Origin of the sequence: Stakelama marina (assembly GCF_018122655.1) — a bacterium.
GTDB classification, from domain to species: Bacteria; Pseudomonadota; Alphaproteobacteria; order Sphingomonadales; family Sphingomonadaceae; genus Sphingomonas; species Sphingomonas marina.
In genome coordinates this window covers 965882-1022123 of sequence record NZ_JAGRQC010000001.1, presented here as the reverse complement: position 1 = coordinate 1022123, position 56242 = coordinate 965882, and the positions used below count along the sequence as shown (strand labels likewise).

Here is a 56242-nt window from a genome sequence, read left to right as displayed (position 1 = left end):
ATTGCGGTGCCCGATCAGGAGGTCGAGCAGGGCGAGACCTCGGGCAAGCTGGCGGTCGTCGGTTGGGGGTCGACTTTCGGCCCGATTACGCAGGCGGTGCGCCGTGCGCGCAAGAAGGGCCTCGATGTCGCGCACATCCATATCCGCCACATCTGGCCGCTGCCGAAGAATCTGGGCCAGTTGCTGAAGGGATATGACAAGGTGCTCGTACCCGAAATGAACACCGGGCAGTTGAAGACGCTGCTGCGCGACCAGTTCCTGGTCGATGCCAAACCGCTCAACAAGGTATCGGGCCAGCCTTTCCGCATCGCCGAGATCGAGGAAGCGATCGAGAGTACGCTAGGATAGTATGTGACCGTCACCCTGAACCTGTTTCAGGGTCCACCGTGCAGGATCAAACGCGGTGCGAAGGTGATGATTGGATGCTGGAGCAAGTTCAGCATGACGAAGTGAGACGAAGGCAGAAGCCATGAACGAGATGACCCCCGTCAAGACGACGCTGAAGGACTGGGAAAGCGACCAGGAGGTCCGCTGGTGCCCGGGCTGCGGCGATTATGCGGTGCTGAAGGCGGTGCAGCGGACGATGCCCGACCTGGGCGTCGCGCGCGAAAATACCGTGTTCGTATCGGGCATCGGCTGTTCGAGCCGCTTTCCATATTACATGGAAACCTATGGCTTCCACACCATCCATGGCCGCGCGCCGGCGGTGGCGACGGGGGTGAAGCTCGCCAACCCGCAACTCGACGTGTGGATCATCACCGGCGACGGCGACGCGCTGTCGATCGGCGGCAACCACATGATGCACCTGCTGCGCCGGAACCTGAACACGCAGGTACTGCTGTTCAACAACGAAATTTACGGCCTGACCAAGGGGCAATATTCGCCGACGAGCCGGGTGGGAACGCGTAGCCCGTCGACGCCGTTCGGGTCGGTCGACCGGCCGGCTAGCCCGTGCGCCTTCGCGCTCGGTTCGGGCGCGCGGTTCGTTGCGCGCGGCATCGACGTCAACAAGAACCTGCCGGCGGTGCTGAAGGCGGCGCACGCGCACCAAGGGGCGGCGTTCGTCGAGATTTTCCAGAACTGCATCGTCTATAATGACGACGTGTTCGCGCCTTTCGCGGCCAAGCCCAACGCGGCGACGAGCCAGCTCTGGGTCGAGCATGGCGAGCCGATGCTGTTCGAAAAGGGCACCAAGGGCGTCGCGCTCGACCGCGATACGCTGTCGCTAAAGATCGTCGACGTGACCGATGGCGACTGGCAGGGCGCGGGCGTGCTCGTCCACGACCAGACCAACCGCATGATCGCGCACCTGCTCATCGAAATGCCGTTCGGCGAATTCCCGATGGCGCTCGGCGTGCTCTACGACGATCCGGCACCGACCTTCGAAAGCGCGGTGGTAGAACAGAACCGGGCCGCGTCGGAAGGCAAGGTGGCCGATCTGCAAAAGCTCGTCGCCAAGGGGCAGACCTGGCAGGTGACGAAGGAGCCCCGGGTAGAGTAGCGGAACCTCCGGCAGCGCACGCGCGTAGGCAGGCGCATGTCCGATCCCGTTATCCTCTGGTTCCGGCGCGACCTGCGCCTTTCCGATCAACACGCGCTCGTTGCAGCCGCCGGCGAAGGTCCGGTGGTGCCGGTATATGTCCTCGACGACGAGACCGCGAAGCACCGCAAAATGGGCGGAGCGTCGCGCTGGTGGCTCCACCATAGTCTGAAATCGCTCGACAAGAGCCTGCGCGAAAAGGGCTCGCGGCTGATCCTGCGGCGCGGAAAATCGGAGGATGAACTCGCCAAGGTGGCCAAGGACGTCGGCGCGGGACGGGTGCATTGCGTTCGCCATTACGAGCCGTGGTGGCGCAACGCCGAACGCGCCATCGCGAAGTCGCTCGATCTCGTCTGCCATGACGGCAACTATCTGACGCCACCGGGGTCGGTGACGACGGGAAGCGGCGACCCGTACAAGATCTACACGCCCTTCTGGCGCGCGCTGAAGGAAGTGATGCCGCCTGCCGATCCGCTAAACAGACCGCGCGAGATTGCCGCTCCATCCAAATGGCCGACGAGCGACGATCTCGACGACTGGGATCTGCTGCCGACCAAGCCGAACTGGGCGACAGGATTCGAACCGGTCTGGACGCCGGGAGAAGATGGCGCGCGCAACCGCATCGACAATTTTCTGAATCGTGCGTCAGACTATGAGGGCAGGCGGGACCTGCCGTCGGAAGAGGGCACGTCGCGCCTGTCGCCGCACCTGCATTTTGGAGAGGTTTCGCCTTCCTTTGTCTGGCACCGGACGGCGGATGCGGGCGGATCGGTCTGGACCTTTCTCGGCGAACTCGCATGGCGCGACTATGCGCAGAACGTCATTCTGCAATTCCCCGAATATCCGTCGAAAAATGCGCGCGAGCGGTTCGACGATTTCGAATGGCGCGATTTCCGGTCCTCGGCGGTACGCGGTGAGTATCGGGCCTGGACGAAGGGCCGCACCGGCTACCCCATCGTCGATGCCGGAATGCGGCAGTTATGGGCGACGGGGTGGATGCACAACCGCGTCCGAATGATCGCGGCGAGTTTCCTCATCAAGCATCTGCTGATCGACTGGCGCGAGGGAGAGCAGTGGTTCTGGGATACGCTCGTCGATGCCGATTATGCCAGCAACGGCTGCAATTGGCAGTGGGTCGCGGGAACGGGCATCGATTCGAACATGTTCGGCCGCATCATGGCGCCGCTGAAACAGTCTGAAAAATTCGATGCGGCGGCATATATCCGCGAATGGGTACCCGAACTCGGTCATCTGCCAGATGGCGCCATCCACGATCCGGAAGCAGCCGGATGCCGGCCGCACGACTATCCAGCAAAGCTGATCGGCCACAGGGAAGCGCGCGAACGCGCGCTCGCCGCAAACGACAAGATACGCTGACCCCTTGCCCTTCGCGCGGCTGCGTGCATGAAGGCGCGCATGCAAATCAGCGAGCGGAACAGGGGGAGGCGGTTCGGCGGGGAACGGCGCGTCGGCATTCTCGACAGGATATCGTCGGCGGCACTGCATCCCTTGCTACGCAGGTTGCTCGACCGGATCGACGCAGGCCTGGGTGAGGGGGCGATCGAGGCTACGTTACCCGGTGGTAAACGGCGCATGCTCGGCGGTCGAGGTGAAGGGCCGCTCGCCATCGTCACCATCGTAAAGTGGCGTGCGCTCTGGCGGTTGATGAGCGGCGGATCGGCTGGCTGGTACGAGGCCTGGTCACTGGGCGAATGGACCAGCCCCGATCCGGTGCCGCTGTTCGAACTGTTCGTACGCAACCGTCACGGGCTGGGAAATTCGGCACGCGCAAATCGCTGGACGCGGATAGGACGGCGCATCTTTCATGCGCTCAACCGCAATGATCGGGCCGGTGCGCGGCGTAACATCGAATATCATTACGACCTAGGCAACGATTTCTATTCGCTGTGGCTCGATGCAGGCATGACCTATTCGAGCGCGCTGTTCGATGCCGATGGTCAGCAGACGCTGGAGGCCGCGCAGGACGCGAAATTGCAGGCGATCCTCGGCCGTACCGAAACGAAGCGGGGCGATACGATCCTGGAGATTGGCTGCGGCTGGGGGTCGTTCGCCGAGGTCGCCGCGCGTGGCGGTCGCAAGGTCCACGGCCTGACATTGTCGCGCGAGCAGAAAGCCTATGTCGAGCGGCGGATGGGGCAAGCCGGTCTGAACGGTGTGACCGTATCGCTGACCGATTACCGCGATGTCGAAGGGACGTTCGACGCGGTTGCGAGCATCGAGATGGTCGAGGCGGTCGGCGAGGAATATTGGCCCGATTACCTGCAAACCATCGCGCGGGTGCTGAAACCGGGCGGGCATGCGGCGATCCAGCTCATCTCTATCGACGACGATATTTTCGACGCCTATGCCGCGAATGTCGATTTCATCCAGACCTATGTATTCCCGGGCGGAATGCTCATTTCGGAATCGCGGTTTTGCCAGATCGCGGAGGCCGCCGGCTTGCGCTGGCAGGACCGACGCGGTTTTGGTCTGAGCTATGCCGAAACGCTGAAGCGCTGGCGCGAGCGGTTCGACGCGGCGGTCGCTGCGGGCAAGCTGCCGCACGATTTCGACCGCGGGTTTATAGACTTGTGGCGCTATTATCTAATGTACTGTGAAGGCGGGTTTCGCGGCGGCGGGATCGATGTCGCGCAGGTAACGCTGGTGAAAGACGGCGGGTAAGCCCGTCGTCATTCCAGCGATAGCTGGCACCGGTTGGAAATTGGCGAGCGATCCCGGTTTTCGCCGGGATAACGGTCGAAGATCAGTCGAGCTTTTCGTAATGCCCGGTTTCGAAGTCTTCGGTCAGCATTGCGACGATACGCGTCGCAACGTCTTCGGGCGGTTTCACGGTCGCAGGGTCTTCGCCCGGATAGGCGCGCTTGCGCATTTCGGTGCGCGTCGCGCCGGGGTTGAGCAGCGCGGTGCGTACCGCGCTGATATGCTGAACCTCGGCGCCGTAGGACAGGACGAGATTTTCGAACGCCGCCTTGGACGAGCCGTACATGCCCCAATAGGCGCGCGGTTCACGAGCGGGCGTGGTTGTCAGGCCGATCACGCGGCCATGTTTCGAATTTCGCAGCATCTGGTCGAACGAACCGATCAGCGCTGCCTGCGCGCTGACATTCAGCGTCATTACGCGCGAAAATTCCTTGGGGTCGAACGATGAAACCGTGCCGAGCGAGCCCAGCGCTGCGGCATTGAGCACCAGTATGTCGAGCGCTTTCCAGCGGTCGGCGATCGCCGCGCCAAGGCGCGCCACGCTGTCGGTTTCGGTCAGGTCGAGCGGCGCGATCGTGGCCGACCCGCCGATCTGATGGATCGCATCCTCGACCTCTTCGAGGCCGCCCACGGTCCGCGCGGTGAGGACGACATGCGCGCCCGCCGCCGCCAGCGCCTTTGCAGTCGCAGCGCCGATGCCGCGGCTTGCTCCGGTAACGAGGGCGAGGCGGTCGGCTAGCGGCTTGTCGGTCACATCGGTCTCCATCGCGCGCCGACAGCTGCGGCGCCGTTTATCGCTCGGTATGCCGAATGGCGGGGAAGCGGCGTCGGATCAAGGGGGCGGCGGGCGCGCCCGTCAGCTCACTCGCTCTTCAAGCATTGCGAACTGATCGACCGCGGCGACATCGTCCTGGTCGGTCAGCGTCGTCGGATAGTCGCCGGTAAAGCACGCATCGCAATATTTGGGGCGGATTTTCGCGCGGCCTTCCTCGCCCAGCGCCTTGTAGAGCCCGTCGATCGAGATGAAGGCGAGGCTGTCGGCCTTGATATAGTCGCGCATGCCCTTCGTATCGTGCTTCGCCGCAAGCAGCTTGGCGCGTTCGGGCGTGTCGACGCCGTAATAGCAGCTATGCCGCGTCGGCGGGCTGGCAATGCGCATATGCACCTCGGCCGCGCCGGCATCGCGCATCATCTGCACGATCTTCAGGCTGGTGGTGCCGCGCACGATCGAATCGTCGATCAGTACGACGCGCTTGCCCTTGATAAGCGCGGTGTTGGCGTTGTGCTTCAGCTTGACGCCCAAGTGGCGGACCTCGTCGCGCGGCTGGATGAAGGTGCGCCCGACATAATGCGAACGGATGATGCCGAGTTCGAACGGAATACCCGATTGCTGGGCATAGCCGATCGCGGCGGGGGTGCCCGAATCGGGAACCGGGATGACGAGGTCGGCATCGACCGGGTCCTCTATCGCGAGCTGCGCGCCGATCGCCTTTCGCACCGAATAGATCGAGCGATCGTCGGCGATCGAATCGGGGCGCGAGAAATAGACCCATTCGAAGATGCACGGCCGCGCGGCCTGTGGCGCGAAGGGGCGGATCGAGCGGACTTCGCCGCCCTGGACGATGACGAGCTCGCCCGGATCGACTTCGCGTTCATAGGTCGCACCGACCACGTCGAGCGCCACCGATTCCGATGCGAAGATCACCGCGTCGCCGAGCCGGCCCATCACCAGCGGGCGGATGCCGAGCGGGTCGCGGCAGGCGATCAGGCCCTCGGGCGTCATGCAGATCAGCGAATAGGCGCCTTCGACCTGCTTCAACGCGTCGATGAACTTGTCGAGCAGTGTCCGGTAGCTCGATGTCGCGACGAGGTGGATGATCGTTTCGGTGTCCGAGGTCGATTGGAAGATCGAACCGGCCCGCACGAGATCGCGACGCAGGCGCATCGCGTTCGAGAGATTGCCGTTATGCGCGACCGAAAATCCGCCGCTGGCGAGGTCGGCATAGAGCGGCTGGACATTGCGCAGCGCAGTCTCGCCGGTCGTCGAGTAGCGGACGTGGCCGACGGCGACGCTGCCGGGCAGCGCGCGGATCACGTCGTCGCGGTCGAAATTGCCCGCGACATGCCCCATCGCGCGGTGGGTGTGGAACTGGGTGCCGTCGAAGCTGCAGATGCCGGCGGCTTCCTGCCCGCGATGCTGGAGCGCGTGGAGGCCGAGTGCGGCGAGCGCTGCCGCGTCGTCTGCGCCTGCAACACCGAAAACGCCACACTCTTCGCGTAGCTTGTCGTCGTCGAAAGGATTGGTACTGAACATGCGATCCCACGGGGTTCGTGTGCCTGCCCGCCATATAGGGAAGCGCGGACGGTTTGTCGCCCTTTTGTCATGTTTCGCTGAACCCACGGTTTATCCACGCGTTTTTGGAAGTGGAAAGGAGATTTGCGATGGCGAAGGACCACGGAAACCAGATCAAGAACGACAAATTGTACGAGGATCTGCGCGAACAGGGCGAATCGAAGGAAAAGGCGGCGCGGATCGCCAATGCGAAATCCAATGGCAGCCTCGATCACAAGGGAACCGAGCTCGAGGATCGCACCAAGGACGAACTGTACGAGGAAGCGCAGGAGATTGGCATCGAGGGGCGGTCCCAGATGACCAAGGACGAGCTGATCGACGCAATTCGGTCGCACTGAGGCGCTTCCACCATTGCGTAGCGTCGCGTAGATTGCGGGTATGACTGACCGCGAAACCGGAAACACGATCGATCCGAAATTCGATGCCAACGGCCTTTTGACCGCTGTCGTGACCGACGCCGGGACGGGCGAAGTGCTGATGCTTGCACATATGAACGACGTGGCGCTCGCCCGGACGCTGGACAGCGGCGAGGCGCATTTCTGGTCGCGTAGCCGCCAAAAGCTTTGGAAAAAGGGCGAAAGCTCGGGGAATGTTCTGCGCGTCGTCGAGGCGCGGATCGACTGCGATCAGGATGCGCTGTGGTTGCGCTGCGAACCCGCAGGGCCGGCGTGCCATACCGGCGCAAGGAGCTGTTTCTACCGCCGCATCGAGAATGGTGAGCTGGTGCGCGTGCGATGAGACGTGCCGGGCTGCTGGTGCTGTTCGCGCTGGCCGGTTGCTCGGGCGATGCGCAATCGGGCGGCAAGCATTCGTCCCGATCCAGCGATCTCGAGAGCGCGGCGATAGAACGCGGCGTCATTCGTGATCCCGGCGACACCGACCCCGTCGGTTTGTACGCACGCGACACCAACCGCCTGTGCGTCCTCCCTGCAAAGCGTGAATACCGGGTCGGCGTGTTCGTCGATTACGGCGAAGCGCTGACGTGCAGCGGTTCGGGCACGGCCCAGCGCGACGGCGAAGCGCTGCATCTTGCTTTCGCGAACGGATGCAAGTTCGAGGCGCGGTTCGACGGGCAGCATGTGCGGTTCCCCGGCGCGCTGCCCGACGGGTGCGCTTCGCTATGCCGGGGGCGTGCGTCGCTCGCTGGGCTGGAGGTAGGAAGGCTGAGCGGGTCAAAATCGGAAGCCTCCGCTCTGCGCGATGCGCGGGGGCGGTTGCTTTGCGAGACCGGCGCGGACGACTGACGGCCATGTTTGACTGATTGACGTTGACGTAAAGGTAAGCTATTGGATGGCCCATGGCTGCTGGTTCCACGAACCCCGTTGGCTTCGCTCCGATCGCACCGCGGACGGATCGTGACAGTTTCACGATTTCGGATCTCTGTGCGGAATTCGAAGTCACCCCGCGCGCACTGCGCTTCTATGAGGATGAGGGGCTGATTGGCCCCGAACGCCGCGGGACAGCGCGCATCTATTCGCATAGCGACCGTGCCCGGCTCGCCTGGATCCTGCGCGGCAAGCGTGTCGGTTTCAGCCTCGCCGAGATTCGCGAGATGATCGACCTTTATGATGTCGGGGACGGGCGCAAGGTCCAGCGCGAGGTAACGATGCAGCGTTGCCGCGAGCGGATCGTTCTTCTCCAGAACCAGCGCAAGGACATCGACGCCGCGATCAACGAACTCGAAGATTTCGTGGCCATGCTCGAGAACACCCACGCGACCAACGACCGATAGGACGACCCATGCCGCAATATACGCCGCCTGTACGCGATACCCGTTTCATCCTCGATTCCGTCATCGGGCTCGATCGCTATGCAAACCTGCCCGGCTTCGCCAATGCGACGCCCGACGTCGTCAATGCGGTGCTCGAAGAAGGTGGCAAGTTCGTTGCCGAGGTGCTGTTCCCGCTCAATCAGGTGGGCGACAGCGAGGGGTGCACCCGCCATGACGATGGCAGCGTGACGACGCCCGAAGGCTTCAAGGGCGCGTACAAGCAATTTGTCGAAAGCGGCTGGGCGACGCTGTCGGCGCCGGAAGAATTCGGCGGCCAGGCAATGCCGCATGTCGTGGCGACGGCGTTCCAGGAATATATGATTTCCTCGAACATGGCGTTCGCCATGTATCCGGGGCTGACGCACGGCGCGATCGCGGCGATCCTCGCCAAGGGGTCTCAGGAGCAAAAAGAGAAATATGTGCCCAGGATGGTGTCGGGCGAATGGGGCGGCACCATGAACCTGACCGAGCCGCAGTGCGGCACCGACCTCGGCCTGATCCGCACCAAGGCGGAGCCGCAGGCCGATGGCAGCTACAGCATCACCGGCACGAAAATCTTCATTTCGTCGGGCGAGCACGACCTGACCGACAATATCATCCACCTCGTGCTGGCGAAGACGCCGGGTGCGCCCGACAGTTCGAAGGGCATTTCGCTCTTCATCGTGCCCAAGTTCATGGTGAACGACGACGGCTCGCTCGGGGATCGCAACGCGGTCACCTGCGGCTCGATCGAGCACAAGATGGGTATCCACGGCAATTCGACGTGCGTCATGAATTACGACGGCGCGACCGGTTATCTGGTCGGCGAGGAAATGAAGGGCCTCGCCGCGATGTTCATCATGATGAACGCTGCCCGCCTTGGCGTCGGCTTGCAGGGACTTGGCGTCGCGGAAACGGCCTATCAGAACGCGGTGCAATATGCTGGAGACCGGCGGCAGGGCAGGGCGCTGACCGGTCCCAAGGAGCCGGAGGAAAAGGCCGACACGCTGTTCGTTCATCCCGATGTCCGGCGCATGCTGATGGAAGGCAAGGCACTGACCGAGGGGCTGCGCGCACTGTGCCTGTGGGGCGCATTGCAGGTCGATCTGGAACACGCCGCCGAGGACGAGGAAGCTCGCCAGCTTGCCGGCGACCTGATCGGTCTGCTGACCCCGGTCATCAAGGGCTATGGCACCGACATGGGCTACCGCATCGCGACGGATTCGCAGCAGGTTTATGGCGGGCACGGCTACATCGCCGAATGGGGCATGGAGCAATATGTTCGCGATGCGCGGATCGCGATGATCTACGAAGGCACCAACGGGGTGCAGGCGATGGATCTGGTCGGCCGCAAGCTCGCCCAGAATGGTGGCCGCGCGATCCAGGCTTTCTTCAAGGTGGTGACCGAAGAAACCACTGCCGCCAAGGATGACGAGAAGATTGCCGACTTCGCCGCCGCGCTCGAAAAGGCGCTTGGTCAGCTACAGACGGCGACGATGTGGTTCATGCAGAACGGTATGCAGAATCCAAATCAGGTCGGTGCGGGTGCGCACAGCTATATGCACCTGCTGGGCATCGTCGCTACCGGGCTGATGTGGCTGCGCATGGCGAAGGCAGCGGCCGACGCCCTGGCAGCGGGCGAGGGCGACAAGGACTTCCTCGAGGCCAAACTCGTTACCGCGCGATTCTTTGCCGAACGGATCATGCCCGATGCCGGCGCGCTGCGCCGCAAGATCGAGGGCGGGAGCGAAAGCCTGATGGCGCTCGATCCCGCGATGTTTCAGGCGGCCTAATCGCCGCTGGCGTTGTCGGCCGGGACGGGCATCAGTCTGCCCGTCTTGCGCCGAACGCCCTTCAACGGGCCGGGTACGGAGACCGATCGCGTACCCGGCAGATTTTCGAGCGCGAAATCATTTTCCGGCATGGGCGCAGATCGGCGCATGCACTGGCTGGCATCCGAACGCTGGAATAGGTCGCAGTTCCACAGCGCTTTGTCGAAATTACCGGCACGGTTGCGGAGATAGCTGAACGCCATCGTCCGAATATCGTTCGCGGATAAGGGCAGTTTCGATGGGGCGTTGCCGGCCCAGCTCATGAACTTGCAGTAGCTGCGGTCGCCGCAGGCGCGACGGGCGAGCGCCGGAAGGGTAGCCGGATCGAGCGCCGGGTCTATCGTAACGAGAAATGTGTCGGGATTGCTGTCGAGTGGCTGGGGTAGGGCCGATCCGGCGATGGTCGCTGCGTCGATCGTGCCGACACTGGCTTTGGCCAGTTCCTCGGCGCTCTTATGCGCGTCGAACAGTCCCGCAAGTTTCTCGATGCGCGGTTCTCCGCCGCGATAGCTGGCCTTGAAGGCGGCAGGCGTGCCCCACCAGCCGGACCAACGGAAGAACAGATGCGTTTCGACCCGTGCGATCTTGTCTAGATGGGCGCTCCAATAGGGAACGACCCAGTCGGTATGGTAATGGGTAGCATTGCCGACGGCCTTGTCCACGCTTCCTTGCAGCGCCAGTCGTGCAACGGTGCGGGCGCGGTCCCATGCCGGCGATGAATAGGTGCGCGCAAGCGATCCGTCGCAGGTAAAGGTGAACTGGCACCCGGAATTGCGTTCGGCGCCCTGAAATACGACGCCGCAAACCGTGTCGGGAAAGGCAGGATGGCGTACCCGGTTGAGGACAACCTGCGCCACCGCCTTTTCTCCGGTGGTGTCGTCGCCTGCCTCATACAGTACAGCGGTCGCCAGGCAGTCGAGCGCGCGTTCACGGTCTTCGCTTCCGCTCGACCAGTTGAAGGCGCGGGCGGTTTGCAATGCGCCGCTGACGAACGGAATGGAGGCGTTGTATTCGCGGGCCTGATCGGGATCGAGATCGCGGATACGAAACGGCTCGACCGGCGGCGGGGTCGATAGCGGCGCGGCCGATGCTTGTTCGGGTGCGGCGGCCTGCCCGGCGTGGGGGGCTGGCGTGTGGACGTTCGCCACGATCAGCGCCGGCGCCGCTATCGCGGTCAAGGCGATGGACAGCAGCAGAGATTGCAGTCGTCGCGAAGAGCCTGGATCAGCGGAGCGCATTACGCGAAGATCGTTTCAGACCGCGATTTCAGCAATCGGGCGAACTGCAATATGTCGTCGGGGCATGCGCTTCGCCTTTCAGTGCTCCGCCACCGCATATCCCATTTCGCGGGCGCGTAAAACGTAGCTGGCTTGGCCTGCTCAATCCTGCCAGGAGCCCGTCGCTTCGCACAGGTCGCGACGTGTCTTTACTGCCGCGACGCAGCGGCGGCCCTTGTGGCAATCGACGATTTGCGTCGCATAGCGATGCGTGCAGCTCGGGTTGCTGTGAAGCGCGGGCGGGACGTTCATCCGGACGCGGTTGGCATCGTCATCGCTCAGGCCCGCAAGTTCGGAAGAGACCGGTGCGGCCCTTGCCGGGCTGCTGCTGCCGCCGCCGAAAAGCGTCGGCCAGAACAACAGCATCGCAAGCATCGCGCCGATGCACAAAACCGCATTTCGCATGGTCCCCCCGGGAAAGCCTTGCCGATTTCCGGAGGGACCGTAACGTTATTTTGCCCGATATGGCAAATCAGCTTTCTTCGGGCAGGAAATCGGGCACGGAGAGATAGCGCTCGCCCGTGTCGTAATTGAAGCCGAGGACGCGGCTGCCCTCGGGCAGGTCGGGCAGCTTGTGCAGGATCGCGGCAAGCGTCGCGCCCGAGCTGAGGCCCACCAACATGCCCTCCTCGCGCGCGGCGCGGCGCGCCATGTCCTTGGCGACTTCGGCTTCGACCTTGATCGCGCCGTCGATCGCCTGGGTATGCAGGTTCGACGGGATGAAGCCTGCGCCGATGCCCTGAATGGGGTGCGGACCCGGCTGACCGCCCGAAATGACGGGCGATTGTTCGGGCTCGACCGCATAGACCTTCAGGTCGGGCCATTCCTTTTTCAGCGTTTCGGCAACGCCGGTGATATGGCCGCCGGTGCCGACGCCGGTGATGATGACGTCGATCGGGTTGTCGCGGAAATCGTTCAGGATTTCCTGCGCGGTGGTGCGGACATGCACATCGACATTGGCGGGATTGTCGAACTGCTGCGGCATCCAGGCGCCTTCGGTCTGGTCGACAAGCTCCTGCGCCCGCTCGATCGCACCCTTCATGCCTTTTTCGCGCGGCGTGAGGTCGAAACTGGCCCCATAGGCGAGCATCAGGCGGCGGCGCTCGATCGACATGCTTTCAGGCATGACGAGGATCAGCTTATATCCCTTGACCGCGGCGACCATCGCGAGGCCGACGCCGGTATTGCCGCTGGTCGGCTCGATGATGGTGCCGCCGGGCTTCAGCTTGCCCGACTTTTCCGCATCCTCGATCATGGCGAGCGCGATGCGGTCCTTGATCGATCCGCCGGGGTTCGAACGCTCGGACTTGATCCACACCTCGGCATCGCCGAACAGCCGCTGGACGCGGATGTGCGGGGTATTGCCGATCGTTTCCAATATGGTGTTGGCCTTCATGCTGCCTTCTCCTCGGGTTCGGTGAATTCCAGTGTCTCGGGCGGATCGAATGTTCGGGCGTGGCGAAGCTGCGGGAACAGCCGCGCCCAGGCCGCAGTGACCAATATGGCCCCGACGCCGCCTGCGACAACCGCCGCCACCGGGCCGATCAGCGCCGCGAGGAAGCCCGACTCCGCTTCACCCATTTCGTTCGATCCGGAGATGAAAAGCGTGGAAACCGCGCCGACGCGGCCGCGCATGTCGTCGGGGGTGTAAAGCTGAATGAGCGTCTGGCGGACATAGACCGACACCATGTCCGCTGCGCCAAGGACGAATAGCGCGGCGAGCGACACGATCGCGGCCGGCGCGAAATCGCTTCCCGTCGCGGCCGCACCGAAAATGGGCGTCGTCAGGATTGCGGAGAGGCCGAACACCACCGTGGCGACCCCGAAGGTGGCGACGCCCAGCAGCATCTTGACACCGACATTGGTCCTGAGCGGCTTCCAGGCGAAAATCAGCGCCGTCGTCACCGCGCCGAGCGCCGGTGCAGCGCGCAGATGGCCGAGGCCGTCGGCACCGATATGGAGGATGTCGCGCGCATAGACGGGCAGCATCGCGGTAGCGCCGCCGAGCAGCACCGCGAACAGATCGAGCGAAATCGCGCCCAGGACGAGCTTGTTGCGCCGGACATAGGCAAGGCCATCGATCATCTGCGCCCAGGGGTTGCGCCGTGCGATCTGCGACCGGCGTACTGGTGTGATGAGCAGCAGCATGATGAAGGCGAAGGTGAACAATCCGGCGGACACGGCATAGGGCAGCCACTGCGCCGCCGCATAAAGATAGCCGCCCATTGCCGGGCCGATCACCGACCCGGTCTGCCATGCAATCGAACTGATCGCGATGGCCGTCGGCAGCACGTCGGAAGGAACCAGATTGGGCGAAAGCGCCTGCAAGGCAGGGCTCGCGAAGGCGCGTGCGACGCCCAACAGCGCCGCGACCGTGAACAGGATGCCCAGCGTGACGGTGCCGTTATAGGTCGTCCAGGCGAGCGTGAAGGCGCACGCTGCCTCAAGCGCGACCGATGCGCGGGCGATCCAGCGCCGGTCTATCCGGTCCGCGACCCAGCCCGCGAACAGGGTCAGCGCGAGCAACGGCAAAAACTGGGCGACACCGATCAGGCCGAGCTGGAATGACGCGGCCTTCACGCTCATCATTTCGCGCGCGAGGTCATAGACCTGCCAGCCGATGACGATCACCATCGCCATCTGTGCCAGCGTGGTCGCGAGCCTCGCCAGGAAATAGGCGCGGAAATTGGGAATGGTAAAGGGATGGGCCGCCATGTCGGGTGCTGTAGGCCGGAGGTACGGGATTCGGCAACGTGCGAATGGCTTTCAGCCCTGATGGCAGCGCTTTAGACCCGATGTTGGACTATGGCGTGACCGATCGCCGGGCAGAGCGGCTTTTACCCGATTTGGTCACGCACGGGCTGGCGCGCCGTAACGTCATCTGTCAAAAGCCGAAACGGCGAGAGCGAACGGAGGATCGGATGCGTTTGAAGTTGTTGACCGCTGTGGGGGCCTGTCTGCTCGCGGCGGCATGTTCTTCATCGGATAATCCGCTCACCGGTTCGGACAATGCGACCGCCCAGGCCGATGCGACCTGGCCGGGCTTCGTCGACAATACGATCGAGGGCTGGTTCGCACTCGATCCCTCTTTCGCGGTCTATCAGGGCCGTCACGATTTCGACGGCAAGCTGCCCGACTGGAGCCAGGCGGGGCTCGACAGGAAGTCGAAATTCCTGAAGCAGGTGGTCCAGAAGGCGCGTACCTTCCAGAACCTGACGCCACGGCAGGAGTTCGAGCGCAGCTATATCATCAAGGTTGCCGAAGGGCAGCTGTTCTGGCTGCAGGATGCGGACCAGCCGCATCGCAATCCGGCCTATTATATCGGTGGTGGACTGGACCCCAATGTCTATGTCGCGCGCAACTATGCCGATCCGGCAACGCGGATGCGCGCGATGATCGATTTCTTCAATGCGGTGCCGGGCGCCGCGAAGAATATCCGCGACAATCTGCAGATGCCGTTGCCCGCGAGTTTCATCAAATACGGCATCGCAGGGTTCGGTGGGCTCGCCGACTATTATGTCAACGATGCGCGTGCGGCCTTTGCCGATGTGAAGGACGCCAATCTGCAAAAGCAGTTCGCGCAGTCGTCCGAGGCGGCGTCGCAGGCGATGCGCGGCCTGCAGAAATGGTTTGAGGACCATCAGTCCGATGCGACGCAGGATTATGCGCTCGGGCGCGAGCGTTTTCTGCGCATGTTGAAGACGACCGAGGCGGTCGACATTTCGCTCGACAAGCTCACCGCGATCGGCCGGGCGGACCTGAAGCGCAACCAGGACGCGATGAAGGCGGCGTGCGACAAGTTCGCTCCCGGTGCAACGATCCAGCAATGCGTCGCCAAGATGAGCGCCGACAAGCCTGAAGGCGGTCCCGTCGAGGCGGCTCGCCGGCAGATTCCCGAACTGCGCAAATTCGTCGAGGAAAAGGACCTAGTGTCCATTCCCGGTACCGAAGAGGCCAAGGTCGAGGAATCGCCGCCGTATAACCGGCAGAATTCGGCCTATATCGACCCGCCGGGGCCGTATGAGAAGAATATTCCGTCGGTCTATTACATCTCGCCGCCCGACGCGAGCTGGTCGAAGGAAAAGCAGAACGCCTATATTCCGGGCAAGGATGACCTGCTCTTTACCACGATCCACGAGGTGATGCCGGGACATTTCGTCCAGTTTCTGCATTCGAACCAGTCCGATTTCATGTTCGGCAGGCTGTTCGTGGGTTACGGCTTTGCCGAAGGCTGGGCGCATTACACCGAAGAGATGATGTGGGAAGCGGGGCTGAACAATGGCGACCCCGAAACGCATATCGGCGAACTGTCGAACGCGCTGCTGCGCGATTGCCGTTTCCTGTCGGCAATCGGTCTGCACGCCGGCGGCATGACGCAGGCGCAGTCGCAGCAGATGTTCGAGCAGCAATGCTATATCGATCCCGGCAACGCCGAACAGCAGGCGGCACGGGGCACCTATGACCCGGCATATCTCAACTACACGCTCGGCAAACTGATGATCCGGCGGCTGCGCGCCGACTGGACCGCGCAGCATGGCGGCAGAAAGGCGTGGAAGGCATTCCACGACAAGTTCCTCAGCTATGGCGGGCCGCCGATTCCGCTGGTTCGTCAGCAGATGATGGGTGAGGACAAGCCCAGGGCGGTATTCTGATTTGATGGAACCTCCATTCGGCCTTTTCGGTTGTGAAGGTCGATATGGAGGTTTCTCATGCGTAACGTTCTTCTCGCTACCGCCGCGCTGGCGTTTTCTGTCGGCGCTCCGGCGATCGCTCAAGACCATGGCAAGGGCCACGCCAACGACCATGGGAACGGCAATGCCGCGCACGGGCCGGAAAAGCATGCCGGTAAATCGGCGGACGAGGGTAAGCGCGGCGGCCCGCCCGAGCGTGTCCGTGAGCATGGGGCAAAGCCCGGGCCGCAGGATCGCGCCAGGGCGCAGCCGGTAAGGGCGCATCCGCAAATGGCCGAGGACCGAGGCGGCCCGCAACCTGTCGCGCGGATTCAGGATCGCTTGGTGCCGGGGCAGCACAAGCAGCAGGAGAAGGTGCGCCGCGAAGATCGTCGTGACGCTGGCGCCGTAAATGATCGGGGTCGGCATTTCGAACGCCGTGCATCGATCGTTCGCGATAACGGCCCCATCTATCGTATCGAGCGCGTCCGCCAACGATTTGTCGATGGCTGCCCCCCGGGCCTTGCCAAGAAACAAGATGGCTGTCTGCCACCGGGTCAGGCAAAGAAGCTGGCTTCGGAGCGCCCCTTTTACAGCAATTGGTGGCGCCGGCTTGACGGTGGCGACGCGAATTACCGGTATGACAACGGGTATCTCTATCGCATGCGGCCCGGCACGAACACGGTCGCATCCTATCTCCCGCTGCTCGGCGGTGCGCTGTCGGTCGGCAACGTCTGGCCGAGTGGATTTTCTGGAACGCAGGTTCCGGCTTATTACCGCCAGTATTACGGCTATGATACGCCCTATGACTATCGTTACGCCGACGGGGTGATGTACGGTGTCAATCCGCAGAACAATATGATCGAACAGGTTGCTGCGCTGCTGACGGGCGACAACTGGAATGTCGGTCAGCCAATGCCGTCGGGATACGGCGTCTACAACGTGCCCTACCAGTATCGGTCGCAATATCGCGATACGCCCCAATCGATGTACCGGTATAGCGATGGCTATATCTATCAGGTCGATCCGACGACGCGGATCGTCCAGGCGGCGATCCAGTTGCTGACCTGATCGGCACCCAGCAAAATCAGACCATTGAACAAGGGTAGGAAGGGGAATGCCTGTGTTTTCGAAACGAGCGATGGCCGCGCTTGCCGTACCGCTGATGGCGCTGACGCTTGCCGGATGTGGCAGCGGTGCTGGCAATGATGCAGCGGCGAACGGCACGGCGGCCGAGCGGCCCAGTGACCGGACGCTGGCCGATCAGCTGGGAAGCGCAGATGGCCTCGACACGGTGAACGATCTCGCCAGGAACGCGGGGCTGGAGGATGTGCTGGGCGGTATCGGTCCGTACACGATCTTCGCGCCGACCGATGCCGCGTTCAAGGCGATGGGCGATGACCGGATTTCGGAACTGAAGAGCGATGCGATGAAGGCGCAGGATGCATCGCTGATGACCGCGCATATCGTGCCGGGGTTTCTGACCACGCAGGATATCGAGAACGCGATTGCCGCGAACAACGGCGCCGTCGAAATGACGACAATGGCCGATGGCAAGCTGACCTTTTCAAAAGAAGGCGGCGCGCTGGTCGTAACCGCGGACAATGGTGCGAAGGCGACGCTTACGGGTAGTCAGACGCTGGCTTCGAACGGCGCGATCCATCCGGTCTCGGCGCTGCTGCTGCCGACCGAAGTGGCACAGGCAAAGACCGAACAGTAGCGCGAAAGGCTCTTGCTGCGGTGCAGCAAAGTTCATATCTTCGACCGATGTACAGAAGCGAAGATGCGAATGAGACGATGACCGCACCCAGCGGCCCGGCCCCGACTCTTTTCGAAGCGATCGTGCGCAAGCGTTGCGTCGCGGCAACCTATAACCGTGGTGAGGTGGTGCTGGCCCCGCACGCCGCCTTCATGCGCCACGGCGAGTTGCACATCGCCGCGGTTACGGTAACGCGCGACGGCAATCCTCCGCGCGAGGAAAAGGTCGGCATCTTCAAGGTCGACGGACTTGGCGATTTGCGGGCGATGGACCGCGACTTTGCGGTTAGCCCGGTTTTCGATCGTGGGGATGAACGCTTCGCGGGCGAAATATTGCTTCAGGTCGAGGACTGATCGCGCGCCGTCCGGCCATGGTCGTTGAGCCGACGCTGGAGTTGTCCAACGCGGCTTCGGTATCGGCCGGTCGCGGAAATCGATGAGACGCGGAACTTCGCGCGGCGCCGTTGGTAGGTGGGATGCCCCCTTTTTCCCAACGAACCGAGGTGTTTCGCCATGGCCGATAAGACAGTTCCCCCCACCACGACCACTGCCGGCATTCGTGTACAGAGTGACGAACATTCGCTGACCGTCGGTCGAGACGGGCCGATCGTCCTCAACGATCATTATCTGATCGAGCAGATGGCGAACTTCAATCGCGAGCGGATTCCCGAGCGGCAGCCGCATGCCAAGGGCAGCGGCGCCTTCGGCCATTTCGAGGTCACGAACGACGTCACCAAATATACCAAGGCAAAGCTGTTCCAGCCGGGCGCGAAGACCGACATGGCGGCGCGCTTTTCGACCGTGGCTGGCGAGCGCGGCAGCCCCGACACGTGGCGTGACCCGCGCGGCTTCAGCCTGAAATTCTATACCGAGGACGGCAATTTCGACATGGTCGGAAACAACACGCCGGTCTTCTTCGTGCGCGACCCGATCAAGTTCCAGCAGTTCATCCGTAGCCAGAAGCGCCGGCAGGACAACGGCCTTCGCGACCATGACATGCAGTGGGATTTCTGGACGCTTAGCCCCGAAAGCGCGCACCAGGTCACATGGCTGATGGGCGATCGTGGCATCCCCAAGACGTGGCGCCACATGAACGGATATTCGAGCCACACCTACAGCCTCGTCAATGCCGAGGGCGAGATGTTCTGGGTGAAGTTCCACTTCAAGACCGATCAGGGCATCGAGTGCTTTACTCAGGAAGAGGCCGACAAGATGGCGGGCGCGGACAGCGACTATCACCGCCGCGACCTGTTCAACGCCATTGCCAGCGGCGATCATCCGAGCTGGACGCTGTACTGGCAGATCATGCCGTTCGAGGATGCGAAAACGTATCGCATCAACCCGTTCGACCTGACCAAGGTGTGGCCGCACGACGATTATCCGCTGATCGAGGTCGGCCGGTTCACGCTGACCAGGAACCCGACCGATTTCCACACCGAGATCGAGCAGCTTGCCTTCGAACCGAACAACATGGTGCCGGGCGTCGGTCTATCGCCTGACAAGATGCTGCTCGCGCGCGGATTTTCCTATGCCGATGCGCACCGCGCGCGGCTGGGCGTCAACTACAAGCAGATCCCCGTGAACAAGCCGGTCTGCCCCGTCCACAGCTATTCGAAGGACGGCGCGATGCGCGTCGAGAAGGTCGAGGACCCGGTCTATGCGCCCAACAGCTATGGCGGCCCTGCGGCGCAGCCTTATGAGGGCGAGGCCGGGCTCTGGTATTCGGATGGCGAGATGGTGCGCCAGGCCTATACGCTGCGCGAGGATGATGACGATTGGAGCCAGCCGGGCAAGCTGGTCCGCGAAGTGATGGACGACGCCGCGCGCGACCGCTTTGTCAACAACGTCGTCGGCCATTTGTGTCAGGGCGTGAGCGAGAAGGTGCTGCAGCGCGCGTTCGAATATTGGCGCAATGTCGACAAGGACGCGGGCGACCGGATCGAAAAGGGCGTTCGCGAGAAGCTGGGAGGCAAGTCGGACCAGCCGGGCATGGCGTCGGCGGAATCGACGAAGCAGGTCGAGCCGGCCGAATAACGATCGGGCAGAACGCCTGACCAAGAGCGGCGCAGGTCCGATGGGGCTCGCGCCGCTTTTGTTGATGCAGGCTAGACCGGGATGCCGATGCGCGGGCCTAGCGTGGTCATGGCTAGGTAGAGGATGACCGTCAGCGCGCAGCCCAGGCCGAGCGCGGGCCAGAAATGCATGCCGTGGCGCATGAGCGCGGGGATGACGAGGAACATCGGCAGCGAGGGGAGGACGTACCAGAAGGTCGCCTCCGCATGCGCGGCCATGTTGGCGGCGTCGGGGCGCTCGCGCCACAGCCACATCATGCCGAGGACCGAGACGAGCGGCAGCGAGGCGACGAGCGCGCCGAACGCGGGATAGCGCTTTGCCAGCGTCGAGACGATGGCGATGATGATGCCGGACAGCGCGGCTTTGAGAAGGAAGAAGGGCATGGCGGCTTTCGTGGCTGGAACGGGCGGCCAGCGCTATCGCGCGGCGCGGTGCGATGCCAGCCCGGCGCGGGCTTAGCTTCACACTTTTCCCGCTGTTTGTGAAAGAAAGTTCCGCGTGGGCGCAGGCTTGTTGCGCATCGGAAAATCGGGCGCGCGACGGTGAGAAAGAGCGTGCGGCGATGCTAGCGCGCGTGGTGTCGTGTAGGACAGCGGTTTCGCGTCGAGGGCACATTCGGGGGCGTGTTGCGGCACATGGGTAAGCGGAACGGGCGGGGCGAGCGGCGCAGGGGCGAGCGAAGCAGGGGGCGAGTGGCGGGGTGGGGGCCGATCCCGCGCGCGTCGGGAGGGTTGCTTGCTCGCGCAGGTCCTCCGGCTTCCTGAACGGTCGGCGGAGACGCCGGCTTCGCAATCGTCAGAAGCGGCGCACCGGTTTCGGGACCGCCCCCGGCCTCGCGCGCGTGGCGGGCCAGCGCGACATCGCGCTCGGGTGCATAGTCGCCCGGCCGTGGCTCGGGAGCATCGCAGGAATTGCGCGCGGCGTATTATCATTATAACACACGCTGGCGTTTCATCCTCGGGAGAGCCGCGAATGCGGAGATTGCTGGCCGTCCTGCTGCCGCTCATGCTGGTCGTGCCGAGCGCCGCCAGTGCGCAGGCGGAGGCGCCCGGGCTGGTTTCGATTGCGCGCGCGGCGGCGGAGCAGAACGGCTTTTCGGGCGTGGTGCTCGTCGCTGCGGGCGATGATGTGCTGGTCGATCGGGGATTCGGAGAGGCGAACCGCGAATGGGGAATCGCCAATGGCGTCGATACGCGGTTCCGGCTCGGGTCGCTGACCAAGCAGTTCACGGCGGCGCTGGTGCTGAAGCTGGTCGATGACGGCAAGGTCGATCTCGACGCCCCGATCGCGCGCTATCTGGACGATGCGCCCGCGGGCTGGGCGAAGGTCAGCGTGCGCGACCTGCTGGCGCACACATCGGGCATTCCCAATTTCACGACGATGGACGGTTTCGACGCCTGGGCGATGACGGCGCGCGAGCCGAACGAGATTGTCGGTTTCTTTCGCGGGCAACCGCTCGACTTCGCGCCGGGCAGCCGCTTCGAATACAGCAATTCGAATTACGAGGTGCTGGGGCTGCTTTTGCAGCGGGTGACGGGCAGAGCCTATGGCGCGCTGCTGCACGACCGGCTGTTCGCGCCGCTGGGGCTGGGCGACAGCGGGCTGGACAGCGATGCGCTGGTCCTGCCGCACCGCGCGGCGGGATATCGCTGGCGGGACGGCGCGCTGGTGCGCGCGCGCGGCATTTCGATCAGCGTGCCATGGGCGGCGGGCGGCGTATATTCGACGAGTCACGACCTGCTGGACTGGGCGCGGGCGCTGTATGGCGGGCGCGTGCTGTCGGCGGAATCGCTGGCGGCGATGACGCGCAAAGGCCCCGGCGATTACGGGCTGGGGCAGGAGGTTGGCGCATTTCGGGGCCACCGCCTGATCGAGCATGAAGGGCGGATCGAGGGCTATAGCAGCTATCTGGGCTATCTGCCCGACTGGAAGCTGACGGTGGTGGTGCTGAGCAACGTGTCCGACACGCCCGCCGGCGTGCTGGCACACCGCCTGATCGAAGGCTACGCGGCGCGATAGCCGAGCTTCGTCCGCGCGGCGGAGCGGCGGCGGCGGAGATCGGCTTCGGTGTCGTCGCCATGATCGAACAGGACGAAGTCGAAGCGGTCGTCGAGGCCCATCTCATGGAGCGCGATGCGCAGCTTCAGGCAGAAGGGGCAGCTTTTGAGCAGCCAGGCGCGGGGGCGGGAGGTGGGGTTGGGCATGGGGCGGGTTCCGGAAGGGGGGTGGCGAACTCGCAGATCACGGTACTCACGGAGTGGTATCAACAATTTCTAGACCGTTTTTGTGCTGAATTTGACAACGAACGATATCAGCACTTTATTCGAAATATCGGGGAGGAATTCTTAATGGCTCGACGTCCGTATCTTTTCTGTAGGTATCAGATCGAGGCAGATGGTCAAATTTTGGACGAATCTGGTCAGCTTTCGTTTCTAGCTGAAAATCAGGGGCAGCGGATGGAGCATCCGACCCGCGGCGAACGGCCAAACGCAAATGCACTTCTTATGGAGGTGGATCCTTTCGAAGCCGACGGCTTGAATGCGGTTGAATTTTATATCGGGTATCAGCCGGGGTATCGAACGAAATCAGGTTACGATTCCAGAAAGCAGAAGCGAACCACTAACGTCGTTCCTGACGATCACATCAAGTCGGCGCACATAATCGCTGTTCCAACGCTGGGCTGCATGGCCATCGAGGACCGAACTGGCGAACATAATATTCCGCAGAGGGTTGCGGCGAAGGCTCTGGGGTCGATTGCGAAGTCAGTGTTTGACGATGCCGAAGTGTCTGTAATTCACTTAAGCGATGCAGAAGCTCGTGAGGTGTGTCCGTCGTCAGAACATTTGGCACAACTCGCGGCGTAGATCAGCGGAGTGCGGGCCTCGTCTCGGTTTGATGTTTAGGCGGCCAGCCTGCGGTGTTGCAAGCGCCGATATGCGAGTGTCTTTCGCTTGATCCTTTCTCTTCGTTTGATGATGGCCGGCGCTCTGCCGAAGTAGGCATCGGCGGGCGTTACGTTGTCGAGGCTCTCGTGGTAGCGCTGGTGGTTGTAATGCTCGACGAAGGCCTCGATCTGCTGTTCGAGATCACCGGGCAGGAAGTAGTTCTCCAGCAGTACCCGGTTCTTCAGGGTCTGGTGCCAGCGCTCGATCTTGCCCTGGGTCTGCGGATGGAAGGGCGCACCGCGCACATGGCTCATCCTGTTGGCCTCGATGTATTCGGCCAGCTCGCCCGCGATGTAGCTGGGGCCATTGTCGCTGAGCAGGCCCGGCCTGTGCAGCACGTTGGCATGGTCGCAGCCTGAGGCTGCCAGCGCCATGTCCAGCGTGTCGGTGACGTCCTCAGCCTTCATCGTCGTGCACAGCTTCCAGGCGATGATATAGCGCGAGAAGTCGTCGAGCACGGTCGAGAGGTAGACCCAGCCCCATCCGATGATCTTGAAGTAGGTAAAGTCGGTCTGCCACATCTCATTGGCGCGGGTGGTCTTGGTGTGGAACGCTTCTGCCGCCTTGATCACGGTGTAGGCCGGGCTGGTGATCAGATCATGGGCCTTGAGCAGCCGGTAAACCGTGGCCTCGGACACGAAGTAGCGCTTCTCGTCAGTGAAGCGCACCGCCAGTTCGCGTGGGGACAGCTCGGTCTGCTCCAGCGCCATCTCGACGATCTGGTCCTGCACCTCGGGCGCAATACGGTTCCACACCCGGCTCGGCGTCGATGGCCGGTCTGCCAGTGCCCCCGGTCCGCCTTCGAGATAACGGTCATACCAGCGGTAGAAGGTCCGCCGCGCCACGCCGAGCTGGTCCAGCGTGCGCTTGGCGGGCAGATGCGACTGCTCAACGATCCGGATGATCTCGAGCTTCTCGGATGCGGGATACCTCATGCGTCGTCGTCCCCATCCGCGATGATGCTTTTTTTGAGCAGCCGGTTCTCCAAAGTGAGATCGGCCACGCACTCCTTCAGATCGCGGGCTTCGCGGCGCAGATCCTTCACCTCGTCTGTGGTCGCGGCACGTGCCGTATCGCCAGCGAGCCTGCGCTTGCCAGCCTCCATGAACTCCTTGGACCAGGTGTAATACAGGCTCTGCGCAATCCCTTCGCGGCGGCACAACTCGGCGATACTGTCATCACCGCGCAAGCCTTCAAGCACGATCCTGATCTTGTCTTCGGCTGAGAAGTGCCGACGGGTCTTGCGGCGGATGTCCTTGACCACCTGCTCGGCAGGCGATTTTGCATTGGAGGATTTGGGCTTCATCTTCGTTCCTTCGTCACTACGACGAAGCCCAAATCCTCCTTAAATCACAACCTCAAATCTGTGCCATTGGCGCTGACGGGGAACAGTGAGGTGCTCACCACCTGGGAGTTGATACAGTACGACTATGTTGTCCGACCGCTTAACCCCATCCGGCTGTCAGACTATAACGAAATGCGCTCGGAGGCTATGAAGGCCGACAAGGTTGCAACCGATTCGGGGCGGCTACGTCCTGCTAAGGGAGGAACCATGGCTGCCAATGGCGGTTCAGTATCTGAGACCCAAGAAATGGTGGATGCCGGTTACGGGCAGAGTGGTGGTCGCGCGTATACACCGGATGGCGACGAAGCGCGCGTGCCAAAACCTAAATTCCACATGGACAAAGCTAAGAACTTTGCCGAACGGGAAAAGCCCCGCTTTTTGAAAATTATGTTTGAGGACGGCGATGATGGTGCAACCAGCAGACAGGAAATCGCCCGAACACTCATCAAATTCTATGGATGAAATTCCGTCTAGGCCTAGTTTGGCCCAAACCTTTGCCAAGGCACTGCAGATATCCGCTAAAAAGCGCGGATATCGGGCATTTATTCCTGTTCGAATGATTTTGACATTGGCGGTTGGGATAGGTGTGTCAAGATTTGTTCCGGACACCGCTTGGAGAAGTGATAATCTTGGCGCGATGGCTACGCTTTACGGCGGCATTCTCGCGTTCAACGCGTTGCTGTTAGCTGTGGGCTGGAATGCTTTTTCTCGTATTTATGATGCGATATCGGAAGAAGAGTTTTCTGAATTCCTAAAGCGATATAATATGTTCGATTTGCATATTATGTTTATATCACTTGTGCATATCACTCTAGCGTCTGCGGCAATTATGAGCTTTGCAGGGCTTATATCGCTTCTTCTTCCTATTGGGGCTGAAATATCCAAGTGGATTTTGGCTATAATATTATTTTTGTCAGTCTATTCTCTGACGGAAGCAATGAGAGCTACCACGATGATGAACGACCTTGTGTGGGATAAGGCCCATGCCACTAAAGGATCAGGTAACGTTCATAATCTTAATCAGAAAAATTAATCCGACCTCACCCAACCGTCACGAAACTATCCATCACTCGTTTCCGCCCCGCCTTCTCAAACTCGATCTCCAGCTTGTTGCCTTCGATTTCCTCGACGCGGCCATAGCCGAATTTCTGGTGGAAGACGCGCATCCCCACCGCAATATCGTCGCGGCCCTTGTTGCCTAGGCTGACGGCGCTGGCGCGGGCTTCGAGGACGCGGGTGGGTTCGCGGGTGAAGGTGCGGCTGGTCCATTCGCCGCCGATCTTGCCCGCCGCGCGCTGCCAGCCGGGGCCTCTGCCGGTGCCGCGTCTGGTGTCGGCGAAGGGATCGCTATGTTCGGACCAGTTGGCGCGCCACAGGCTCTCGCCGCCGGTCATAGTCGTTTCCTCCTCGATATGCTCCTTGGGCAGTTCGCCGACGAAGCGGCTCGGCAGGCTGCTGTTCCACTGGCCGTAGATGCGGCGGTTGGCGGCGTGGAGGATGACCGCGCGGCGGCGCGCGCGGGTGATCGCGACATAGGCGAGGCGGCGCTCCTCTTCGAGGGAGGCGAGGCCGCCTTCGTCGAGCGCGCGCTGCGAGGGGAAGAGGCCTTCTTCCCAGCCGACGAGGAACACGGTGTCGTATTCGAGTCCCTTGGCCGCGTGGATGGTCATGATGGTGACCTTCGCATCCTCCTGCACCGCGTCATTGTCCATGACGAGGCTGACATGTTCGAGGAACGCGCCGAGCGTTTCATATTCCTCCATCGCGCGGACAAGCTCGGTCAGGTTTTCGAGGCGGCCGGCGGATTCGGCGGATTTGTCCGCCTGCAGCATCGCGGTGTAGCCGCTTTCGTCGAGGATGATGCGGGCGAGTTCAGGGTGCGGGATGGCGTCGGCGAACGGCGTTCCGGCTTCGCCGGCCCCTCCACCGCGCTCCGCGCGGTCCCCCTCTCCAAGCGAGCTTGGGGAGGAACTGAATGCCATGTCGCGCCAGCGGGCGATGTCGCCGATGAACGCGGCGAGCGAGTTGCGGGCGCGGGCCTGTAGCTCGTCGGTGCCGATCAGGCGCGCGGCGGCGGTGAGGAGGGGGATGCCCTCCGCGCGTGCTAGCTGGTGGATCTGCGCCACCGCCTTGTCGCCAAGGCCGCGCTTTGGGGTGTTGACGATGCGTTCGAAGGCGAGGTCGTCGGCGGGCTGATTGACGATGCGCAGGTAAGCGAGCGCGTCGCGGATTTCGGCGCGTTCGTAAAAGCGGAAGCCGCCGATGATGCGATAGGGCAGGCCGATGGCGATGAAGCGGTCCTCGAACTCGCGCGTCTGGTGCTGCGCGCGGACGAGGATGGCGATGTCGTCGAGGCTGGCGCCGCCGCGCTGCGCGCTCTCGATCTCCTCGCCGACGCGGCGGGCCTCTTCGGGGCCGTCCCAGACGCCGGTGACCTGCACCTTTTCGCCCGCGTCTAGCTCGGTCCACAGCGTCTTGCCGAGGCGGCCGCCATTGTTGGCGATGACGCCCGATGCGGCGCCGAGGATGTGCGGGGTCGAGCGGTAATTCTGTTCGAGGCGGATGACCTTTGCGCCGGGGAAGTCGCGTTCGAACTTGAGGATATTCTCGACCTGCGCGCCGCGCCACGAATAGATCGACTGGTCGTCGTCGCCGACGCAGGCGATGTTCTTTCGCTCTTGGGCGAGGAGGCGCAGCCAGAGATACTGGACGGCGTTGGTGTCCTGATATTCGTCGACGAGGATGTATTTGAAGCGCTGCTGATACTGTTCCAGCACCTCGCGATGCTCCTTGAGGATGGTGAGCATGTGGAGGAGGAGGTCGCCGAAATCGCAGGCGTTGAGCGCGCGGAGGCGATCCTGATACTGCTGGTACAGCTCCTGACCGCGGCCGTTTGCATATTGCTCGGACTCGCCGGCGTCGAGGTCCTTCGGGGTCAGCCCCTTGTTCTTCCAATTGTCGATCAACCCGGCGAGCTGGCGCGCGGGCCAGCGCTTCTCGTCGAGGTCGTTTGCCTGGATGAGCTGTTTCAGGAGGCGCTTCTGATCGTCGGTGTCGAGGATGGTGAAGTTCGACTGCAGCCCGACAAGCTCGGCATGGCGGCGCAGCATCTTCGCGCCGATCGCGTGGAAGGTGCCGAGCCAGGGCATCCCCTCGACCGCGTCGCCGACGAGATGGCCGACGCGCTCCTTCATCTCGCGCGCGGCCTTGTTGGTGAAGGTGACGGCGAGGATCTCCGACGGCCACGCCTTGCGCTGGTAGAGGATGTGGGCGAGGCGGCGGGTGAGCGCGGCGGTCTTGCCCGTGCCCGCGCCGGCAAGGACGAGGACGGGGCCGTCGGTGGTGAGCACGGCCTCTCGCTGCGGCTCGTTCAGGCCGCGCAGATAGGGCGGTTCGGACGGGGTGGGGGCAAGCTCGGTCACCTGCGAACAGTTAGGGAACGCGGGCGCGCGGGGCAAGCGGCAGGTTGGCCGTGCCGATTTCGCCGCGGGGGGCAGGCGTCATAATAAGTTCACATGCGAGGCGCAGGCGCTGGCGCATGGCAACCGCTGCGATACCGCAATCATCCGAGGCCGGTCGAATCCGCCTCGACACTCCCAACCGCCCGATCGCCACCTGGATATTTGCCGGCACGCTTGTCGGCGGGCTGATCTATGCCGCGACGAGCGTGCTGTCCGACACGCGCGGCGTGGGCGAGACGCTGGCGCTCGGCGTGTTCGCCTTTCTGGGGCTGGCGCTGGTGATCGCGCTGGGATTCGAATTCGTGAACGGATTCCACGACACGGCGAACGCGGTGGCGACGGTGATCTATACGCGGTCGATGTCGCCCGCCGTCGCGGTGATATGGTCGGGCGCGTTCAACTTTCTGGGCGTGATGGTGTCGTCGGGGGCGGTCGCCTATTCGATCATCACGCTGCTGCCGGTCGAACTGATCCTGAACGTCGGGTCGGCGGCGGGGTTCGCGATGATCTTTGCGCTGCTGCTGGCGGCGGTGATCTGGAACGTGGCGACCTGGTATGTCGGGCTGCCCAACTCGTCGAGCCACTCGCTGATCGGGTCGATCCTCGGCGTCGGCCTTGCCAACCAGCTGATCGAGGCGGGGAGCAAGGGCGGCACGGCGGGCGTCGATTGGGGGCAGGCGGAAAAGGTGCTGTCGGCGCTGCTGTTCTCGCCGATGCTCGGCTTCGGCGCGGCGCTGGTGCTGATGTTCACGATCCGCGTGATTTCGCGTCGGACCAAGAAGCAGGTGCTGCTTCAGGCGCCGCACACCGCGCAGGACAAGCCGCCGCGGGGCATCCGGGCGCTGCTGATCTTCACCTGCACCGCCGTCAGCTTTGCGCATGGCGGCAATGACGGGCAGAAGGGCATGGGGCTCATCATGCTGATCCTGATCGGCTGCGCGCCCACCGCGTATGCGCTCAACCGGACGATGCCCGCCGCCGAGACGGCAAGCTTCGTGCAGGTCGCCAATCAGGCGTCGCAACTGTTCGAAGGACGTAGCGGCAGTGCGAACGTTCCGATCGTCGATGCGCGCAAGGTGCTGGCCGATGCGCTGCAGAAGCGCAAGGCGGACAGCCCCGCCGTCTATGCCGCGCTCGGCACGGTGTCGCACGAGTTGAGCGTGTCGGTCGAACATTATGGCGCGCTGTCGAAGGTGCCCGCGCAGGCGACGCGCAACCTGCGCAACGACATGTATCTGGTGCTCGATACAAGCCGCCTGATCACCAAGTCGGTGGAGACGTCGCAGAGGTTCAGTGCGACCGATCTGAAGACGATCGACAGGTTCCAGACAATGCTGGAAGCGGGAACGCGCTTCATCCCCTTTTGGGTGAAGGTTATCGTGGCGATCGCGCTTGGCCTGGGCACGATGGTCGGATGGAAGCGCATCGTGCGCACGGTCGGCGAACGCATCGGCAAGACCGAGTTCACCTATGGCATGGGCGCGTCGGCGGAATTCGTCGCCGCATCGACGATCCTGCTCGCCGAGAAATACGGGCTGCCGGTTTCGACGACGCATATCCTGACATCGGGCGTCGCGGGCGCAGCGGTCGGGCAAGGGGCGGGGCTGCAGGGGCGCACGATCCGCAATATGGGGCTGGCGTGGTTCCTGACGCTGCCGGTGGCGATGACGCTGTCGGGCGGGCTCTATTACCTGATGCTGTCGGTGGTGCGCGCATTCGGCCACGGTTGAAGAGCCGCGCGTCGACAGCGCATGCTTGCGACGGCGGGCCCACTGCCGCTAATCGTCGCGGAGCAGCGTGGCAGGGGAGGCCCGATGAGCGACAAGCCGATATTTCGCAGGCGTCTGATCTACGCGATCGTGCTGGGCGCGGCGATCATGTTCGTCTGGGCGTTCCTGCGCGAGACGGGAAAGGTCGGCGGGCAGGATTGCACCGCCAGCCGCCAGGTCGAACGTGACGCCAGCGGTAATATCACCAAGATCACCACGCGCGCCTGCCCGGACGGGTAACGCCGTCTAGCGCCTGATCGGACGGCGCTGGTCGAGGTCGTTGCGGATGGTGGTCGCGGCGACTCCGGCTTCGCCCATCGCGTGGCTTATCTGGTCGAGCCCGAGCACAACGTCGCCTGCTGCGTACAGGCCGGGGATGGTCGTGCGCTGATGCGCGTCGACCTCCAGACAGCCCTCATCGCTCGCCCGCGCGCCGGCATGGATGGCAAGTTGCGAACGGATCGTCGAGCCTAGCGCGGGATAGACGCTGTCGAAGGCCATGCGCCCTCGCGCGGTGTCCAGCGCGAGCCGACCGCCCTCGATCGACCAGCCACCGCAAGGCCCTGCGACCTGCGCGACTCCGGCATCGTCGAGCGCGCGCTGGCATTCCGGATCGAGGTCGTGCTCAGCATTCGGCGAGATCAGCGTCACATCGCCGGTATAGCCGCGGATAAACAGCGCCTCTCGCATCCCGTGGTCGCCGGTGCCGATGACGCCGACGCGCCGGTCGGTGACCTCATAGCCGTCGCAGACCGGGCAGTAGCGAACGAGGCCCGCGGCGAGCGCTTCATCATGGAGCGCGTCGTCGATGTCGGGGCGGTGGTTGATGACGCCGGTCGCGAGCAGCACGCTGCGCGCCTGATAGCCCTCGGCCCCGACGGCAACCAGGAAGTTGCCGTCGTCTTCGGGCTTGATCTGCGTGACTTCACCCTCGACGCGCACCGCGCCGAACTTGCGCGCCTGTTCGCGCATCAGGCGCAGCAGCTCGATGCCCGCAATTCCGTCGGGAAAGCCGGCATGGTTGCGCGTCCTGGGGATCAGCGCGGCGCGGCTGCTGCCGCAATCGAACAGGCGGATCTTCAGATGAAAGCGGGCAAGGTAGATCGCCGCGGTCAGGCCCGCAGGCCCGGCGCCGATGATGATGCAGTCGTCGATTGCGTCCATATCCTCGCATACCCTTGCCATTGCGGCGGCGAGCGGCGAAGGAGCGCGCATGACCTTCGCCGCCACCGTTCTAACGCTTTACCCGGAGATGTTTCCCGGCCCGCTGGGAATTTCGCTTGCCGGGCGTGCGCTGGAAGCGGGGCTGTGGTCGCTCGACACCGTGCAGATTCGCGATTTTGCCGAGGACAAGCATCGTACCGTCGATGAAACGCCGGCGGGTGGCGGTGCCGGTATGGTGATGCGCGCCGATGTGCTGGCACGTGCAGTTGACAGCGTGACCGCCGAGGTGCCGATGCTGGCGATGACGCCGCGCGGCAAGCCGTTGAAGCAGGAACGCGTGCGCGAACTGGCGGCCGGGCCGGGGGTGGCGGTGCTGTGCGGGCGGTTCGAGGGGTTCGACGAGCGCATTTTCGAAGGGCGTGAGATCGAAGAGGTGTCGATCGGCGATTATGTGCTGTCGGGCGGAGAAATGGGCGCTTTGGTGCTACTCGACGCTTGCATTCGCCTCGTTCCCGGCGTAATGGGCGCGGCTTCAAGCGGAGTCGAGGAGAGCTTCGAAACGGGTCTGCTCGAATATCCGCAATATACCCGACCTCAGACATGGGAAGGGCGCACGATCCCCGAAGTGCTGCGATCGGGGGATCATGCGAAGATCGCGGCATGGCGCAACGCCAGGGCCGCGGAAGATACACGGCTAAGGAGGCCGGACCTTTGGGAGCGCCACGAGGGCGCTCGGGCCGTGTCTCCCTCTGGTGCGCAGCGAAAAGATTAGGGACGCGAATACCATGAACCTTATCCAGACGCTCGAGCAGGAGCAGATCGCCAAGTTCAACGAGGCGAAGCAGATTCCCGATTTCCGCGCCGGTGATACCGTCAAGATCGGTGTGAAGGTTGTCGAAGGCGAGCGCACCCGCGTTCAGAATTTCGAGGGCGTGTGCATCGCGCGTTCGAACCGCGGCATGGGTTCGTCGTTCACCGTTCGCAAGATTTCGTTCGGCGAGGGCGTCGAGCGCGTCTTCCCGCTCTATTCGCCGAACATCGATTCGATCCAGGTGGTCCGCAAGGGCGCCGTGCGTCGCGCCAAGCTGTATTATCTGCGTGGCCGCACCGGCAAGGCCGCCCGCATCGCCGAGCGCCGCGACACGCGCCCGGCCAAGGAAGCCGCGACCGCCGAATAAGCGGTTCGCGCTGCGACATGAAAAGGGCGTGGAAGCGATGGCTTCCGCGCCCTTTTTCGTTGCATGTCGCGGTAGCGCGCGGGATCAGTTGGTGCCGTACAGCGCCCCGTCGCCACCAAGTACGAACAGACGGCCTGCATAGTCGCGAACAATTGCTGCGGGGCGCTTTATAGCCCCCGATTCGGGCGTGAAATCGGCGGTATGGTTTTCCATTTCGTCTGCCCGGTGCAAAAAACCGTCTGAAAGGAATGTGGCGGGAAAGGTGAAGAACTTTCCGGTTTCGTCGGTCACGATCACCTTACCGTCGAGGCTGCCGATCGAACCCGAATATGCGATGCCGCCCGTAAGACCCGTGCCGTCGAAAGTCCCGTCGCCATGCGCATAGGTAAGCGATGGCCCGATGACGGCCGCCGGAGGATTGGCAACGCGCTCATAGGTGCCTTCGCGATAGGGCCAGCCGAAATCGAGAGGCCTTGCATTCTGATTGAAATAGTCGACTTCCTCCTGCTGATCGGTCCCACGGTCGAGGAGAAAGCTGTAACCCTGGAATGCGCCTCCACCCGCCGGGGCATGAACCCCGTCGCCGAACAGTTCTGCGGAAATGCAGTAGGTATAGAATGACGCCCCACAATAGGGATCGACCTGCACCCGATAAAATTTGCCATAGCCTGACGCCGCGTCCTGCGCGAAGTTGCCAGACGGATCGCCAAGCGCGCCGAACAGGAAGCCGTCGCCGCCGATAAACAGGGTACCGCGAGCCTACATTGTCGAAGGTGCCGCCATTTGGGCATCGATCGTATATTGGTTCAATGAATCCAGAAGCGGGACCGAGCGAACGATCACTCCACGCGAAGCGATGTCGAGCATTGCGACGCCGTATCGGTTGAAATCGGCGACAGCGAGAACACGCCCTGTTTCGCCTGCCTTGAACACGTTGCCGATGTCGCTGACAGTCCCGGTCGCAGCGTCGACTTGATGCACGGAGCCGTCCTGCGAAATGACGATGAGGCCGCTCTTGTCGGTACGAGCGGCAATCACGGCGTCGGTGCCGAACCCGTCCGCTATTTTGGAAAGATTGACGCCTTCGTGATCGTTCGTGACCTCTACGCTGACTGCAAGCGAAGTCTTGCCGCCCTTGCCGTCGGATGCCGTCAGCGTGACGTTGTAGATATTGTCGCCATTGGCGTCGTCCGGTCGTTCGAAGTCGGGTCTTGAAACGAAGGTCAGATCGCCATCGGTCAGATCGAACGCATTGGCATCCGTTCCGCCCGAGATGGTGATCGCCACGGGATCGCCATCGGCATCGGTCGCAGTGGCTGTGTAGGCCACGCCATCGCTGTTTTCGACGACCGAGGCGCTTGCTGCCGAAGTGAAGGCAGGTGCGTGGTTCGCAGCGGTTGGCGTCGGGGTCGTTCCTCCGCCGCCGCCGCACGAAGCGGTAAGTGTGACGATACCAATGGCGAGTGCGGAGGCAGCGCCCCTCCGCAACATTTCAGCGCGAACCAAATGAAAATCCCCCTTATATCAGGGATATAACTTTCACGACCTTTCGCGAAAGGCAAGCATATTTCGTGCGACGGTTCAGGAAGTCGACGACCTTCTATCGATACGATTGTACGCCGCTCGTCACCACCGCGTCAGCGATCGACAGCCGAAACCGAAACGATTTCGAGTTCCTGGATGCGGCCGCCGGCTTCGAATTCGGTCGTGTCGCCGGGTTTGAGTTCTTCGATCGCGGTGACGAGCGGAGAGGTCCAGGCGATGTCGCCGGTCTTCGGATCGGCCTCGTCCTCGCCGACGATGCGGATCGTCATCGGCTTGCCGTCGCGGATGAGATCTACCTGGGTGCCGAAGGCCACCGACGATGCGTCTTCGGGCGGGCGTTCGACATGGGCGGTGTTTCGGCGCAGGCGCCAATAGTCGAGATCGCGCTCGATGAGCGGGCGGCCCTCCTCGTCCGCTGCGGCAAGTTGCTGCTCGAGCCGGGCAACCTCCTCCTCGATCAGGCGGAGGCCGCGCGGGGTCACGCGGTTGGGCGCATCGCTGACGGTTCGCGGCAGCGGCGGGGGCGGCGGGGCGTCGGAATCTTCCTTGACAAAAGCTCTGCTCATACAGCCTCAACGCACCGGCTGCGGCCGATGTTCAATCGGCTCAGGCCTCTATCAGAACGCCCTTGAGCGTCGGGTCCTCAAGCGCCTGGCCCGCGCCAAGCGCGACGCAGATAAGCGCATCCTCGGCGACCACGACGGGAAGGCCGGTGGCCTCTCCCATCACGCTGTCGATGTCGCGGAGGAGCGCGCCGCCGCCGGTCATGACGATGCCGTGCTCGACGATATCGGCGGCGAGTTCGGGCGCGGTGTTTTCGAGCGCGACCATCACCGCATGGACGATCTGGCCGACCGGTTCGGAAATCGCCTCGGCAATCTCGCTCTGGTCGACGCCGATTTCGCGGGGGACGCCTGCGACGAGGTCGCGGCCCTTGACGCGCATGACGGGGATGTCGTCGCCCGAGGGCATTCGCGCGGTGCCGATCTCGTGCTTGATGCGTTCGGCGGTCGCTTCGCCGACCATCAGATTGTGCTTGCGCCGGATATAGGAGGCGATCGCCTCGTCGAGCTTGTCGCCGCCTACGCGGACCGAGTTCGAATAGGCGAGCCCCTGGAGCGAGAGCACCGCAACCTCGGTCGTGCCGCCGCCGATATCGACCACCATCGCGCCGACCGGCTCCCTTACCGGAAGGCCGGCGCCGATCGCGGCGGCCATCGGTTCCTCGACGAGGAAGACCTTCGCCGCGCCGGCATTGGTCGCGGCATGGCGAATCGCGCGGCGTTCGACCATCGTCGATCCCGAAGGGACGCAGACGACGATGTCGGGATGGCGGGGCAGGCGGCTTTTGCCGCCATGCGCCTTGGCGATGAAATGCTTGATCATCTGTTCGGCGACATCGATGTCGGCGATCACGCCGTCGCGTAAAGGACGGATGGTTTCGATATTGTCGGGCGTCTTGCCGAGCATCAGCTTCGCATCGGCGCCGATCGCGCGGACCTTGCGGACGCCGGCGCGCGTCTCCAGCGCGACGACCGACGGTTCGTTGAGAACGATGCCCTGATCGCGGGCATAAACGACGGTATTCACCGTGCCGAGGTCGATGGCGATGTCGTGCGACCGGAACTTGAACGGGTTGGGAAAACGCATGCAGGATTCGACTTTACGCTGGAGGCGCCGCCCGCCGAAATGGCGGCAGCGCGGAAAAACGATACGTCTCGCGGCTGGATTGGGGGCGGCTGGCGGTCAAGCCGCGTTGCGTCCAACCGGCTTTTTCAGGCGATGACTGGCCGCAAGCGCGGCGAGGCGTTGCCAAAGCGCGGCCTTTACGCGGAACCTTTGCCCGGCAATAACGCACGGCACCATGCGCTTGCAGTCGCGGGCGCCTATTTCTTCGAGGATTGAAGGCATGCGGATATGGCTGTTCGGGCTGGCAGTGGCGATGGTGGGAGGGTCGGCGATGGCGGCTGAACAGCAAGAGCCGGCGACGCCCGCCAATCCAACAGTCGCGACCAGCCCGGCCGATGCGGGAGGAGAGGCGCAGACCGCGAAGAAGCTCACGCTCGACCGGTTGTTCAGCAGCCCGAACCTGTCGGGTGCGAGTCCGCGCGCGCTGAAGCTGTCGCCCGACGGAAAGCTCGTCACGGTGCTGCGCAACCGGCCCGACGAGAAGGACCGGTACGACCTGTGGGCGATGGACACGACCACGGGCGATTGGCGGATGCTGGTCGATTCGAAAAAGGTCGGCACCGGGGCCGAGCTGACCGAGGCCGAGAAGATGCAGCGCGAGCGGGCGCGGATCACCAACCTGAAGGGGATCGTCGCCTATGACTGGGCGCCCGACGGCAAGTCGCTGCTCGTGCCGCTCGACGGCGACCTGTACCTGGCGGGGATCGACGGGTCCGTGCGGCGGCTGACCAATACCAAGACGAGCGAGCTGAACCCGGTCATCAGCCCCGATGGCGGCTATGTCAGCTTCGTGCGCGACCAGAATCTTTTCGTCCAGCCGATCGGCGGCGGTGATGCGCGCGACGTGACGAAGACCGGCAAGGGCACCGTTCACTGGGGCGAGGCCGAATTCGTCGCGCAGGAGGAAATGGACCGTTCGACCGGATATTGGTGGTCGCCAGGCGACAAGCGCATCGCGGTCGAACGCTTCGACGAGGCGCCCGTCGGCGTCGTCACGCGCGCGGCGATCGGCGCCGACGGGACGAAGGTGTATAACCAGCGCTATCCGGCGGCGGGCACGCCAAACGTCGCGGTCTCGCTTTATGTGATGAAGCCCGACGGGACGGGCCGCGTGAAGGTCGATCTGGGCAGTGACCCCGATATCTATCTCGCGCGGGTCGACTGGACGCCCGATGGGCGCACGCTGCTCGTCCAGCGCGAGAACCGGGCGCAGACGGAGCTCGACATGCTTGCCGTGAACCCGATTTCGGGCGCGTCGCAGATACTGTTCAGCGAAAAGGCCGCCGAACATAGCTGGATCAACCTGTCCGACGCCTATCGCCCGCTGAGGGACGGCAGCCTGATCTGGTGGTCGGAGCGCGACGGACACGGTCACCTTTACCGCTTCAATGCCGGAAAATGGACGCAGTTGACCGAGGGCGACTGGGACGTGGCCGGTCTGGTCGGCGTCGATCAGACCAAGGGGCGCGTCTATTTCACCGCCAACAAGGACGATGTGCTGGAGCGCGACGTCTATTCGGTCGATCTGGCCAATCCGGGCGTCGTCACGCGGCTGACGCAGGCGGGCTGGTGGAGCAGCGCCAAGATGGATGCCGATGCCAGCAGGATGATCGTCACGCGGTCGAATTCGGACCAGCCCGAGCAGGTCTATCTTGCTGATGCCGACGGGCAGCGTCTCGAATGGATCAGCCAGAACAGCGTCGAGGCAGAGAACCATCCCTATCATCCCTATCTCGCCAGCCACCGCGAGACGAAATTCGGCACGATCACGACCGATGACGGCGCGGTGCTGCACTGGGAAATGATCACACCGCCGCTCGAACCGGGGAAGAAATACCCGGTCTGGTTCCAGCATTATGGCGGACCGCATGTGCAGACCGTCAGCCGCGCATGGGGCGGGCCGATGCGCCAGTATATCGTCGACAAGGGCTATATCTTCTTCCAGATCGACAATCGCGGATCGGCCAATCGCGGCACCGAGTTCGAAGACGCGATCTGGCATGCGATGGGATCGGTCGAGGTGCGCGACCAGCTTGCTGGTGCGAACTATCTCAAGTCGCTCGACTTCGTCGATCCGAAGCGTATCGGGACCTATGGCTGGTCCTATGGCGGATACATGACGTTGAAGATGCTCGAGGCCAATCCGGGCGTGTACGCAGCGGGTGTGTCGGGCGCGCCGGTGACCAAGTGGGAACTGTACGACACCCACTATACCGAACGCTATATGGGCGATCCGAACAAGGTGCCCGAAGCCTATGCCGCGGCCGACGCCATCGCCGATGCGCCGAAGATCGCCGATCCGATGCTGCTGCTCCACGGCATGTCGGACGACAATGTGGTGTTCGAAAACTCGACGCTGCTGGCGGCGAAGCTGCAGGCCGCCGACGTTCCGTTCGAAATGATGTTCTACCCCGGCAAGACGCATACCGCGGGTAGCGACATCCATGTCTGGACGACGATCTTCAACTTCTTCGACCGCACGGTGAAGAACCGGAAATAACGGGCACGGCGGGGATCGGCGTCAGCGGATCCCCGTCTCTCGTTCGACCAGCCGCGTATAGAGGTGCCATGTCGCGTAGCCGAGCACGGGCAGCACGACAGCGAGGCCGATGAGCAGCGGGATCGCGCCGAGCACCAGCAGTGCCGCGACGATCAGTCCCCAGCGCAGCATGACCGCGGTGTTCGCACGGAAGGCGGCGACCGAGGTCGAAACCGCTTCGGCCGCGCTGACATTGCGATCGACAAGCATCGGCAGCGAGACGGTGCTGACGGCGAGCACGACGAGCGCGAGCACAAGCCCGACAAGATTGCCGACGATCATCATCTGCCAGCCTGCCGATGTGCCGAAGACTTGCGAAAGCAGGCCGCCGATCGTGTCGGGAACCTCGCCGAGGAACACGGCATAAATACCCGCTGCCGCGATCATCCAGAACCCGAATATTAGGAACAGCCCGCCGCCGATGCCGAGCATCGCGGGGAAGGACGGGCTTTGCATGACATCGAAAAAGTGGTTCCAGCTCGCATCCTCGCCCGCCTCGCGCCGCCTGGCGAGTTCGTAGAAGCCGGTGGCGACGAGCGGGCCGAGCAGCGTCAGCCCTGCGAAGACGGGGAAGATCATGTCGAGGCGGAAGGTGCCGAGGCTGGCCATCACGGCGAGGAAGCCGACAAGCGGGTAGAGCAGGCCGAGCAGGATCAGGTCGCCGCGTCTGTCCGAGAAATCCGCCCAGCCGTCGCGCAGTGCGGCGCTCAGATCGGCGGACGTGATCGTTCGTATCCGCGAATGCCCGGTTTCGGGTGCGGTGGCGCCGATATCGCTCGTGATAGCCATGACCTATTCTCCCAACATTCTCTCCGTCGGCTTGATGTCTGGCGGATGCGTCGCCATGTGCGATCGCAGGCGCATGTCTTAGCACAAATCGTGCGTCTTTGCCCCGGCAAACGTATTTTTGTTGGCAAGCGGCGCGTTGCCGCGATAGGGCGCACGCGAACGATCGAGAAGGGAAGCACAAGAACAATGGGCTATCGTGTGGTGGTGGCGGGCGCGACCGGCAATGTCGGGCGCGAAATGCTCAACATCCTTGCCGAACGCGAATTTCCGGCCGACGAGATCGCCGTGCTGGCGTCGTCGCGTTCGACCGGTGACGAGGTCGAATATGGCGAGACCGGCAAGAAGCTGAAGATCAAGAATATCGAGCATTTCGATCCCACCGGCTGGGACATGGCGCTGTTCGCCATCGGATCGGAAGCGACCAAGATCTACGCGCCCAAATTCGCCGCCGCGGGATGTACGGTGATCGACAATTCGTCGCTCTATCGCATGGACCCGGACGTGCCGCTGATCGTGCCCGAGGTGAACCCCGAAGCGATCGACGGCTATCGCGCGAAGAACATCATCGCCAACCCCAATTGCTCGACCGCGCAGATGGTCGTCGCGCTGAAGCCGCTGCACGATGCGGCGAAGATCAAGCGCGTCGTCGTCGCGACCTATCAGTCGGTGTCGGGCGCCGGGAAATCGGGCATGGACGAGCTGTTCGAGCAGAGCCGCAACATCTTCGTCGGCGACCAGCCCGAAGCGGTGAAGTTCACCAAGCAGATCGCCTTCAATGTCATTCCGCACATCGACGTCTTTCTGGAAGACGGATCGACCAAGGAAGAGTGGAAGATGGTCGTCGAGACCAAGAAGATCATGGACCCCAAGGTCAAGATCTCCGCCACCTGCGTGCGCGTGCCGGTATTCGTCGGCCATTCCGAAGCGCTCAACATCGAGTTCGAGGAAGAGCTGTCGGCCGAGGATGCGCAGAAAATCCTGCGCGAGGCGCCGGGCGTGATGCTCGTCGACAAGCGCGAGGACGGCGGATATGTGACCCCGGTCGAATGCGTCGGCGAATATGCGACCTATATCAGCCGCGTGCGCGACGACCCCACCGTCGACAACGGCATCGCGCTATGGTGCGTTAGCGACAATCTGCGCAAAGGCGCCGCGCTGAACGCGGTGCAGATCGCGGAACTGCTCGGGCGGCGGCATTTGAAGAAGGCGGCGTAGGGACTGTCGCGCAGCATAGGCGCATCTTCCAGCCGTCATGCCGGACTTGATCCGGCATCGAGGCAGGCACATTCGCCGCGCTCGTTCAGGTTGGCGTAGCGCCGTGGACCCCGGATCAAGTCCGGGGTGACGGTGCCGAGTTGTGCGTCAGTGCATGTCCACCGGCTCGGCCTTGGCGCCTTGACGGGCTTCGGGGCGCTTCAGCAGGAACACCAGCGGGATCGCGACGGCGGTCATCACCATCATCAGCTTGAAGTCGTCGAGATACGCGACCATCGCCGCCTGCTGGGTTACAAGGCCATTGACCATCGCCGCCGCGGCGTCGCCGGCGCTGCCCAGCGCCTGGGCAAGACCGGGATCGAACGGGAATGCCTGCGGCGTGATGTGCTGGGCGATGTCCGAATGGCTCTGCTGGAGATTGCGGGCAAGCTCTGCAGTGACGACCGAGATGCCGACCGACGCGCCGACATTGCGCGCGAGGTTCATCAGGCTGGTGCCCTCTGTCCGGTATTGCGGGTCGAGCGTGCCGAAGGCGAGCGTGTTGAGCGGGATGAAGATCAGGCCGAGGCCAAGCCCCTGAATCAGGCCGGTCAGAATGAAGGGCATCGTGCCCATCATCAGCGTCCAGCCGGTCATGTCGTAGAGCGACCAGATCGCGATGACCAGGCCGGTCCCGACAAGGATGCGCGCGTCGAAATTGCGCTGGAGCAGCTGACCCGCGATCGACATCGAAATCAACACGCCGACACCGCGCGGCATCATCAGGAAGCCGGTGTCGAGCACGGGATAGCCATAGAGCGTCTGGAGCATCGGCGGCAGCAGCGCCATCGTCGCGATCAGCACCATGCCGACGACGAGCATGAAGGCGACGCTGGTCATCAGGTTGCGGTCGCGCAGGATTTCCCTGTCGAACAGCGGGTTCTTCGCGGTGAATAGGTGGACGAGGAATACCCAGAAGCACGAGATCGCGACGAGGCCCTCGACGATGATCTCCCACGACGAAAACCAGTCCTGGTTCTGACCACGGTCGAGCATGAGCTGAAAGGCGGCAACGGCGACGGCGAGCATCGAAAATCCGAACAGGTCGAACTGGCGCTCGCGCTGCGGCCGCGAAGGGAGCAGTGCCCACAGGATCGCGAAGGCGGCGATGCCGAGCGGTACGTTGATGTAGAAGACCCAGCGCCAGTTATAGCTTTCGGTCAGCCAGCCGCCGATCACGGGACCGAGGATCGGGCCGATCATGATGCCCATGCCCCAGATCGACAGCGCGCGCGCCTGCTTTTCGGGCGGGTTGATGTCCATCATCACCGTCTGGCTGAGCGGGTTCATGAACGCCGCGCAGGTGCCCTGGACGAAGCGGAACGCGACCATTTCGGTCAGGCCGGTGGCGAGGCCGCACAGCATCGACGAGGCGACGAAGCCGACGATGCAGAAGATGAAGAGGTTGCGCGACCCGATCTTGTCCGACAGCCAGCCCGCCGCGGGAATCGCGATCGCCGAGGCGACGATATAGCTCGTCAGCACCCAGGTGACGGTATCGGCGGTGGCGCCGAGCGAGGCCTGCATGTGCGGCAGCGCCACGTTGGCGATCGTCGAATCGAGGATTTGCATGATCGTCGCCAGCATGACGCCGACGGTCAGCAGCCCGCGATTTTCAACGGGAAGTGCGGCGACGCCCCGAGAGGGAGCCTTGGGCGCCGCCGCAGCCTGGCGCGAGGCGGGGGAGGGTGCCGCCGCGCCGGGTCTGGAAGCCGAATTAGCGCTGGCCATGGTCGCGCACGTCCACCGTCACGCTTGCCGAGATGCCGGCGATCAGCTGACGCGGGCTCTTGTCGTCGATGGCGATGCGGACCGGTACGCGCTGCGTGACCTTCACCCAGTTGCCGGTCGCGTTCTGCGCCGGGATGACCGAGAATTCTGATCCGGTGCCCGCGCCGATGCTGGCGACATGGCCCTTCAGCTTGACGTCGGGATAGGCGTCGAAGGTGATTTCCGCGGGCTGACCGGGGCGCATCTTCTGAAGGTCGGTTTCCTTGAAGTTGGCCTCGATCCACGAGCGGTTGTCGGCGACGATGGTGACGGCGGGCAGGCCGGTCATCATCTGCTGGCCGACGACCAGCCGGTCGGTCTGCGTCACGGTGCCGGCGACGGGGGCATAGACCTTGGTGCGCGAGAGATCGAGCTGCGCCTTGTCGCGGGCGACCTTGGCCGCGGCGATCGCTGGATTCTCGCCGGGAACGGCCGAACCGGACGACAGCTTGGCCTTTGCCTCGGCCGCGCTGGCCTGCGCGCTCTGGAGCTGCGCCTTGGCCTGTTCGACGGCGTGCTGCGCTTCCTGAAGCCGCGCGCGCGTGGTGAAGCCGCGCTTCATCAGCGCCGCCTGGCGGTCATAATCTTCCTGAGCCTGCTGGATGCGGTCGCGGGCAGCCTCGATATCGGCGCTGGTGCCGGCATAGTTGGACCGGAGTGTCGCGACCTGGACCTGCGCGTCGGCGATCTGCGCATTCGCCTGATTGAGCGCGATGCGGTACGGGTCGGGATCGATCTGGAACAGCAGGTCGCCCTTGTTCACATGCTGGTTCTCATCGACGTCGACCTTGACGATGCGGCCGGCGACATCGCTCGACACCGCAACCTTGTCCTGTGAAACATAGGCGTTGTCGGTCGAGACGAAGCGGCCCGAAGTCAGCCAGACATAGCCGGCGATCGCCGCCACGATCAGCGGCAGCGAGATCATCAGCAGCGGGCGCTTCCACCGGCGCTTCTTTCTGTCGGGCGCGACGGCGGCACCGGCGGCAAATTCCTCCGGCTCGGCAGGATAGTCGATCGCCGGCGAATCTTCGGCGCGGATCTTGGGGTCGGCTTCAGCCATTGGCGGTCTCTTCGGAAATATCGTCGGTGACGTTTAGATTGGCGCGGATCGCCTGGATCGATGCGGTCAGGCGGGCACGGTCGGCATCGGAAATGCCCTCCAGCGCGGCCTCGGTGAGTTCCTGACCCATCACCTTCAGCTTGGCGATGACGGGCTTGGCCTTGTCGGTCAGATAGATGCGCCATGCACGGCGGTCGGCGGGATCGCGGCGGCGCTCGACAAGACCGGCCTCTTCCAGCCGGTCGATCATGCGGCACAGCGAGATCGGCTCGACCTCAAGCAGTTCTGCGAGCGTGCCCTGATGCGCGCCCTCGTTGCGGGCGAGCACGGTCAGCGCGCGCCACTGCGGACGCGTGACGCCGATGGTCCGTGCGCGCTCGTCGAACCGGCGGCGCAGGAGGCGCGATACGTCGCTGATCAGGAATCCGAGCGTTTCGGTCATGACGGGCGATATAGTAAGCATGCTTATATATTGCCACCCGTTATCAGATTGCGCAGTGCACAATCATCGTTGCACGCCGCGCAGCGGCGGCTCGACAGCGGCGGTGCCACGCGATAGGCGGGCGACGACACCGAAAACCGGAGCATTTCCGTTGAGCGAACCAGTTCCAGCACCACACTTCTTTTCAAGCTTTGACGGCACCCAGCTTGCCTGGCGCGAGATAGGCGAGGGGCGGCCCGTCGTCCTGATCCACGGCTATTTCTCGAACGCGGCGGTCAACTGGTTGAAATACGGCCATGCGCAGAAGGTGGCCGATGCGGGCTTTCGCGTCATCATGCCCGATCTCCGCGGGCACGGTGACAGCGCCAAGCCGCATGACGCGGCGCATTATCCCCCCGATGTGTTGATGCAGGACGGGCTGGCGCTGATCGCGCAGCTGGGGCTGAGCGATTATGATCTGGGCGGATATTCGCTGGGCGCACGGACGACGGTGCGAATGCTCGCCAATGGCGGGGCTGCGCCGCGCAAGGTGGTGATTTCCGGCATGGGGCTGACCGGGCTGGTCGATACCGCCGGACGCGGCGAATATTTCCGCAAGGTGCTCAACAGTCTGGGCAGTTTCGAGCGCGGGACGCCAGAGTTCATGACCGAGGCGTTCCTGAAGACCACGAACGGCGACGCCAAGGCGCTGCTTCGCGTGCTCGATACCTTTGTCGACACACCCGAAGCAGCAATCGCGGAGATTGCGCAGCCGACGCTGGTGCTGTCGGGTGCCGAGGACCATGACAACGGTTCGGCCGAGGCGCTTTCCGAGCTGATGCCGAACGCGATCTACCGGGAGGTGCCGGGCAATCACATGAGCGCCGTCACCCGCCCCGAACTGGGCCGCACGATCGCCGACTTCCTGGCCGCTTGACGAGGCTTCGCGCGCAGGCGCATCGTCGGCACCGACCAACAGCGAGGTGCCGATGCGAGGGCTTGTATTTGCGACATGCGCGCTGTTGACGACGACATCGGGAATACAGGCGGCCGATCTGGCGCTGCAACCGGGCGAAACGCTGCTGGAGGTACAGGCGCAGGGCGAGACGGTGACGCTGCCCGACGCCGCGCTGATCAGCGTTGGTGTGGTGAGCACGGGAACGACCGCGCGCGAGGCGACGGGCGCCAATGCCACCGACATGGCGAAGGTCGTGGCGGCGATAAAGGCCGCGGGGATCGAAGACCGGTATATCCGCACGCAGCAAATCAATGTGAGTCCGCGTTTCGCGCGTGACGGCGCGAACGATTATCAGGGGCAGGCGCGTATCACCGGCTATGTCGCGCGCAACAGCGTCAGCGTGACGGTGACCGATCTTGGCAAGGCTTCGAAAGTGATCGATGCCGCTTTCGGTGCGGGCGCCAATTCGGTGTCCGGCCCCAATCTGACATTACTCGACGATCATGACGCGCTGGACGCGGCAAGGCGCGACGGGATCGCGAAAGCGCGTGCCGAGGCAGCGACCTATGCCGACAGCCTGGGAATGCGTGTGTCGCGCGTCATACGCGTCAGCGAGCGCGGCAATTCGGCACGGCCGGTCAATTATGTGACGGTGACGGCCTCGCGCGTCGGCGCTCCGCCCCCTCCGCCACCACCTCCGCCACCGGTCGCGGGCGGCGAGATGCGGCAGCAGATCAACGTCTGGGTCGATTTCGCGCTGGTACCGAAATAGCGGCGATCACATCGCCTCCGGGATCGTCCCCTCGTCAGCGATGCCTGCTTCGAACGAGCCGCTCGAATCGGTGCCGTCGGCCTGATGCGCGTGTTTGTGCCCGGAACCGCGCTTGCGTTTGCGGAGCAGCCCGGTCGCGGCCAGCGCGCCGATGGCGCCAAGCCCTGCCAGCCACCATCCGCGCTTGCGCTTCGGTTCGTCGAGTCTGTCGGCCGGGTTGTAGAGCTTTCCGGCGGGAGCCTGCACCATGATCGCCTCCTGTTGGTCGGTCATGGTTGAACGCGGCAGCGCGCGTTCGGCTCCCGCCATTCGCCTTAGCGGAAGGGCGGTTCGTTGAACGCGCGGAGTTTGCGGCTGTGAAGCTTCTGCCCCTCGCGCCGCAGCTCCTCGCACGTCTCGATGCCGATCCGCATATGCTCGTTGATCGCGCGTTCGTAGAAGCGATTTGCCTGACCGGGCAGCTTCAGCTCGCCGTGGAGCGGTTTGTCCGACACGCATAGCAGCGTGCCGTAGGGAACGCGGAAGCGATAACCCTGGCCGGCAATCGTCGCCGATTCCATGTCGATGCCGACCGCGCGGCTGAGCGAGAAGCGCAGCGCCGAGTGCGAGAAGCGCAGTTCCCAATTGCGGTCGTCGGTGGTGACGATGGTGCCGGTGCGCAGACGCCGTTTCAGCTTGTCGCCCGACTGGCCCGACACGGTTTCCGCTGCGCGGGCCAGCGCCTGCTGAACCTCAGCAATCGCGGGCACGGGAATTTCGGGCGGCAGCATCTCGTCGAGAACATGGTCGTCGCGCAGATAGGCGTGTGCGAGCACATAGTCGCCGATCCGCTGGCTGGGGCGCAGGCCGCCGCAATGGCCGATCATCAGCCAAGCCTCGGGCCGCATCACCGCGAGATGATCGCAGATCGTCTTGGCGTTCGACGGGCCGACGCCGATATTGACGAGCGTGATGCCGGTGCGGTCGGGCGCCATCAGGTGATAGGCGGGCATCTGGTGCCGCCGCCACGCGCTGTCGGTGACGAGCTTTTCGACATCGTCGCCCGCTTCGACCATCACGCCGCCCGCGCCGGAAACGGCGGTGTACCGGCTGCCTTCGCCAAGCTGGGTGCAGGCCCAGCGGACGAATTCATCGACATAGCGGTGATAGTTGGTGAACAGCACATAGCGCTGCGTGTGCTCGGGCGGGGTGCCGGTGTAATGCCTCAGCCGCGCGAGCGAGAAATCGGTACGCAGCCCGTCGAACAGCGCGAGCGGGCGCGTTTCCTCATCGCTTTCCCAAAGTCCGTCGGCGATTTCATCCCCGATATGCGCTAGCTCGGTGGCGGGGAAGAAGCGCGCCAGCTCGGCAGCCGATACCTCGTCCAGGCTAAGCGCGTGGCCGGGATCGAGGACATAGGGAAACGGAATTTCCTGCCGCCCGGCAACGGCTTCCACCTCGACCTCGTAATCCTCCATCAGCAGGTTGATCTGTTCGGCGAGATAGTCGGCGAACATGCCGGGCTTGGTCACGCTGATCCGGTACGATCCCGGTTCGACCAACCTGCCGAACGACCGCGGCGGCGTCGGGTTGTCGTTGCCGCCGCGATAGCGGACATGGATTTCGGGATAGGCGAACGAGCCGTCGCGCCGCGATTCCGGCGCGGGCGGCTTGCCCTTGGTGAGATAGGTGTCGAGGGCCGCTTTCAGCCGTTCGACCGATCCGGTGTAGAGTCGGTCGAGTTCCTGTACGATCTGTTCTGCTTGCGTCATCGTTCGCGGCTAAAGCCTGAAAATGACTCTGGCAAGACCGTCGGCGGCACGCGATCGCAGCGCCGGGCCGGAAATCAGGTGGCCGATGGCTTCACCTTCGGCTTTTTCGGCGCCGTCTTCTTTTTCTTGCGCGAAGCGACGAGTTTGGTCGCGCCGTAGGCAGCGCCCGCGACGGCAGCGGCGGTGCCGGCAACGATGGCAGCGGCTGTCTTCGGATTGGTCCTTGCGGCCTTCGCCGTCTTGCCCGCCGCCTTTTCGGTGGACTTCACGGTCTTGTTGACCGCTTTGGTCGCGCTCTTGCGCGCGGAACTTGCCGTTGCCTTCGCCTTCGAGGCCGCAGCCTTGCGGCGGCTGGTCGGCCCCGCGCTCTTCTTGGCCGGCGCTGGCTTCTTGGGCGGCGTTTTCGTGTCGGTCATGAATTGCTCCCGTTCTTTCAACGAAACAACCCATGGACCTCTGCGAGGTTCCCGCGGCCGGATCGGTGCCGGCCGCGGGAGCGGGGATCACATCTGGTCGAGCATATGTTCGGCCGAGCTGACCTTGAACTCGCCCGGTGCTTCGACATTCAGCTGTTCGACCACGCCGTCATTGACGACCATGGAATAGCGCTGGCCGCGCGTGCCGAGGCCGAAGCCGCTGCCGTCCATTTCCAGCCCCACAGCCTTGGCGAATTCGCCATTGCCGTCGGCGAGCATCGTGACCTTGCCATCCGCGCCGGCGCTCTTGCCCCATGCGCCCATGACGAACGCGTCGTTGACCGCGGTGCAGACGACTTCGTCGATACCGTGCGTCTTGAGGTCGTCGGCCTTTTCGATGAAACCGGGAAGGTGCTTGGCCGAACAGGTCGGCGTGAACGCGCCCGGCACGGAGAACAGCGCAACCTTCTTGCCCTTGAAATAATCGGCGCTGCTGACCTTGTCGGGGCCTTCTTCGGTCACCTTGACGAGCGTGGTATCGGGCAGGCGGTCGCCGGCTTTGATGGTCATTGGCTTGTTCTCCCTGAAATGGATCGGGTGTGTGGTCCGCGATAGCTTGGGCGCGCAGGCAATATTTTCAAGCGTGACGGATCGCGGTCGCGCCTCCTATGTTTGAACGGTGATGGCAACGACTCCGTATCTTACCGGCCAGTTTCTTCTCGCGATGCCCGGCATCGGCGATCCTCGCTTCGACCAGGCGGTGATCGCGATCTGCGCGCATGACGATAATGGTGCGCTCGGCATCGGCATCGGCGCCGCAATCGACGGACTGGGACTGCACGACGTGCTCGAACAGCTTGAAATCGATCCCGGCGAAGCACCCGACGCGCCCGTGCATTTCGGTGGGCCGGTCGAACCCCGGCGCGGCTTCATCCTGCATTCGAACGACTGGAGCGGCGCCGACACGGTCGATGTCGGGGGACGCTGGTCGTTATCGGCGACGATCGACGTGCTGCGCGAGATCGCGGAAGGCAAGGGGCCGAGCCGCTGGGTCGTCGCACTGGGCTATGCCGGCTGGGGTGAGGGCCAGCTCGACGAGGAAATGACTCGCCATGGCTGGTTCAACGTCACCGGCGACGAGGCGTTGCTTTACGATACGCCGGCCGAAAAGCGCTGGTCGAAGGGCTTTGCCGAAGCCGGAATCGATCCCAGCCTGCTCGCGAACAGCGCCGGGACCGCCTGACCGTCCGAAGGCGCGACCGAGATCCCAGGCGCCTTCAGCCAGGCGCCATCAGAAGGTCCAGGGAACGCGGATCGTGATGCCGATATCGGGCGAGTCTTCGGTTACGCCGACTTCGAACGACGTGTTGATCGATGACTGTTCGGTCACGCGGTAGGACATGCCGAACGAAAGCGAACCGACCTGAAGCGGCTTCGATTTTTCGATCGAGCCGCCGATTTCGGTCTGCGTGGGGAAGATATAGCTGTGCCGATAGGCGAGCGAATAGGAAAAGCGCGGGTTGAGTGCGAACCCGAATCCCAGGCTGCCGCTGATCGCGTCGCCGGGATCGACACGCCCGATATAGGCCCCGCCCACGTCCTTATTCACGTCGCGGGCGATATGCCAGAGATAGCTTCCGCTCGCGAAGATGACGACGGGGTCGGAGGGAAGCAGCATGTTGATGCCCGGCTGCACGCCCCAGAAGCCCGAACCGGTCGCGAGCCCGGTGGCCACGCCGAACTGATCGTACCCGATGTCGAACGGTCCGCGGCCGGTATCGCTCTTTACGCGGAGCGAACCGATGAAGATCGGGTCCTGGCCGTGCTGGCTGTTGAGCTGATAGCGCATCGCGAATTCGATATCGCCGATGCTGTTTCCGTCGAGGCTGATCGAACGCACGATCCCTTCGTCGCGTTGCTGCGCGACTTCGATCCGGTCATGGCGGTGGATCGCCGGCACGCGAACTTCCGCTTCGAAGCGGCTGGTGATGCCGTAGCGAGCCGTCAGCGTGTTGGCGATGGTGTCGCGCCGCGCCCGGCTGGCCTCGATCACGCCGATCTGGATTCCCGGAATGAGTTCGAACCCGCGGAATACCAGCCGGTCGGTGGCCGACTGCGTATATTCGAAGCTGGGATCGAGCACGAGTGTGCCGGCGGGCGTTAGGACACCCTGTTCCTGGGGCAGCGCGGCCGCCTGAATGCGCGTGTCGGGTTCGACATCGGGCACGTCGCCGACCGGTCGGTCGGGCATTGCCTGATCGGTTGTCCCCGAATCCTGCTGTGGCGATGCAGCGGGCGCGGGCGTGGTTTGCGGCAGGATGGACGGGGAGGGCAGGCCGCGCGCCTGCAACGTCGCCAGTTCGCCACCGTTCAATATCCGCTGCAACAGATCGAGCTGATGCTGTTGCGATTGGATCGTTCGCTGCTGCGCGTCGATCTGCTCTTGCTGTTTGGAAATCTGTGCCTTCAGGAGCTCGATTTGCTTAGCCACGTCCTGAGCGTGCGCTGCGGGTGTTCCCGCCGTAACCGACAACGTCGCGACCACCCACAAAGCGGTCGCGCCCCGAATTGCAGAACACTTCGCCATCTTCGGTTCCCCCTCTTCTATTTTTCTGATGTCAGGCGACGAGTTGCGCTTCGCCGACGGTATCTTCTGGAAAATCGAACCCCGCTAGCTCACCCAGATGTTCGGGGGCGAGGATGCGTGCCCGGTTCGGTGCGTCGAGCGCGATCAGCCCCCGACGGACGAGTTCGGACATCGTCCGGCTGACGGTGTGCATCGTCAGGCCCAGATAATCGGCGATGTCGACGCGGGGCATGGGCAGGCACAGCAAGGTGCCGCAATTCAGGCGCCGGGCCAGCGCGAGCAGAAACCCGGCGACGCGTTCAAGTGCTGTGGGCAGCCCGAGCAGCGCGATGCTCTGATGCGCGGCGGCCAACGCGCTTTCCAGCGCGGGATGCTCGCCGTTTACCGCCGTCGGAACACCGCCCATGCGCAATGAAAGATCGCTGAGGTCGTGCCGGAACAATTGCGATGGAACCAGCGCTTCGGCGCAACTCTGTCGCATGCCCCATTCGAGGCCGACGACATCGCCGGGGAAGGCAAATCCGATGATCTGTCGTCTGCCGTCGCTGTGATACTGGCAAACGCGGACCGCGCCGTGGACGACTTCATACCAGCAAGTCGCACTTTCGCCCTGCGGGACGATGGTCTCGTCTCGCATGAACTTTTGCACATTGCGGATTTCCGAAAAGAGCAGCGTGCTCTCGGCCATAATTCCTGTCCCGTAACAACCTGACCTTGTACGCGGTACATCAAGGCACGGCCTGCTATTGCAGTGCCGCAGTAGGAATCACGACCCAGGAGTCCCCGCCCCGGCATGTCTGGCCGAAGCGTTGTGGGGTATAGCGCTGCCGATACTGGTGGTTGAGTCCGTAAAGATACGGATTTGACTCGATCAGGATAATTTCTTGCCCGAAACGATGATCGCGGGCTGCAATCCTCTTGTACGAATAGATTGCGCTAACACTTTCGTCTTCTGAGTTCAGATTATTAGAAAATGGTAATATAAGGCAATCTCTATTTTGACAGATCGCAAATGGGCCGGGCCGGGTAGGCCGTAGAGTATGTTTTGCGAGCCACTGTGAATTGGGGGATGCCATGACGTTTCTGTCGCGAGGCGAGGACACGCCAGCATATCAAGAGGTTCTCAGGGCCGCGCTTCCAGCGACATGGAAACTGGCTCGGCATACAGCAGCGAGGCGGGGCGGGCCGGGATGGCCTTTCGTGCCTGCGCCGCCGCATGTCGTGGCCGCGACGGATATAGCGTCACAAACCGGGATCGAGCCACAGATCGACGGACCGAGCGGTCGTCCCCGGGTTCGTGATCGCAAGGCGAGCAGGCTGGTGCATGTGGTGATCGACGACGCGGCGCTGATGTCGCGCGCGGTCGGCAAGCTGGCCGCGAGCGGTTTCAAGGTACAACGCTGGCGGAGCGCCGAGGCCATGTTGCGCGTCGTTCGATCCGTGGCGCCGGGATGTCTTTTGCTCGACGGGCGTGCGCCCGGCCATGAAGGTCTCGCCGTTCAACAGCAACTGATCGAATGGGGGCTGATGCCGCCGATCGTAATGCTGACGAGCCAGGGCGATGTGCAGAGCGCAGTGCAGGCCGTGAAATCGGGCCTGGTCGAGATTCTCGAAGAACCCTTCGAGCTTGCTGCCCTGAAAGAAGCGGTGGACCGCGCGTTCGCGGCGATGGATATTCTTGTCGATCTCGAGCGCGACCGGATCGAGGCGCAGCGGCTGCTGGGGCGGCTGACGGCGCGCGAACTGGACGTGCTTCAAGGACTGACCGACGGCCTTCCGAACAAGTCGATCGCCTATGACCTGGGGATCAGTCCGCGCACGGTGGAGGTGTACCGCGCCAACATCATGGAAAAGTTGGAGGCGCGCAGCCTGTCTGCTGTACTGCGGGTCGCATTTGCAGCGCGGCTGCAATAACGCCGAACAGTCGCACAAGCCGCTCCCAGCAATATGGGATGATCGCGCTTCTTACGCGACGTCGCGACGTCACGCGGAACCATCTGTCGGTTAAAGAGTTTGGCTTGCTTGCGGTGCGGTCGACGAATCGATTTGCACGGTGAGGGGCCCAATTTTCATTTTCTCCTCAACCGAATGATATGTGCGGGTCGTTTCTGGACGCTCAGCGCGTTTCGCGTCGATGAGTTGGCTTGCCTATGTCGATTGTCGTCGCCAATGTGCGGCCGTTGGACCAGCCCAACGCGTTTGATGAGTAAGGTGTTTGCAGCTTCCTCCATCCCTGTTGACCTATTTCGAACAGAGCAGCGTGGCGCTGTCGATCGCCGATGTCGGCGACGACAATCCGTTGCTGGTGGTGAATGCGCGGTTTGAGGAGCTGACCGGATATTCGCGTGACGAGGTTGTTAGCCGGAACTGCCGCTTCCTGCAGGGCGAGGCCGATGACGCGGAAGCGCGGAGCCGGATCAGGCAGTTTCTGCGATCCGAGCGCCAGCCGAATGTGCGCACCACGCTGGTGAATTTCCGCAAGGACGGCCGGCCGTTCGTCAACCTGCTTTACATGTCCAAACTGCGTATGGGCGGCGAAGTCGCCTGCATTTTTGCCTCCCAGTTCGACGTCAGCCGCAGCAATGCGGAGGAACTGGAGGCGTATGACACCAAGCTCGACCATGCGCTCAAGACGATGTCGCCCGGCATCGACGATACCGGCGCGATTCTTCAAGGATCTCTAACGATGATTGCCAATACCGCAGCGACGGTCGCCCAGGCGCGACTGACGCTCGAATCGGTCGGGCCGAATGGCGGCCGCGAGGTTCGGGAGCCGCTCATTTGATGGACGATAGCGAACCTAGCATTCCTATCGTCGGAATCGGCGCCTCCGCGGGCGGCCTGGAGGCGCTTCGCGAAATGGTCTCATCGGTGCAGGGCCGCTGCGGCATGGCGTTCGTCGTCGTCCAGCACCTCGATCCCAATCACGAGAGCATGCTGGCGCAACTTCTCGACCGGCACACCGCGCTCGATGTGCTGCAGTGCGAGGGCGGTGAGAAGCTTGAGGCTGAAAACGTCTATATCATTCCGCCCGGTCACGGGCTGGCGGTGAAGGACGGGCACCTGCAACTGACCGAGTTCGAACAACCGCGCGGGTTGCGCCGCCCGATCGACGATTTCTTCATCTCGCTTGCACAGGACCAGGAAGCGAATGCGGCCTGCGTGATCCTGTCGGGTACGGGGGCGGACGGCACGACCGGGCTTCGCGCGATCAAGGAACATGGTGGTGTGTGCGTGGTGCAGGAACCCGATACCGCGCGCTATGACGGCATGCCGCTTTCGGCGGTGGCGACGGGTCTGGTCGATTTCGTGAAGGAACCCGCGGCGATCGTCGATTGCCTCAGCGGGTTCTTCGCGCGTGTCATCGAAGGCGGCGCGGATGAGGCAGAGGCAGAGGTCGTCGCCGACCATGTCGATGAGCTCTGCAAGGTCCTGCGCGATGCGACCGGGCACGATTTTTCTGGTTACAAGCGTTCGACGCTGGTCCGCCGGATCGAGCGGCGCATGAACGTGCTCAACATCGAAACGGGTCGCGCCTATCTGAGCCGCGTGAAGACCGACGAGGCGGAATGCCACGCGCTGCTCCGCGATCTGCTGATCAACGTCACGCGCTTCTTTCGCGACGCCGAAGCGTTCGAGGTGTTGCGCAAGGAGGTTATCGAAAAGCTAGTCGACGACGCGCCCAAGGGTCGCGAATTGCGGATCTGGGTGCCGGGATGTTCGAGCGGCGAAGAGGCCTATTCGATCGCAATGCTGTTCGCCGAGGCAGTGCGCCAGAGCGAAAAATCGATCAACGTGCAAGTATTCGCCACCGACATCGACGAACGGATGCTCGATATCGCGCGCGGCGGGACCTATCCGTCGGCGGCATTGGGCGATATTCCATATGCGCTGCGTGAGCGTTACACGACGCCGCACACCGATCGCTTCACCATTGCAACCGCGATCCGCGACATGGTCCGCTTTTCCAACCATTCGGTGGTCAAGGACCCGCCATTTTCGCGCGTCGATCTGGTGTCGTGCCGGAACCTGCTGATCTATTTCGGCGACAAGCTTCAGCAATCGGTGCTGCCGCTGCTGCACTATGCCATCCGGCCCGAGGGATTTCTGTTCCTGGGACCGTCGGAAAGCGTCGGCCGTTTCGAAAGCCTGTTTCCCCCTGTCGATCAGCAATCGCGGATTTTCCAACGCGCACCCGGCGCTCCGAAATATCCGATCGACCTTCCGTCGGGCCTCTCGCAACGCAGCGAGAAGTCTTCGCGGTCGGGCGATTCCGGTCGCCGGAACATGCAGGAGGACGTGGCGACACGCCGACTGGTCGAGCGATACGCGCCGCCCAGCATGGTGCTCGACCAGGAAGGGTCGATCATCGAGGCCTATGGCCGATTGGCGCGCTATTTCGAATTTCCCGTTACCCGCGTCGGCGGATCGAGCGCGATAACGCTGGCGCGGCCGGGGCTGCGAAACGCGCTGGGAAGGCTGCTTCGCGAGTGCCGAAGTTCGGGAAAGCGCGTGGTCGCACGCGATGTCGAGGTCGTGTCCGAGTTCGGAATGCAGCGGGTCGATGCGATCTGCGATCCGCTGGCGGACCGGACATTCCTGCTCGTGCTGCGCGATTCGGCGCCGTTCGAAACCGATTTCGAGCCCGACGCGCATGAAATTCGCGATGCCGATCAGGATGCCGATGCGCTCGAAGACGAGCTTCGGGTAACCCGGCATCGGCTGCGTTCGACCGTCGAGGAACTGGAGACCGCGAACGAGGAGCTGAAGAGCTCCAACGAAGAAATGATGTCGATGAACGAGGAGCTTCAATCGACCAACGAGGAGCTTTCGACGGTCAATGACGAGCTGAAGAACAAGATCGACCAGCTGACCATTGCCAATTCCGACCTCCGCAATTTCTTCGATTCGACCGAACTGGCGGTGGTCGTGCTCGACGCGAACCTCAACATCCGCAGCTATACCGAAGCGGCCAAGCCGGTCTTTCCATTCCAGCCGGGCGACCGGGGGCGCCCGCTCGCCGACGTGTCCACCCGGCTCGATACCGACAGCTATCTCGCCGATGCGCGCTCGGTCGCCAATGGCGGCCCGGCGGTGCACCACCGCGTCAATTTGCGCGATGGCGATAGGACCTATTCGCTGAAGATCGTGCCCTATCAGACGCAGAAGGGGGAAACCGAGGGCGCGATCCTGATGCTGACCGACATCACCGATGCGCTGTCGCTAGAGCGCAAGCTGGAGCGCGAGCGCGAACGGTTGTCGATGGCAATCCATGCCGGCGGGATCGGGATATGGGAATATCATGTCGATACCGGCGAAACCGTGCTCGATGACGCCGAGCGCCGGATACTGGGCCTGTCATCCGACACGCCGCACGATATCCAGTGGCAGCTGAACCGGGTATTCGACGAGGATCGTCCGGCCGTCGAGGCGTCCCTGCGCAAGGCGGTCGCCGGCGAAGGCGACTTCGAAGCCTCGTTCCGGGTTCAGACCCAGTATGGCGAGACGCGCTACATAAAGGGCTTTGGCCGGCTGGTCGCCGATAGCGATCCGCGCCGCATCGTCGGAATGTCGATCGACGTGACGCCGGAAAACACGCTCGCCGAAACGCGCGCGCTGATGCTGCGCGAGATGAACCACCGGGTGAAGAACCTCTTTGCCATTATCGGCGGGATGATCTCCGCAGGCGCGCGGTCGCACGACGATGTGAGGGAATTCGCCAACGAAATGCGCGAGCGTATCGCGGGGCTGGGTCGCGCACATTCGCTGGCTTCGACCGATGCCGACGTTCCCGCCATCGGACTTGATACGCTGATCGAGACGACGCTCGAGCCGTACCGCGACCATGCGCAGATCGATATTTCCGGGCCGGACGTCGCGGTCGAGCGACAACATCTGTCGCCGATGGCGCTGCTGCTTCACGAATGGGCGACCAATGCCGTCAAATACGGTTCGCTGCGTAACGGCGACGGTCGGCTGGATATCAGCTGGGCCGCTGAAGACGGTGAGATTCGTCTGGTCTGGAACGAAAAGAATGCCGAGCCGATCCCCGAACCGCCACGCAGCGGGTTCGGCAGCTTGCTGGTCGAAACCTCGGCGCGCCAGCTCGGTGCGAAGGTCGAGCGGAAGGTGATGGATTGCGAACTTCGTCTTGCGCTTCACATCCCGGCCGAGAAGTTCGCGCATGGATAAGACCGTTCTCCTCGTCGAAGACGAGATGCTGATCGCGCTCGATCTCGAGGACATCGTGACCGCAGCGGGCCTTTCCGTGGACGGTCCATATGCGCGGGTCGCGGACGCGACCGAGGCCTTGAAGCGGCAGGTTCCCGCTTGCGCGATCCTCGACGTACAGCTTCTGGACGGAGAGGTTTTCCCGGTTGCCGAAAAGCTCGCCGAGCTGTCGGTGCCGATGATCTTTCATTCCGGGCACGCGATCGAAAAGGAAATCCGCAAGCGTTTTCCCGATGCCGATTTCTGTTCCAAGCCGAGCACGCCGTCCGACCTGACGTCTAAGCTGAAGCTGGCCTTCGGCGAATGCATGCCGGACGCTAACTGACCGCGTTGATCGAGCACGGGCTTTCGTCGGCCACAGTCTTTGCTTCGTAAGATTGCGTTTATCCTCGTCGCGTATCTGCGGTCCTGCGTGGGGAAGTAACGGGAAGCGTTTGTGGAAATTTCGGTTGATCTGAATCTGGTGGTCTTCGGCCTGCTCAGCGCCTTGGCCATCGTCAGCGGATTGATCCACATGGCGCTTCGCAAAGGGTCGGCGCTCGCCTGGCTGGCGGCGACGATGGTCTGCGTCAGTACCGAAACGCTGGTGTTGCGCTATGCTTCGCACTCAACGCTGGGTGT

Annotated in this window: 57 protein-coding genes (2 of these 57 cut by a window edge); 32 read left to right on the top strand and 25 right to left on the bottom strand. The window is 63.2% G+C overall.

Annotation, left to right across the window (positions count from 1 at the left end):
- The 4 genes from J7S20_RS04800 to J7S20_RS04785 form a co-directional block, all read left to right on the top strand.
- A protein-coding gene (locus J7S20_RS04800; RefSeq protein ID WP_284053082.1) for a 2-oxoacid:acceptor oxidoreductase subunit alpha crosses the window boundary here: on the top strand, positions 1–348 show its 3' end. Its footprint begins 1521 nt before the window's first position; only the last 348 of its 1869 coding nucleotides appear in the window; its start codon lies off the left edge, out of view; its stop codon occupies positions 346–348.
- 121 nt (positions 349–469) lie between these two features.
- The gene (locus tag J7S20_RS04795) at positions 470–1501 is read left to right on the top strand and encodes a 2-oxoacid:ferredoxin oxidoreductase subunit beta (RefSeq protein ID WP_284053081.1); all 1032 of its coding nucleotides are present in this window, start codon (positions 470–472) and stop codon (positions 1499–1501) included.
- A gap of 36 nt (positions 1502–1537) precedes the next feature.
- Positions 1538–2917 (top strand): cryptochrome/photolyase family protein, encoded by a 1380-nt coding sequence (locus J7S20_RS04790; protein WP_284053080.1) that lies wholly within the window; start codon positions 1538–1540, stop codon positions 2915–2917.
- A 39-nt stretch (positions 2918–2956) separates the two neighbouring features.
- Positions 2957–4222: a class I SAM-dependent methyltransferase gene (locus J7S20_RS04785; RefSeq protein WP_284053079.1), complete on the top strand. Its 1266-nt coding sequence runs from the start codon at positions 2957–2959 to the stop codon at positions 4220–4222.
- An 82-nt stretch (positions 4223–4304) separates the two neighbouring features.
- Here the strand turns inward: J7S20_RS04785 and J7S20_RS04780 are convergent, their stop codons facing one another.
- Positions 4305–5015 (bottom strand): SDR family NAD(P)-dependent oxidoreductase, encoded by a 711-nt coding sequence (locus J7S20_RS04780; protein ID WP_284053078.1) that lies wholly within the window; start codon positions 5013–5015, stop codon positions 4305–4307.
- A 102-nt stretch (positions 5016–5117) separates the two neighbouring features.
- Positions 5118–6575, bottom strand: coding sequence for an amidophosphoribosyltransferase (purF, locus tag J7S20_RS04775; RefSeq protein ID WP_284053077.1), 1458 nt, complete (start codon positions 6573–6575; stop codon positions 5118–5120).
- Between the two features lie 128 nt (positions 6576–6703).
- Here purF and J7S20_RS04770 point away from each other — a divergent pair, with 128 nt between their 5' ends.
- Genes J7S20_RS04770 through J7S20_RS04750 form a run of 5 tightly spaced genes read left to right on the top strand, consistent with a single transcriptional unit; the run spans position 6704 to position 10157 of the window.
- Positions 6704–6952: a DUF7218 family protein gene (locus J7S20_RS04770; RefSeq protein ID WP_284053076.1), complete on the top strand. Its 249-nt coding sequence runs from the start codon at positions 6704–6706 to the stop codon at positions 6950–6952.
- Positions 6953–6992: 40 nt separating this feature from the next.
- Positions 6993–7352 (top strand): phosphoribosyl-AMP cyclohydrolase, encoded by a 360-nt coding sequence (hisI, locus tag J7S20_RS04765; protein ID WP_284053075.1) that lies wholly within the window; start codon positions 6993–6995, stop codon positions 7350–7352.
- Positions 7349–7858 (top strand): hypothetical protein, encoded by a 510-nt coding sequence (locus J7S20_RS04760; RefSeq protein WP_284053074.1) that lies wholly within the window; start codon positions 7349–7351, stop codon positions 7856–7858. Before hisI ends, J7S20_RS04760 begins: the two co-directional genes overlap by 4 nt.
- Before the next feature lie 53 nt (positions 7859–7911).
- A complete protein-coding gene (locus J7S20_RS04755; protein ID WP_284053073.1) occupies positions 7912–8346 on the top strand; it encodes a MerR family transcriptional regulator in 435 nt (144 codons plus the stop codon).
- An 8-nt stretch (positions 8347–8354) separates the two neighbouring features.
- Positions 8355–10157, top strand: a complete 1803-nt coding sequence (locus tag J7S20_RS04750) for an acyl-CoA dehydrogenase C-terminal domain-containing protein (protein ID WP_284053072.1) — start codon at positions 8355–8357, stop codon at positions 10155–10157.
- Here the strand turns inward: J7S20_RS04750 and J7S20_RS04745 are convergent.
- The 4 genes from J7S20_RS04745 to J7S20_RS04730 form a co-directional block, all read right to left on the bottom strand.
- Entirely contained in the window at positions 10154–11374 is a 1221-nt protein-coding gene (locus tag J7S20_RS04745; RefSeq protein WP_284053071.1) for a cell wall hydrolase, read from the bottom strand. The genes J7S20_RS04750 and J7S20_RS04745 overlap by 4 nt on opposite strands.
- A gap of 201 nt (positions 11375–11575) precedes the next feature.
- The gene (locus J7S20_RS04740) at positions 11576–11878 is read right to left on the bottom strand and encodes a hypothetical protein (RefSeq protein ID WP_284053070.1); all 303 of its coding nucleotides are present in this window, start codon (positions 11876–11878) and stop codon (positions 11576–11578) included.
- Between the two features lie 67 nt (positions 11879–11945).
- Positions 11946–12869: a cysteine synthase A gene (gene cysK / locus J7S20_RS04735; RefSeq protein WP_284053069.1), complete on the bottom strand. Its 924-nt coding sequence runs from the start codon at positions 12867–12869 to the stop codon at positions 11946–11948.
- Positions 12866–14188 (bottom strand): MFS transporter, encoded by a 1323-nt coding sequence (locus J7S20_RS04730; protein ID WP_284053068.1) that lies wholly within the window; start codon positions 14186–14188, stop codon positions 12866–12868. Before J7S20_RS04730 ends, cysK begins: the two co-directional genes overlap by 4 nt.
- A gap of 206 nt (positions 14189–14394) precedes the next feature.
- Here J7S20_RS04730 and J7S20_RS04725 point away from each other — a divergent pair, with 206 nt between their 5' ends.
- From J7S20_RS04725 to J7S20_RS04705, 5 genes are all read left to right on the top strand, one after another.
- Positions 14395–16125 carry a DUF885 domain-containing protein gene (locus tag J7S20_RS04725; protein WP_284053067.1) on the top strand — a complete coding sequence of 577 codons (1731 nt, stop codon included), beginning with the start codon at positions 14395–14397 and terminating at the stop codon, positions 16123–16125.
- A 57-nt stretch (positions 16126–16182) separates the two neighbouring features.
- Entirely contained in the window at positions 16183–17214 is a 1032-nt protein-coding gene (locus J7S20_RS04720) for a hypothetical protein (RefSeq protein ID WP_284053066.1), read from the top strand.
- A 52-nt stretch (positions 17215–17266) separates the two neighbouring features.
- Complete coding sequence (locus J7S20_RS04715) at positions 17267–17863, top strand: fasciclin domain-containing protein (RefSeq protein ID WP_284053065.1); 597 nt, start codon at positions 17267–17269, stop codon at positions 17861–17863.
- A gap of 47 nt (positions 17864–17910) precedes the next feature.
- Positions 17911–18255, top strand: a complete 345-nt coding sequence (locus J7S20_RS04710) for a hypothetical protein (protein ID WP_284053064.1) — start codon at positions 17911–17913, stop codon at positions 18253–18255.
- 159 nt (positions 18256–18414) lie between these two features.
- Positions 18415–19935: a catalase gene (locus J7S20_RS04705; RefSeq protein WP_284053063.1), complete on the top strand. Its 1521-nt coding sequence runs from the start codon at positions 18415–18417 to the stop codon at positions 19933–19935.
- Between the two features lie 71 nt (positions 19936–20006).
- On the opposite strand, the gene J7S20_RS04700 is transcribed toward J7S20_RS04705, so the two are convergent.
- Positions 20007–20357: a DUF3147 family protein gene (locus tag J7S20_RS04700; RefSeq protein WP_284053062.1), complete on the bottom strand. Its 351-nt coding sequence runs from the start codon at positions 20355–20357 to the stop codon at positions 20007–20009.
- Between the two features lie 589 nt (positions 20358–20946).
- Here J7S20_RS04700 and J7S20_RS04695 point away from each other — a divergent pair.
- Entirely contained in the window at positions 20947–21993 is a 1047-nt protein-coding gene (locus J7S20_RS04695) for a serine hydrolase domain-containing protein (RefSeq protein WP_284053061.1), read from the top strand.
- Here J7S20_RS04695 and J7S20_RS04690 read toward each other — a convergent pair.
- On the bottom strand, positions 21978–22178 hold the full coding sequence (locus J7S20_RS04690) for a glutathione S-transferase N-terminal domain-containing protein (RefSeq protein ID WP_284053060.1): 201 nt from the start codon (positions 22176–22178) through the stop codon (positions 21978–21980). The genes J7S20_RS04695 and J7S20_RS04690 overlap by 16 nt on opposite strands.
- A 21-nt stretch (positions 22179–22199) precedes the next feature.
- Between J7S20_RS04690 and J7S20_RS04685 the strand changes: the two genes are divergently transcribed.
- Positions 22200–22838, top strand: a complete 639-nt coding sequence (locus tag J7S20_RS04685) for a hypothetical protein (RefSeq protein ID WP_284053059.1) — start codon at positions 22200–22202, stop codon at positions 22836–22838.
- 35 nt (positions 22839–22873) lie between these two features.
- On the opposite strand, the gene J7S20_RS04680 is transcribed toward J7S20_RS04685, so the two are convergent.
- Positions 22874–24225, bottom strand: a protein-coding gene (locus J7S20_RS04680) for an IS3 family transposase (RefSeq protein ID WP_284053058.1) whose coding sequence is annotated in 2 segments (ribosomal slippage) — positions 22874–23887 and positions 23890–24225 — 1350 coding nt in all. Because the reading frame shifts where the segments join, the coding sequence is not laid out codon by codon here.
- A gap of 90 nt (positions 24226–24315) precedes the next feature.
- Here J7S20_RS04680 and J7S20_RS04675 point away from each other — a divergent pair.
- Positions 24316–24726: a hypothetical protein gene (locus tag J7S20_RS04675; RefSeq protein WP_284053057.1), complete on the top strand. Its 411-nt coding sequence runs from the start codon at positions 24316–24318 to the stop codon at positions 24724–24726.
- A complete protein-coding gene (locus J7S20_RS04670; RefSeq protein ID WP_284053056.1) occupies positions 24719–25297 on the top strand; it encodes a hypothetical protein in 579 nt (192 codons plus the stop codon). The genes J7S20_RS04675 and J7S20_RS04670 overlap by 8 nt, the downstream gene beginning before the upstream one ends.
- Before the next feature lie 7 nt (positions 25298–25304).
- Here the strand turns inward: J7S20_RS04670 and J7S20_RS04665 are convergent, their stop codons facing one another.
- The gene (locus tag J7S20_RS04665; protein WP_284053055.1) at positions 25305–27686 is read right to left on the bottom strand and encodes an ATP-dependent helicase; all 2382 of its coding nucleotides are present in this window, start codon (positions 27684–27686) and stop codon (positions 25305–25307) included.
- A 116-nt stretch (positions 27687–27802) separates the two neighbouring features.
- Between J7S20_RS04665 and J7S20_RS04660 the strand changes: the two genes are divergently transcribed.
- Positions 27803–29455, top strand: a complete 1653-nt coding sequence (locus J7S20_RS04660) for an inorganic phosphate transporter (protein ID WP_284053054.1) — start codon at positions 27803–27805, stop codon at positions 29453–29455.
- A gap of 84 nt (positions 29456–29539) precedes the next feature.
- Positions 29540–29734: a hypothetical protein gene (locus J7S20_RS04655; protein ID WP_284053053.1), complete on the top strand. Its 195-nt coding sequence runs from the start codon at positions 29540–29542 to the stop codon at positions 29732–29734.
- 6 nt (positions 29735–29740) lie between these two features.
- Here J7S20_RS04655 and J7S20_RS04650 read toward each other — a convergent pair whose 3' ends face one another.
- Positions 29741–30658, bottom strand: coding sequence for an NAD(P)/FAD-dependent oxidoreductase (locus J7S20_RS04650; protein WP_284053399.1), 918 nt, complete (start codon positions 30656–30658; stop codon positions 29741–29743).
- Positions 30659–30707: 49 nt separating this feature from the next.
- Here J7S20_RS04650 and trmD point away from each other — a divergent pair, with 49 nt between their 5' ends.
- Both trmD and rplS read left to right on the top strand, forming a co-directional pair.
- Positions 30708–31430 (top strand): tRNA (guanosine(37)-N1)-methyltransferase TrmD, encoded by a 723-nt coding sequence (gene trmD / locus J7S20_RS04645; RefSeq protein ID WP_284053052.1) that lies wholly within the window; start codon positions 30708–30710, stop codon positions 31428–31430.
- Between the two features lie 13 nt (positions 31431–31443).
- Positions 31444–31836, top strand: coding sequence for a 50S ribosomal protein L19 (rplS, locus tag J7S20_RS04640; protein WP_284053051.1), 393 nt, complete (start codon positions 31444–31446; stop codon positions 31834–31836).
- Between the two features lie 84 nt (positions 31837–31920).
- Here rplS and J7S20_RS04635 read toward each other — a convergent pair whose 3' ends face one another.
- From J7S20_RS04635 to J7S20_RS04620, 4 genes are all read right to left on the bottom strand, one after another.
- Positions 31921–32484 carry a hypothetical protein gene (locus J7S20_RS04635; RefSeq protein ID WP_284053050.1) on the bottom strand — a complete coding sequence of 188 codons (564 nt, stop codon included), beginning with the start codon at positions 32482–32484 and terminating at the stop codon, positions 31921–31923.
- Between the two features lie 111 nt (positions 32485–32595).
- On the bottom strand, positions 32596–33327 hold the full coding sequence (locus tag J7S20_RS04630; protein WP_284053049.1) for a hypothetical protein: 732 nt from the start codon (positions 33325–33327) through the stop codon (positions 32596–32598).
- A 146-nt stretch (positions 33328–33473) separates the two neighbouring features.
- A complete protein-coding gene (locus J7S20_RS04625) occupies positions 33474–33947 on the bottom strand; it encodes a GreA/GreB family elongation factor (RefSeq protein WP_284053048.1) in 474 nt (157 codons plus the stop codon).
- A gap of 40 nt (positions 33948–33987) precedes the next feature.
- Complete coding sequence (locus tag J7S20_RS04620) at positions 33988–35031, bottom strand: rod shape-determining protein (RefSeq protein WP_284053047.1); 1044 nt, start codon at positions 35029–35031, stop codon at positions 33988–33990.
- Positions 35032–35290: 259 nt separating this feature from the next.
- Between J7S20_RS04620 and J7S20_RS04615 the strand changes: the two genes are divergently transcribed.
- Positions 35291–37570: a DPP IV N-terminal domain-containing protein gene (locus J7S20_RS04615; protein ID WP_284053046.1), complete on the top strand. Its 2280-nt coding sequence runs from the start codon at positions 35291–35293 to the stop codon at positions 37568–37570.
- A gap of 21 nt (positions 37571–37591) precedes the next feature.
- On the opposite strand, the gene J7S20_RS04610 is transcribed toward J7S20_RS04615, so the two are convergent.
- Positions 37592–38398, bottom strand: a complete 807-nt coding sequence (locus J7S20_RS04610; RefSeq protein WP_284053045.1) for a DUF2189 domain-containing protein — start codon at positions 38396–38398, stop codon at positions 37592–37594.
- Positions 38399–38584: 186 nt separating this feature from the next.
- Between J7S20_RS04610 and J7S20_RS04605 the strand changes: the two genes are divergently transcribed.
- Positions 38585–39613, top strand: a complete 1029-nt coding sequence (locus tag J7S20_RS04605; RefSeq protein ID WP_284053044.1) for an aspartate-semialdehyde dehydrogenase — start codon at positions 38585–38587, stop codon at positions 39611–39613.
- Between the two features lie 147 nt (positions 39614–39760).
- On the opposite strand, the gene J7S20_RS04600 is transcribed toward J7S20_RS04605, so the two are convergent.
- The 3 genes from J7S20_RS04600 to J7S20_RS04590 are packed head-to-tail and all read right to left on the bottom strand — an operon-like array spanning position 39761 to position 42927.
- Positions 39761–41383 (bottom strand): DHA2 family efflux MFS transporter permease subunit, encoded by a 1623-nt coding sequence (locus J7S20_RS04600; RefSeq protein WP_284053043.1) that lies wholly within the window; start codon positions 41381–41383, stop codon positions 39761–39763.
- Positions 41370–42485 carry an HlyD family secretion protein gene (locus J7S20_RS04595; RefSeq protein WP_284053042.1) on the bottom strand — a complete coding sequence of 372 codons (1116 nt, stop codon included), beginning with the start codon at positions 42483–42485 and terminating at the stop codon, positions 41370–41372. The genes J7S20_RS04600 and J7S20_RS04595 overlap by 14 nt, the downstream gene beginning before the upstream one ends.
- A complete protein-coding gene (locus J7S20_RS04590) occupies positions 42478–42927 on the bottom strand; it encodes a MarR family winged helix-turn-helix transcriptional regulator (protein WP_284053041.1) in 450 nt (149 codons plus the stop codon). The genes J7S20_RS04595 and J7S20_RS04590 overlap by 8 nt, the downstream gene beginning before the upstream one ends.
- Before the next feature lie 151 nt (positions 42928–43078).
- Between J7S20_RS04590 and J7S20_RS04585 the strand changes: the two genes are divergently transcribed.
- Together J7S20_RS04585 and J7S20_RS04580 are read left to right on the top strand one after the other, a co-directional pair.
- Positions 43079–43843 carry an alpha/beta fold hydrolase gene (locus J7S20_RS04585; protein ID WP_430980903.1) on the top strand — a complete coding sequence of 255 codons (765 nt, stop codon included), beginning with the start codon at positions 43079–43081 and terminating at the stop codon, positions 43841–43843.
- An 85-nt stretch (positions 43844–43928) separates the two neighbouring features.
- Complete coding sequence (locus tag J7S20_RS04580) at positions 43929–44636, top strand: SIMPL domain-containing protein (protein ID WP_284053040.1); 708 nt, start codon at positions 43929–43931, stop codon at positions 44634–44636.
- Between the two features lie 6 nt (positions 44637–44642).
- Here J7S20_RS04580 and J7S20_RS04575 read toward each other — a convergent pair whose 3' ends face one another.
- From J7S20_RS04575 to J7S20_RS04560, 4 genes are all read right to left on the bottom strand, one after another.
- Positions 44643–44909: a hypothetical protein gene (locus J7S20_RS04575; protein ID WP_284053039.1), complete on the bottom strand. Its 267-nt coding sequence runs from the start codon at positions 44907–44909 to the stop codon at positions 44643–44645.
- Between the two features lie 41 nt (positions 44910–44950).
- Complete coding sequence (locus J7S20_RS04570) at positions 44951–46387, bottom strand: AMP nucleosidase (RefSeq protein ID WP_284053038.1); 1437 nt, start codon at positions 46385–46387, stop codon at positions 44951–44953.
- 74 nt (positions 46388–46461) lie between these two features.
- Positions 46462–46803: a hypothetical protein gene (locus J7S20_RS04565; RefSeq protein WP_284053037.1), complete on the bottom strand. Its 342-nt coding sequence runs from the start codon at positions 46801–46803 to the stop codon at positions 46462–46464.
- Positions 46804–46890: 87 nt separating this feature from the next.
- Entirely contained in the window at positions 46891–47373 is a 483-nt protein-coding gene (locus J7S20_RS04560) for a peroxiredoxin (protein ID WP_284053036.1), read from the bottom strand.
- A gap of 112 nt (positions 47374–47485) precedes the next feature.
- Here J7S20_RS04560 and J7S20_RS04555 point away from each other — a divergent pair, with 112 nt between their 5' ends.
- Positions 47486–48046 carry a YqgE/AlgH family protein gene (locus J7S20_RS04555; protein WP_284053035.1) on the top strand — a complete coding sequence of 187 codons (561 nt, stop codon included), beginning with the start codon at positions 47486–47488 and terminating at the stop codon, positions 48044–48046.
- A 48-nt stretch (positions 48047–48094) separates the two neighbouring features.
- Here J7S20_RS04555 and J7S20_RS04550 read toward each other — a convergent pair whose 3' ends face one another.
- Together J7S20_RS04550 and J7S20_RS04545 are read right to left on the bottom strand one after the other, a co-directional pair.
- Entirely contained in the window at positions 48095–49294 is a 1200-nt protein-coding gene (locus J7S20_RS04550; protein WP_284053034.1) for a hypothetical protein, read from the bottom strand.
- Between the two features lie 127 nt (positions 49295–49421).
- On the bottom strand, positions 49422–50078 hold the full coding sequence (locus tag J7S20_RS04545; protein WP_284053033.1) for a helix-turn-helix domain-containing protein: 657 nt from the start codon (positions 50076–50078) through the stop codon (positions 49422–49424).
- A 533-nt stretch (positions 50079–50611) separates the two neighbouring features.
- Between J7S20_RS04545 and J7S20_RS04540 the strand changes: the two genes are divergently transcribed.
- The 5 genes from J7S20_RS04540 to J7S20_RS04520 form a co-directional block, all read left to right on the top strand.
- A complete protein-coding gene (locus J7S20_RS04540; RefSeq protein WP_284053032.1) occupies positions 50612–51304 on the top strand; it encodes a response regulator transcription factor in 693 nt (230 codons plus the stop codon).
- A 322-nt stretch (positions 51305–51626) separates the two neighbouring features.
- Positions 51627–52175 carry a PAS domain-containing protein gene (locus J7S20_RS04535; protein ID WP_284053031.1) on the top strand — a complete coding sequence of 183 codons (549 nt, stop codon included), beginning with the start codon at positions 51627–51629 and terminating at the stop codon, positions 52173–52175.
- Positions 52175–55582 (top strand): chemotaxis protein CheB, encoded by a 3408-nt coding sequence (locus J7S20_RS04530; protein ID WP_284053030.1) that lies wholly within the window; start codon positions 52175–52177, stop codon positions 55580–55582. The genes J7S20_RS04535 and J7S20_RS04530 overlap by 1 nt, the downstream gene beginning before the upstream one ends.
- 25 nt (positions 55583–55607) lie before the next feature.
- The gene (locus J7S20_RS04525) at positions 55608–55946 is read left to right on the top strand and encodes a response regulator (protein WP_284053029.1); all 339 of its coding nucleotides are present in this window, start codon (positions 55608–55610) and stop codon (positions 55944–55946) included.
- Between the two features lie 111 nt (positions 55947–56057).
- A protein-coding gene (locus tag J7S20_RS04520; RefSeq protein ID WP_284053028.1) for a GGDEF domain-containing protein crosses the window boundary here: on the top strand, positions 56058–56242 show its 5' end (the start). It continues 973 nt past the right edge of the window; 185 of the gene's 1158 nt are visible here — the first part of the coding sequence; it begins with the start codon at positions 56058–56060; the stop codon falls past the right edge of the window.

Excerpts from the sequence above, each read along its gene's own strand:
- J7S20_RS04795 (WP_284053081.1), top strand. The coding sequence starts at position 470 with ATGAACGAGATGACCCCCGTCAAGACGACGCTGAAGGACTGGGAAAGC.
- J7S20_RS04790 (WP_284053080.1), top strand. The coding sequence starts at position 1,538 with ATGTCCGATCCCGTTATCCTCTGGTTCCGGCGCGACCTGCGCCTTTCC.
- J7S20_RS04785 (WP_284053079.1), top strand. The coding sequence starts at position 2,957 with ATGCAAATCAGCGAGCGGAACAGGGGGAGGCGGTTCGGCGGGGAACGG.
- purF (WP_284053077.1), bottom strand. The coding sequence starts at position 6,575 with ATGTTCAGTACCAATCCTTTCGACGACGACAAGCTACGCGAAGAGTGT.
- J7S20_RS04770 (WP_284053076.1), top strand. The coding sequence starts at position 6,704 with ATGGCGAAGGACCACGGAAACCAGATCAAGAACGACAAATTGTACGAG.
- hisI (WP_284053075.1), top strand. The coding sequence starts at position 6,993 with ATGACTGACCGCGAAACCGGAAACACGATCGATCCGAAATTCGATGCC.
- J7S20_RS04760 (WP_284053074.1), top strand. The coding sequence starts at position 7,349 with ATGAGACGTGCCGGGCTGCTGGTGCTGTTCGCGCTGGCCGGTTGCTCG.
- J7S20_RS04755 (WP_284053073.1), top strand. The coding sequence starts at position 7,912 with ATGGCTGCTGGTTCCACGAACCCCGTTGGCTTCGCTCCGATCGCACCG.
- J7S20_RS04750 (WP_284053072.1), top strand. The coding sequence starts at position 8,355 with ATGCCGCAATATACGCCGCCTGTACGCGATACCCGTTTCATCCTCGAT.
- J7S20_RS04740 (WP_284053070.1), bottom strand. The coding sequence starts at position 11,878 with ATGCGAAATGCGGTTTTGTGCATCGGCGCGATGCTTGCGATGCTGTTG.
- cysK (WP_284053069.1), bottom strand. The coding sequence starts at position 12,869 with ATGAAGGCCAACACCATATTGGAAACGATCGGCAATACCCCGCACATC.
- J7S20_RS04730 (WP_284053068.1), bottom strand. The coding sequence starts at position 14,188 with ATGGCGGCCCATCCCTTTACCATTCCCAATTTCCGCGCCTATTTCCTG.
- J7S20_RS04725 (WP_284053067.1), top strand. The coding sequence starts at position 14,395 with ATGCGTTTGAAGTTGTTGACCGCTGTGGGGGCCTGTCTGCTCGCGGCG.
- J7S20_RS04720 (WP_284053066.1), top strand. The coding sequence starts at position 16,183 with ATGCGTAACGTTCTTCTCGCTACCGCCGCGCTGGCGTTTTCTGTCGGC.
- J7S20_RS04710 (WP_284053064.1), top strand. The coding sequence starts at position 17,911 with ATGTACAGAAGCGAAGATGCGAATGAGACGATGACCGCACCCAGCGGC.
- J7S20_RS04705 (WP_284053063.1), top strand. The coding sequence starts at position 18,415 with ATGGCCGATAAGACAGTTCCCCCCACCACGACCACTGCCGGCATTCGT.
- J7S20_RS04700 (WP_284053062.1), bottom strand. The coding sequence starts at position 20,357 with ATGCCCTTCTTCCTTCTCAAAGCCGCGCTGTCCGGCATCATCATCGCC.
- J7S20_RS04695 (WP_284053061.1), top strand. The coding sequence starts at position 20,947 with ATGCGGAGATTGCTGGCCGTCCTGCTGCCGCTCATGCTGGTCGTGCCG.
- J7S20_RS04690 (WP_284053060.1), bottom strand. The coding sequence starts at position 22,178 with ATGCCCAACCCCACCTCCCGCCCCCGCGCCTGGCTGCTCAAAAGCTGC.
- J7S20_RS04670 (WP_284053056.1), top strand. The coding sequence starts at position 24,719 with ATGGATGAAATTCCGTCTAGGCCTAGTTTGGCCCAAACCTTTGCCAAG.
- J7S20_RS04660 (WP_284053054.1), top strand. The coding sequence starts at position 27,803 with ATGGCAACCGCTGCGATACCGCAATCATCCGAGGCCGGTCGAATCCGC.
- J7S20_RS04655 (WP_284053053.1), top strand. The coding sequence starts at position 29,540 with ATGAGCGACAAGCCGATATTTCGCAGGCGTCTGATCTACGCGATCGTG.
- J7S20_RS04650 (WP_284053399.1), bottom strand. The coding sequence starts at position 30,658 with ATGGACGCAATCGACGACTGCATCATCATCGGCGCCGGGCCTGCGGGC.
- trmD (WP_284053052.1), top strand. The coding sequence starts at position 30,708 with ATGACCTTCGCCGCCACCGTTCTAACGCTTTACCCGGAGATGTTTCCC.
- rplS (WP_284053051.1), top strand. The coding sequence starts at position 31,444 with ATGAACCTTATCCAGACGCTCGAGCAGGAGCAGATCGCCAAGTTCAAC.
- J7S20_RS04630 (WP_284053049.1), bottom strand. The coding sequence starts at position 33,327 with ATGTTGCGGAGGGGCGCTGCCTCCGCACTCGCCATTGGTATCGTCACA.
- J7S20_RS04625 (WP_284053048.1), bottom strand. The coding sequence starts at position 33,947 with ATGAGCAGAGCTTTTGTCAAGGAAGATTCCGACGCCCCGCCGCCCCCG.
- J7S20_RS04620 (WP_284053047.1), bottom strand. The coding sequence starts at position 35,031 with ATGCGTTTTCCCAACCCGTTCAAGTTCCGGTCGCACGACATCGCCATC.
- J7S20_RS04615 (WP_284053046.1), top strand. The coding sequence starts at position 35,291 with ATGCGGATATGGCTGTTCGGGCTGGCAGTGGCGATGGTGGGAGGGTCG.
- J7S20_RS04610 (WP_284053045.1), bottom strand. The coding sequence starts at position 38,398 with ATGGCTATCACGAGCGATATCGGCGCCACCGCACCCGAAACCGGGCAT.
- J7S20_RS04605 (WP_284053044.1), top strand. The coding sequence starts at position 38,585 with ATGGGCTATCGTGTGGTGGTGGCGGGCGCGACCGGCAATGTCGGGCGC.
- J7S20_RS04600 (WP_284053043.1), bottom strand. The coding sequence starts at position 41,383 with ATGGCCAGCGCTAATTCGGCTTCCAGACCCGGCGCGGCGGCACCCTCC.
- J7S20_RS04595 (WP_284053042.1), bottom strand. The coding sequence starts at position 42,485 with ATGGCTGAAGCCGACCCCAAGATCCGCGCCGAAGATTCGCCGGCGATC.
- J7S20_RS04590 (WP_284053041.1), bottom strand. The coding sequence starts at position 42,927 with ATGACCGAAACGCTCGGATTCCTGATCAGCGACGTATCGCGCCTCCTG.
- J7S20_RS04575 (WP_284053039.1), bottom strand. The coding sequence starts at position 44,909 with ATGACCGACCAACAGGAGGCGATCATGGTGCAGGCTCCCGCCGGAAAG.
- J7S20_RS04570 (WP_284053038.1), bottom strand. The coding sequence starts at position 46,387 with ATGACGCAAGCAGAACAGATCGTACAGGAACTCGACCGACTCTACACC.
- J7S20_RS04565 (WP_284053037.1), bottom strand. The coding sequence starts at position 46,803 with ATGACCGACACGAAAACGCCGCCCAAGAAGCCAGCGCCGGCCAAGAAG.
- J7S20_RS04560 (WP_284053036.1), bottom strand. The coding sequence starts at position 47,373 with ATGACCATCAAAGCCGGCGACCGCCTGCCCGATACCACGCTCGTCAAG.
- J7S20_RS04555 (WP_284053035.1), top strand. The coding sequence starts at position 47,486 with ATGGCAACGACTCCGTATCTTACCGGCCAGTTTCTTCTCGCGATGCCC.
- J7S20_RS04545 (WP_284053033.1), bottom strand. The coding sequence starts at position 50,078 with ATGGCCGAGAGCACGCTGCTCTTTTCGGAAATCCGCAATGTGCAAAAG.
- J7S20_RS04530 (WP_284053030.1), top strand. The coding sequence starts at position 52,175 with ATGGACGATAGCGAACCTAGCATTCCTATCGTCGGAATCGGCGCCTCC.
- J7S20_RS04525 (WP_284053029.1), top strand. The coding sequence starts at position 55,608 with ATGCTGATCGCGCTCGATCTCGAGGACATCGTGACCGCAGCGGGCCTT.